Annotated in this window: 46 protein-coding genes (2 of these 46 cut by a window edge); 21 read left to right on the top strand and 25 right to left on the bottom strand. The window is 69.7% G+C overall.

From position 1 onward, the window contains the following. Together HUS23_09795 and HUS23_09790 are read left to right on the top strand one after the other, a co-directional pair. A protein-coding gene (locus HUS23_09795; GenBank protein QKT04090.1) for a peptidoglycan DD-metalloendopeptidase family protein crosses the window boundary here: on the top strand, positions 1 to 886 show its 3' portion. 521 nt of this gene lie to the left of the window's left edge; only the last 886 of its 1,407 coding nucleotides appear in the window; the start codon falls outside the window, past its left edge; it ends in the stop codon at positions 884 to 886. Then, the gene (locus HUS23_09790) at positions 813 to 2,000 is read left to right on the top strand and encodes an anhydro-N-acetylmuramic acid kinase (protein QKT04089.1); all 1,188 of its coding nucleotides are present in this window, start codon (positions 813 to 815) and stop codon (positions 1,998 to 2,000) included. The genes HUS23_09795 and HUS23_09790 overlap by 74 nt, the downstream gene beginning before the upstream one ends. A 24-nt stretch (positions 2,001 to 2,024) precedes the next feature. On the opposite strand, the gene HUS23_09785 is transcribed toward HUS23_09790, so the two are convergent. The 5 genes from HUS23_09785 to HUS23_09765 all read right to left on the bottom strand — a co-directional run bounded on the left by HUS23_09785 (position 2,025) and on the right by HUS23_09765 (position 5,970). After that, a complete protein-coding gene (locus tag HUS23_09785; protein ID QKT04088.1) occupies positions 2,025 to 3,176 on the bottom strand; it encodes a citrate synthase in 1,152 nt (383 codons plus the stop codon). A gap of 120 nt (positions 3,177 to 3,296) precedes the next feature. Then, complete coding sequence (gene erpA, locus HUS23_09780; GenBank protein ID QKT04087.1) at positions 3,297 to 3,647, bottom strand: iron-sulfur cluster insertion protein ErpA; 351 nt, start codon at positions 3,645 to 3,647, stop codon at positions 3,297 to 3,299. Positions 3,648 to 3,749: 102 nt separating this feature from the next. Then, the gene (locus HUS23_09775; protein QKT04086.1) at positions 3,750 to 4,175 is read right to left on the bottom strand and encodes a polymer-forming cytoskeletal protein; all 426 of its coding nucleotides are present in this window, start codon (positions 4,173 to 4,175) and stop codon (positions 3,750 to 3,752) included. Continuing rightward, positions 4,135 to 4,932 (bottom strand): hypothetical protein, encoded by a 798-nt coding sequence (locus HUS23_09770; GenBank protein QKT04085.1) that lies wholly within the window; start codon positions 4,930 to 4,932, stop codon positions 4,135 to 4,137. The genes HUS23_09775 and HUS23_09770 overlap by 41 nt, the downstream gene beginning before the upstream one ends. Beyond that, positions 4,933 to 5,970, bottom strand: coding sequence for an N-acetyl-gamma-glutamyl-phosphate reductase (locus HUS23_09765; protein ID QKT04084.1), 1,038 nt, complete (start codon positions 5,968 to 5,970; stop codon positions 4,933 to 4,935). It abuts the gene before it with no gap. A 147-nt stretch (positions 5,971 to 6,117) separates the two neighbouring features. Here HUS23_09765 and HUS23_09760 point away from each other — a divergent pair, with 147 nt between their 5' ends. Both HUS23_09760 and hemJ read left to right on the top strand, forming a co-directional pair. Then, positions 6,118 to 6,648 carry a TlpA family protein disulfide reductase gene (locus HUS23_09760; GenBank protein ID QKT04083.1) on the top strand — a complete coding sequence of 177 codons (531 nt, stop codon included), beginning with the start codon at positions 6,118 to 6,120 and terminating at the stop codon, positions 6,646 to 6,648. Between the two features lies 1 nt (position 6,649). Continuing rightward, the gene (gene hemJ, locus HUS23_09755) at positions 6,650 to 7,075 is read left to right on the top strand and encodes a protoporphyrinogen oxidase HemJ (protein ID QKT04082.1); all 426 of its coding nucleotides are present in this window, start codon (positions 6,650 to 6,652) and stop codon (positions 7,073 to 7,075) included. Between the two features lie 31 nt (positions 7,076 to 7,106). Here hemJ and HUS23_09750 read toward each other — a convergent pair whose 3' ends face one another. The 4 genes from HUS23_09750 to HUS23_09735 all read right to left on the bottom strand — a co-directional run bounded on the left by HUS23_09750 (position 7,107) and on the right by HUS23_09735 (position 11,056). Continuing rightward, positions 7,107 to 7,796, bottom strand: coding sequence for an energy transducer TonB (locus HUS23_09750; GenBank protein ID QKT04081.1), 690 nt, complete (start codon positions 7,794 to 7,796; stop codon positions 7,107 to 7,109). A 3-nt stretch (positions 7,797 to 7,799) separates the two neighbouring features. Beyond that, positions 7,800 to 8,201 carry a biopolymer transporter ExbD gene (locus HUS23_09745; GenBank protein QKT04080.1) on the bottom strand — a complete coding sequence of 134 codons (402 nt, stop codon included), beginning with the start codon at positions 8,199 to 8,201 and terminating at the stop codon, positions 7,800 to 7,802. Continuing rightward, positions 8,191 to 8,859, bottom strand: a complete 669-nt coding sequence (locus HUS23_09740) for a MotA/TolQ/ExbB proton channel family protein (GenBank protein ID QKT04079.1) — start codon at positions 8,857 to 8,859, stop codon at positions 8,191 to 8,193. The genes HUS23_09745 and HUS23_09740 overlap by 11 nt, the downstream gene beginning before the upstream one ends. 130 nt (positions 8,860 to 8,989) lie before the next feature. Beyond that, positions 8,990 to 11,056 carry a TonB-dependent siderophore receptor gene (locus HUS23_09735; GenBank protein QKT04078.1) on the bottom strand — a complete coding sequence of 689 codons (2,067 nt, stop codon included), beginning with the start codon at positions 11,054 to 11,056 and terminating at the stop codon, positions 8,990 to 8,992. Between the two features lie 156 nt (positions 11,057 to 11,212). Between HUS23_09735 and HUS23_09730 the strand changes: the two genes are divergently transcribed. Together HUS23_09730 and HUS23_09725 are read left to right on the top strand one after the other, a co-directional pair. Then, entirely contained in the window at positions 11,213 to 13,339 is a 2,127-nt protein-coding gene (locus HUS23_09730) for a VTT domain-containing protein (protein QKT04077.1), read from the top strand. Positions 13,340 to 13,403: 64 nt separating this feature from the next. Next, on the top strand, positions 13,404 to 14,126 hold the full coding sequence (locus HUS23_09725; GenBank protein QKT04076.1) for an endonuclease/exonuclease/phosphatase family protein: 723 nt from the start codon (positions 13,404 to 13,406) through the stop codon (positions 14,124 to 14,126). A 21-nt stretch (positions 14,127 to 14,147) separates the two neighbouring features. On the opposite strand, the gene HUS23_09720 is transcribed toward HUS23_09725, so the two are convergent. Continuing rightward, positions 14,148 to 16,502, bottom strand: a complete 2,355-nt coding sequence (locus tag HUS23_09720; protein ID QKT04075.1) for a PAS domain-containing protein — start codon at positions 16,500 to 16,502, stop codon at positions 14,148 to 14,150. 54 nt (positions 16,503 to 16,556) lie between these two features. Here HUS23_09720 and HUS23_09715 point away from each other — a divergent pair, with 54 nt between their 5' ends. Further along, positions 16,557 to 17,438, top strand: coding sequence for a dihydrofolate reductase family protein (locus HUS23_09715; protein QKT04074.1), 882 nt, complete (start codon positions 16,557 to 16,559; stop codon positions 17,436 to 17,438). Between the two features lie 10 nt (positions 17,439 to 17,448). On the opposite strand, the gene HUS23_09710 is transcribed toward HUS23_09715, so the two are convergent. The 9 genes from HUS23_09710 to HUS23_09670 all read right to left on the bottom strand — a co-directional run bounded on the left by HUS23_09710 (position 17,449) and on the right by HUS23_09670 (position 27,064). Then, positions 17,449 to 19,536: an EAL domain-containing protein gene (locus HUS23_09710; GenBank protein QKT04073.1), complete on the bottom strand. Its 2,088-nt coding sequence runs from the start codon at positions 19,534 to 19,536 to the stop codon at positions 17,449 to 17,451. After that, complete coding sequence (locus HUS23_09705; protein QKT04072.1) at positions 19,537 to 20,061, bottom strand: transcriptional regulator; 525 nt, start codon at positions 20,059 to 20,061, stop codon at positions 19,537 to 19,539. 133 nt (positions 20,062 to 20,194) lie between these two features. Continuing rightward, positions 20,195 to 20,839, bottom strand: coding sequence for a phosphoribosyltransferase (locus HUS23_09700; protein ID QKT04071.1), 645 nt, complete (start codon positions 20,837 to 20,839; stop codon positions 20,195 to 20,197). Positions 20,840 to 20,854: 15 nt separating this feature from the next. Next, positions 20,855 to 21,553 carry an SDR family oxidoreductase gene (locus tag HUS23_09695; GenBank protein ID QKT04070.1) on the bottom strand — a complete coding sequence of 233 codons (699 nt, stop codon included), beginning with the start codon at positions 21,551 to 21,553 and terminating at the stop codon, positions 20,855 to 20,857. A 28-nt stretch (positions 21,554 to 21,581) separates the two neighbouring features. Continuing rightward, complete coding sequence (locus tag HUS23_09690; protein ID QKT04069.1) at positions 21,582 to 21,983, bottom strand: DUF2267 domain-containing protein; 402 nt, start codon at positions 21,981 to 21,983, stop codon at positions 21,582 to 21,584. A gap of 135 nt (positions 21,984 to 22,118) precedes the next feature. Continuing rightward, the gene (locus HUS23_09685) at positions 22,119 to 23,564 is read right to left on the bottom strand and encodes an FAD-dependent oxidoreductase (GenBank protein ID QKT04068.1); all 1,446 of its coding nucleotides are present in this window, start codon (positions 23,562 to 23,564) and stop codon (positions 22,119 to 22,121) included. A gap of 82 nt (positions 23,565 to 23,646) precedes the next feature. Beyond that, positions 23,647 to 24,792: a polysaccharide pyruvyl transferase family protein gene (locus HUS23_09680; GenBank protein ID QKT04067.1), complete on the bottom strand. Its 1,146-nt coding sequence runs from the start codon at positions 24,790 to 24,792 to the stop codon at positions 23,647 to 23,649. Between the two features lie 74 nt (positions 24,793 to 24,866). Beyond that, positions 24,867 to 25,478 (bottom strand): undecaprenyl diphosphate synthase family protein, encoded by a 612-nt coding sequence (locus HUS23_09675; protein ID QKT04066.1) that lies wholly within the window; start codon positions 25,476 to 25,478, stop codon positions 24,867 to 24,869. Then, positions 25,475 to 27,064 (bottom strand): FAD-dependent oxidoreductase, encoded by a 1,590-nt coding sequence (locus HUS23_09670; GenBank protein QKT04065.1) that lies wholly within the window; start codon positions 27,062 to 27,064, stop codon positions 25,475 to 25,477. The genes HUS23_09675 and HUS23_09670 overlap by 4 nt, the downstream gene beginning before the upstream one ends. Before the next feature lie 160 nt (positions 27,065 to 27,224). Between HUS23_09670 and HUS23_09665 the strand changes: the two genes are divergently transcribed. From HUS23_09665 to HUS23_09615, 11 genes are all read left to right on the top strand, one after another. Beyond that, the gene (locus HUS23_09665; GenBank protein QKT04064.1) at positions 27,225 to 29,954 is read left to right on the top strand and encodes an AMP-binding protein; all 2,730 of its coding nucleotides are present in this window, start codon (positions 27,225 to 27,227) and stop codon (positions 29,952 to 29,954) included. Positions 29,955 to 30,077: 123 nt separating this feature from the next. Continuing rightward, positions 30,078 to 31,304, top strand: a complete 1,227-nt coding sequence (locus HUS23_09660; protein QKT05034.1) for an MFS transporter — start codon at positions 30,078 to 30,080, stop codon at positions 31,302 to 31,304. 350 nt (positions 31,305 to 31,654) lie between these two features. Continuing rightward, positions 31,655 to 35,884, top strand: a complete 4,230-nt coding sequence (locus tag HUS23_09655) for a PAS domain-containing protein (GenBank protein QKT04063.1) — start codon at positions 31,655 to 31,657, stop codon at positions 35,882 to 35,884. Between the two features lie 119 nt (positions 35,885 to 36,003). Continuing rightward, positions 36,004 to 36,720 carry an SDR family NAD(P)-dependent oxidoreductase gene (locus tag HUS23_09650; GenBank protein ID QKT04062.1) on the top strand — a complete coding sequence of 239 codons (717 nt, stop codon included), beginning with the start codon at positions 36,004 to 36,006 and terminating at the stop codon, positions 36,718 to 36,720. Between the two features lie 98 nt (positions 36,721 to 36,818). Beyond that, the gene (locus HUS23_09645; protein QKT04061.1) at positions 36,819 to 37,940 is read left to right on the top strand and encodes an NAD-dependent epimerase/dehydratase family protein; all 1,122 of its coding nucleotides are present in this window, start codon (positions 36,819 to 36,821) and stop codon (positions 37,938 to 37,940) included. Further along, complete coding sequence (locus HUS23_09640; protein QKT04060.1) at positions 37,937 to 39,964, top strand: GDP-mannose 4,6-dehydratase; 2,028 nt, start codon at positions 37,937 to 37,939, stop codon at positions 39,962 to 39,964. Before HUS23_09645 ends, HUS23_09640 begins: the two co-directional genes overlap by 4 nt. Beyond that, positions 39,961 to 41,262, top strand: a complete 1,302-nt coding sequence (locus HUS23_09635; GenBank protein ID QKT04059.1) for a TIGR04295 family B12-binding domain-containing radical SAM protein — start codon at positions 39,961 to 39,963, stop codon at positions 41,260 to 41,262. Before HUS23_09640 ends, HUS23_09635 begins: the two co-directional genes overlap by 4 nt. 59 nt (positions 41,263 to 41,321) lie before the next feature. After that, on the top strand, positions 41,322 to 42,434 hold the full coding sequence (locus HUS23_09630) for a glycosyltransferase family 4 protein (GenBank protein ID QKT05033.1): 1,113 nt from the start codon (positions 41,322 to 41,324) through the stop codon (positions 42,432 to 42,434). Further along, positions 42,425 to 43,537, top strand: a complete 1,113-nt coding sequence (locus HUS23_09625) for a glycosyltransferase (GenBank protein QKT04058.1) — start codon at positions 42,425 to 42,427, stop codon at positions 43,535 to 43,537. Before HUS23_09630 ends, HUS23_09625 begins: the two co-directional genes overlap by 10 nt. A gap of 3 nt (positions 43,538 to 43,540) precedes the next feature. Further along, a complete protein-coding gene (locus HUS23_09620) occupies positions 43,541 to 44,647 on the top strand; it encodes a glycosyltransferase (protein ID QKT04057.1) in 1,107 nt (368 codons plus the stop codon). Continuing rightward, complete coding sequence (locus HUS23_09615; GenBank protein QKT04056.1) at positions 44,644 to 45,777, top strand: glycosyltransferase; 1,134 nt, start codon at positions 44,644 to 44,646, stop codon at positions 45,775 to 45,777. The genes HUS23_09620 and HUS23_09615 overlap by 4 nt, the downstream gene beginning before the upstream one ends. A 252-nt stretch (positions 45,778 to 46,029) precedes the next feature. On the opposite strand, the gene HUS23_09610 is transcribed toward HUS23_09615, so the two are convergent. The 3 genes from HUS23_09610 to arfB form a co-directional block, all read right to left on the bottom strand. Next, entirely contained in the window at positions 46,030 to 47,343 is a 1,314-nt protein-coding gene (locus HUS23_09610; protein QKT04055.1) for a diguanylate cyclase, read from the bottom strand. Positions 47,344 to 47,345: 2 nt separating this feature from the next. Continuing rightward, positions 47,346 to 48,236: a phosphate/phosphite/phosphonate ABC transporter substrate-binding protein gene (locus tag HUS23_09605; GenBank protein QKT04054.1), complete on the bottom strand. Its 891-nt coding sequence runs from the start codon at positions 48,234 to 48,236 to the stop codon at positions 47,346 to 47,348. Positions 48,237 to 48,440: 204 nt separating this feature from the next. Then, positions 48,441 to 48,863 (bottom strand): aminoacyl-tRNA hydrolase, encoded by a 423-nt coding sequence (gene arfB, locus HUS23_09600; GenBank protein QKT04053.1) that lies wholly within the window; start codon positions 48,861 to 48,863, stop codon positions 48,441 to 48,443. A gap of 228 nt (positions 48,864 to 49,091) precedes the next feature. Between arfB and msrB the strand changes: the two genes are divergently transcribed. From msrB to HUS23_09585, 3 genes are read left to right on the top strand one after another with little or no spacing between them, the layout of a single operon-like run. Beyond that, positions 49,092 to 49,496, top strand: a complete 405-nt coding sequence (gene msrB / locus HUS23_09595) for a peptide-methionine (R)-S-oxide reductase MsrB (protein ID QKT04052.1) — start codon at positions 49,092 to 49,094, stop codon at positions 49,494 to 49,496. Continuing rightward, complete coding sequence (locus HUS23_09590; protein QKT04051.1) at positions 49,493 to 50,563, top strand: putative zinc-binding peptidase; 1,071 nt, start codon at positions 49,493 to 49,495, stop codon at positions 50,561 to 50,563. The genes msrB and HUS23_09590 overlap by 4 nt, the downstream gene beginning before the upstream one ends. Before the next feature lie 52 nt (positions 50,564 to 50,615). Next, complete coding sequence (locus tag HUS23_09585) at positions 50,616 to 53,447, top strand: hypothetical protein (protein QKT04050.1); 2,832 nt, start codon at positions 50,616 to 50,618, stop codon at positions 53,445 to 53,447. A 182-nt stretch (positions 53,448 to 53,629) separates the two neighbouring features. Here the strand turns inward: HUS23_09585 and HUS23_09580 are convergent, their stop codons facing one another. The 3 genes from HUS23_09580 to cas6 all read right to left on the bottom strand — a co-directional run. After that, positions 53,630 to 53,833 (bottom strand): hypothetical protein, encoded by a 204-nt coding sequence (locus HUS23_09580; protein ID QKT04049.1) that lies wholly within the window; start codon positions 53,831 to 53,833, stop codon positions 53,630 to 53,632. A 90-nt stretch (positions 53,834 to 53,923) separates the two neighbouring features. After that, positions 53,924 to 54,265 (bottom strand): TusE/DsrC/DsvC family sulfur relay protein, encoded by a 342-nt coding sequence (locus HUS23_09575; GenBank protein ID QKT04048.1) that lies wholly within the window; start codon positions 54,263 to 54,265, stop codon positions 53,924 to 53,926. Between the two features lie 43 nt (positions 54,266 to 54,308). Continuing rightward, positions 54,309 to 54,646 carry the 3' end of a type I-MYXAN CRISPR-associated protein Cas6/Cmx6 gene (gene cas6 / locus HUS23_09570; protein QKT04047.1) on the bottom strand. It continues 352 nt past the right edge of the window, so 338 of the gene's 690 nt are visible here — the last part of the coding sequence; the start codon falls outside the window, past its right edge — the gene reads right to left on this strand; it ends in the stop codon at positions 54,309 to 54,311.

The following is a 54,646-nucleotide window of genomic DNA, read 5'->3' as shown; positions in this document are numbered from 1 at the left end:
GACTCGCGGCCGGGACGGACTCGAGGTACGCGCCATCGATCAGCCGGTAGAGGTGCGCACGCGCCACGCCTGGGGCACCATCGGCACCTCTTTTTATGCAGCCGCCAAAGACGCCGGGCTGTCCGACAACGTCATCATGGGGATGGCCGACATCTTCGGCTGGGACATCGATTTCGCCATGGACCTGCGCGCGGGCGACGCCTTCAGCCTGATCTACGAGGAGCAGTACCTCGATGGGGACAAGATCGGCGACGGCGCCATCCTGGCCGCGGAGTTCCACAACCGCGGCCGCGCGGTACAGGCGGTGCGCTTCGTCGATCCGGACGGCAATGTGAGCTATTACACGCCGGAAGGGCTCTCCATGCGCAAGGCGTTCCTGCGCACGCCGGTGGACTTCCGCCGCATCAGTTCGCGCTTCCAGCCCGCGCGCCACCACCCCATCCTCGGTCAACGCCGCCCGCACCGGGGGGTCGATTATGCCGCCCCCACCGGCACGCCGATCAAGGCGTCGGGCGACGGACGCATCACCTATCGCGGCAACCGGGGCGGCTACGGACTGACCATCATCATCGACCACGGGCGCGGCTACGAGACCTTGTACGCGCACATGTCGAGCTTTCGCCGGGGGCTGCAGACCGGCAGCCGCGTGCGGCAGGGGCAGGTCATCGGCTATGTCGGCATGTCGGGCATGGCCACGGGGCCGCACCTGCACTATGAGTTCCGCGTGAACGGGACCCACCGGGACCCCCTCACGGTCCGCTTGCCCAACGCCGAGCCGATTCGGGCGGAACTGAAGCCGTCCTTCCAGGCGCATGCCGCCACGGCCATCGCGCAACTCGACTTGTTCAACCGCGCCGTCGCGGCGGCCCAAGACGCCGAGATGTAAGCGCGTGGCGCGCGACGCCGAGTTGTACATCGGACTGATGTCCGGCACCAGCCTGGACGCGGTGGACGCGGCGCTGGTGGACTTTCGCGGCGCAAGCGCGGCCTTGATCGCCACGCATCGCGTGCCGCTGGACGATCTGCGCCCTGACCTGAAGGCATTGATGGTCCCGGGGCCCGACGAGCTGGCGCGCTGCGCCGCGGCGGACGTCGCCCTGGCCGAGCGATTTGCCGAGGCCTGTCTGGGCCTGCTGGCCGCGGCAAACGTGGCGGCGGCTTCGGTGCGCGCCATCGGCAGCCATGGCCAAACCCTGCGCCACTGTCCGCAGGAACGCTACACCCTGCAGATCGGCGACCCCAACGTACTGTGTCACCGCACCGGCATCCCGGTGGTGGCCGACCTGCGCCGGCGTGATGTGGCCGCCGGCGGTCAGGGCGCCCCGCTCGTACCCGCATTTCACGCCGCGCTGTGGCGCGCCACGGGGCGAGCCCGCACCGTGGTCAACATCGGCGGCATGGCCAACGTCACGCTGCTGCCCGCCGATCCCGACGCCGCCGTGCTCGGCTTCGACACGGGCCCAGGCAACGTGTTGCTCGACGCCTGGGCGCAGCGCAGCTGGCAGCAGCCGTACGATCCGCACGGGCGCTATGCAGCTGGCGGGCAAGTGCAGACGCCACTCCTCGACGCCCTGCTGGCCCACCCCTATTTCGCCGCCCCGCCGCCCAAGAGCACCGGACGCGAGACCTTTGACGAGGCTTGGCTGACGGAGGTACTCGACGGGCGGGAAGCCTTGGCGCCCGAGGATGTGCAGGCGACCATCACCGAACTGACAGCGCGCACCATCGCACGCGCCATCGAGACGCACGCACCGGAGACGCAAGAGGTGTTCGTGTGCGGGGGCGGCGCCGCGAACGACACCCTGATGGGCAGCCTGGCACGGCAACTTGCGCCGCGCTCGGTAGCGTCCACGGCCACGGTGGGGCTGCACCCTCAGTGGGTCGAGGCCGTGGCCTTTGCGTGGCTGGCGCGCGAACGCCTGGCACGACGGCCGGGAAACCTGCCGAGCGTCACCGGCGCGGCACAGCCCGTCGTGCTTGGGGGGGTGTACTGGCCCTGAGGCCGCGTTCGAGCGGCCGTCCGATCAGGGTCGCTGGTCGAGCGGTATGTAATCGCGGTGGGGCTCGCCCGTGTACACCTGGGTGGGGCGGAAGATGCGGTTGTCATCGAGCTGCTCGCGCCAATGCGCCAACCAACCGGCGCAACGGGCGACCGCGAACAAGGAGGTGAACTGGTCGCTCGAGATACCCATCTCCGTGTAGAGAATCCCTGAGTAGTAGTCGACGTTCGGATACACACCCTTGGCCGCCAGCCTTTCCTCGGCCTCCTGCTCTAGGCGCTGCGCGATCTCGAACAGCGGATTCACCTTCCCCCCGCGGTGGGCGATGAGCTTCTCCATTAGCCCCTGGAGGATGGTCGCGCGCGGATCCTTGACCTTGTATTCCCGGTGCCCGAAGCCCCAAATCTTGCGCTTGGCGGCCAGTTGCTCGTCCAGCCAGCGGGGAACCGCGTCCGGCGCACCGATCTCCTGCAGCATCTCGACCACGCGTTCGTTGGCGCCGCCGTGCAGCGGCCCGGAGAGGGTCGCGATAGCCGCCGCGATCACGCTGTACGGGCTCGCCAGGGTGGAGCCGGCCACCAGGGCGGCGAAGGTGGAGGCGTTGATGGTGTGCTCGGCGTGCAGGATCAGACAGACGTCGAGGACGCGCGCCAGAAAGGGATCCGGCTCCCGACCGTCGAGCATGTACAAAAAGTTCTCGGCATACGACAGATCGGCGCGCGGTTCGATGGGGTCGTAACCGTTGCGCAGATGCTCCCACATGGCGACGATCACCGGCATGCGCGCGATGATCTTGACCGTCATGTCGTGCACGTAGTCGAGATCCCCGCCGCTGGTGAGGCGTTCGCTGCCGGGATAGAACATGCCGAGACTCGCCACCGCCGTCTGCAGCATCTCCATGGGGTGCCCCGACGGCGGTAGCGCCTTCATCATCGACCGGATGTTGTACTTCACCCGACGGTTCTTGCGCAGTTCCTGGTCGAACAGACGCAGTTCCGCGCCGCTCGGCAGTTGGCCGTCCAGCAGCAGCAGCGCGACTTCCTCGAAGCTGCTGTACTGGGTGAGTTGTTCGATCGGATAGCCGCGATAAGCGAGGACACCCGCATCTCCGTCGATGAAGGAGATGTTGGACTTGGTGGCCGGGACGCCCTCCAGCCCGGGCAGGTACTCGCTCATGTCGGGTCTCTCCAAGTGACTGCTCGGCGCGGGAGGCGCGTCGCCGCCTCGCGGGAGCAGAACGGAATGCCGGCGCTCGAGGCGCCGGCAGAGGTTATTCTTCGGGAGGATTATACGTCGTCAGACGGAGAAGGAGGAACCGCAACCGCAAGTGGTCTGGGCATTGGGGTTGCGGATCACGAACTGCGCCCCCTCCAGCCCCTCGCTGTAGTCGATCTCCGCGCCGACGAGGTACTGATAGCTCATCGGGTCGATCAACAGCACCACGCCGTTCTTCTCGACGCGCGTGTCACCGTCGTTGACGGTCTCGTCGAAGGTGAAGCCGTACTGGAACCCGGAGCAGCCGCCACCGGTCACGAACACGCGCAGCATCAGCTCCGGATTGCCCTCCTCGGCGATCAAATCCTTCACCTTGGTCGCCGCGCTGTCCGTAAAGTTGAGCGGACTCGGCATCTCGGTCGCAGTGCTCATTCGGTCGTTCTCCCTGTGTAGGCGTGTCGGCCAACCGCCAGCGGGCTGGCCGGCGGGCTGAGCCATAATGGCCCGAAATTATCCCTTACCCGAGCGAAATGGTCAAGAATTCTCCTCGGCCGCCTCCAGCACCCGGGTCGCGGTCAGACGCGCCGGCTCGCGCGCCTCGTCGCGCTCGCCCCGGTGCACCAGGCTCCCGTTCACCTCGGCGCCCATGGCCATTTCAATCACCCGGTAGTATAGGTTGCCGGCGATCCGGGAGCGGGTGGCCAGTTCTACATGCCCGGCGTGCACATCGCCCTCGATGCGCCCGTTCAGCACCACGCTCGGCACCCGCACCTCGCCGATGATCACCCCGCCCTCGCTGAGGGTCAGGGTGGCATTATCGCCGTCGGCGGTGACGTTACCGTGGATCGTGCCGTCGACGTGCAGACCGCCGGAGAACACCACATCGCCCTCCAGACGCGTGTCAGGCCCGATTAGGGTGTCAATGGTGCCCGTGGAAGGTCTCTTGCTCTTTGCCCACATGTTCGGGATCCTCCTCGGAGGGCCAGTCGAAGGTTCTGACGAGCGGCTCGCTGCCCCGGCGCCTGGGCTTGACCTGCACCTCGGCACGCAGCGGCAAGAACCCGGCCGGCAGCAGCAACTCGCCATCGAGATTCTGAAAGTATCGGAAGCGATAGGGTACTTCCTTGACCCCCTTCTCGGAAAGCGCGCCGAGCGCCAGCACACGCGGTTCATCGTCCTGCAGCCCGTGCACCTGAAGGCTGACATTGCCTTCGGCAACGGCCGAATCGTTCTGCAACACCTGGGTGAGGATCACCCGATAACGCCACAGCCGCTCGTTGGGGGTCGGCTCGAGGCGCAGCGCCTTTAGGCGTAGGCCGCGCTCGCCTTCGGTCGGCGACACGATGCCGCGGTAGAAGGCCAGTTCCTCGCGCAACTCGAGCACCTCGGCCTGCAGGTCACGCATCATGCGCGCCACCTCTTGCTGGGCCTCGCGCTCGATCTCGCCACTGCGCACCAACACGGTCTTCTCCTCGCGCAGCGCGGCGTGCGCGCGCTGCGCCGCATCATAGCGTTTGACGAGTTGGGCATAGTCGTGGGCCAAGGTGCCCGCCTGCGAGATTCCCTTCTCGCGGCCCGCTTCATACGAGGCCCAAGCCGCCACCAGCGCCACCGCGATCAAGGCGCCGAACGCCGCGGGCAGCAGCCACGGTGCCCGCACGCACACCACGCGGGCGCGCGGCGCCGGGGGCGGTGGCTTCGAGCCGCGGCGCAACATCTAGGGCAAGGTCCCGATGGCGTCGAGCCCGACCGTCTCGTCGCGCCCGAACATCAGATTCATGTTCTGTACCGCCTGGCCCGCTGCGCCCTTGACCAGGTTGTCGATCACCGACAGCACCACCACCGTACGCGCACCGCGCGGGCGATGCACCGCGAGGCGGCACAGGTTGCTGCCGCGCACGCTGCGCGTCTCGGGATGGGATCCGGCGGGCATCACATCGACGCACGCTTCTGCCGCGTAACGCGCCTCGAAGACCCGCTGCAGATCCGCCTGCGAGGCGTCCTCACGCAGACGCGCATACAGCGTCGCCTCGATGCCGCGCACCATCGGTGTCAGGTGCGGCACGAAGGTGAGATCCACGGCGTCGCCCGCCGCCGCGCGCAGGCCTTGCATGATCTCCGGCCAGTGCCGGTGACCGCCGACGCTGTAGGCCTTGAAGTTCTCGCTGGCCTCGCAGAGCAGCGTGCCCACCGCCGGTTTGCGCCCCGCGCCGCTCACGCCCGACTTGCAGTCGGCGATCAGGCTATCGGGCTCGACCAGACCGGCCTCGAGCAAGGGCAGCAGGCCAAGCTGCACGGCGGTGGGGTAGCAGCCCGGATTGGCCACCAGGCGTGCGCCACGTATCGCCTCGCGATTGACCTCGGGGAGGCCATAGACGGCCTCCGCCACCAGCTCGGGCGACGCATGCGTCATGCCGTACCACTGCTCCCACTCGGCGATGTCCTTGATGCGGAAATCGGCGGCCAGATCGATCACGCGCACCCCGGCCTCCAGCAACGCGGATACACCCTGCATGGCGATGCCGTTGGGCGTGGCATAGAACACCACGTCGCACGTCTCGAGCGCCGCCTCGTCGGGGGCGGTGAAGGCGAGGTCGACATGGCCACGCAGGTTGGGGAACATGTCAGCCACGGCGGTGCCCGCCTCGGAGCGTGAGGTGATGGCCGCGAGCTCCACCTCGGGGTGAGCGGCGAGCAGGCGCAACAACTCGACGCCCGTGTAGCCCGTACCGCCGACGATGCCTGCCTTGATCATGCGTGCGTCCCGACCTGTCGTATCCGATATAATGCCGACCCATGATAAGAGTTGGCGCCGGCGAGCGAAAGCACGGCGAGGCTCATTCGTGAACTCAGCCCATCGTCACGGGTCCAATGGCGCGAGCCGACTACCAACAATGACACCATGAAAACCAAGGACCTCCTCATCGGGCTGTTCGCCCTGGTACTGCTGGGCACATTGGGCGCCATCTGGTTCATGCCCGACGGGCTGAAAGATGCCCCGGCGGTAACCCTCAAGACCCTCGACGGGCGCGAATTGCAGACGGCCGCGCATGACGGGCCCATGATCGTAACCTTCTGGGCCACTACCTGCCCCGGTTGCATCAAGGAGATCCCGCACCTCATCGACCTGTATCAAGAGTTCCAGCCACACGGGCTGGAGGTGGTGGGGGTTGCCATGCACTACGACCCGCCCGACCGCGTGGTCGAACTGGTGGGCCAGTGGGAGCTCCCCTACGCCATTTCGCTGGACGTGACCGGCGAGGTCGCCCGCGCCTTCGGTGACGTGAAGCTCACGCCCACCACCTTCCTGATCAACCCCAACGGGCGCATCGTGCACCAGCGCATCGGCGAGTTCGACACCGACCACGTGCGGGCGCTGATCGCGAGCATGATCCCCGGCGGCGCGCAGCAGGCCGCCTTGAGCGGCCGCTGACGTGCTCTGGGTCAAGGCCCTGCACGTGGTCGCCATGGTGACCTGGTTCGCGGGCCTGTTCTATCTCCCCCGCCTGTACGTCTATCACGCGCAGGCCGACGACCGCGTCGGCGTCGAGCGCTTTAAGGTCATGGAGCGCAAGCTCTATTACGGCATCGCCACGCCCAGCGCGGTCGTCACCGTGGCGCTGGGGGTATGGCTGCTGATCGATTATGCCTGGGCGGCCTACGCGCACATGGGCTGGCTGCACGCCAAGCTCGCGCTGGTAGCGGTGCTGATCGCCTACCATGTCTGGTGCGGCGTGCTGCTGCGCGACTTTCGCCAGGATCGCAACCGCCGCAGCCACGTGTGGTACCGCTGGTTCAACGAGTTTCCGGTGCTGATCCTGGTGGCGGTGGTGCTCCTGGCGGTGGTGAAACCGTTCTGAGGTCGCCGCGCCGGCGGCGCCGCCCTCCCCCTCAACGCAGACTGAACCGTACGGGCACGCGAAACTCATAGTTCGCCCCCGGCAACTCCGACGGCATGGCGGGGAGGCCGGCGCGCTGAACCATGTCCCGCACCGCCTGATCGAGCTGCACGTGACCGCTGCTCTGCTCAACGCGGTACTCCAGCACCCGCCCCTCACGATCGATGCGCACGAACAGTAGCGCCTCACCCTCCAGACGGCGACGCCGCGCCATGACCGGATAGGCCTTCTCGCGCTCCAGGGCGGCGGCCAGCGCCTCCTCGTAGCTGGCGACGTGCGCCGGGTCGGGCGCGGCAGGCTCAGGAGCCACCTCGGCCTGCGGCTCGGCGCGCGCGCGGGGCGGCTCTGGTTTCGGTTCAGGTTTCGGTTCAGGTTTCGGTTCAGGTTTTGGTTTTGGCTCCGGCTCCGGCTCCGGCTCCGGCTCCGGCTGCGGCTCGGGCTCGGGCTCGGGTTCGGGTTCGGGTTCGGGTTCGGGTTCGGGGTCCGCTTCGGGTCGCGGCTCGGGGACCGGTTCGATCGCGGGCTCGATCACAGGTTCGGCCAGCTCGAACCGCATCACCGTCATCGGCGGCAGGGTCTCGACCGTCTCTTGCTCGCGCGGCAGGACCGCCATCAGAACCAGGGCATGCAGCGTCAGCGCGAACAGCAGGGCCGTCCAGGCGGCCGGCGACAGCGCTGCCATGCCTCAGCGGGCACGCACGGTGGCGACACCGAGCCGGCGGGCGCCGCCCGCGCGCAGGCGGTCCATGACGTCCATGATGCCCTGTACCGAGAGGCGCGCATCGGCCTGCAGCATCACCGCAAGCTCAGGGTCCTCGGCTACACGGGCACGCACCAGGGCCTCCAACGCCTGGAGGCTCAGCACCTCGCCATCCACATGGGGCTCACCGGCTTCGGTCACCGCCACGTGCAGGGGCTGGCGCTCCACCGGCGCAGCCGTGGTGGCGCTCGGCAGGCGCAGTTCCACCGCTTCCTGCACCATGAAGGTGCTGGTGAGCAGAAAGAACACCAACAGCAGGAACACGACGTCGATCAGCGGCGCCATGTCGAGGTGGGTGCGGATCCGCCGCCGGCCTTCAAACTGCATAGTCTTCCTGCGCCTGCGGTTCGACCTCCTGGGCCGCGGGCTGACGCCCGTGGTAAATGAGCACCCGCACCACGTTGTCCTTCATCGCCGCGCGCACGCGATCCACCGCGCCTTCCAGGAAGTAGAACGCGGCCATGGCGGGAATGGCGATGGTGAGCCCGAACGCGGTGGTCAGCAGGGCCTCCCAGATGCCGCCCGCGAGCAGCGAGGGGTCGACGCGCGGGCCCGCGCCCTCCACTTGCATGAAGGCGCGGATCATGCCGAACACCGTGCCGAGCAGACCGAGCAGCGGGCTCAGGTGCGCGATGGCCGACAGCGCACGCAATCCGCCTTCGAGCTCGCGCACCTGGGCGGTGCCCACGCGGGCGATCTCGGCCTCCACCTGGGCGTTGCTCAGGCGCCGGTCGGCCGCGCAGCGCAGGGCGGCCGCAGTGGTCACGGCGAGCGGACCGCGGCCCGCGGCCAGCCGCGCGTGCGCCGCCTCGGCCTCGCCGTGCGCCAACTGATCGAGCGCGGCGCGCGTGGAACCGCCGTGCCAGACACCGCGCGCCGCGTACTGAGCGAGTTTATAAAGCACGATCGCGGTGGCCAGGACCGACAGGGCGAGCAGCACCAGCATGACGGGGCCGCCCAGCTGCAACAGTTCATAGAGTCGCACGCGCTTATCCTCCGCCCCCTCGCGGGGGCTATTGAGCAAACGCCCCAGCGGAGCGTCTGAAAACCAACAGGACCGCAAGCCCCGGGGCACCGCGGTCAAGCCCCTGAGGGGGACCTGCCAACGGGAGACGCTAGAACCGACTCTCCAGGCCCACCATCACCTGGCGCGCCATACCGGGAAAAATGCCCTGCGGCGCGCGGGAGGCGATGTACTTCTCGTCGAACACATTCTTGACGGTGCCGAACAGGCGCGTGTCGCCGCTCACCTGATACCCGGCGCTGAGGTTCCACACCGTATAGGAGGGAATCAGGCCGCGACGGCCGTCGGCCGTGGGCGCTTCGGTGTTCTCGAAGTCGGCGTACTGCTCGCCGACGTAACTCGCCTGCACCGCGCCGCTCCACGGGCCCTGGGTGTACGACAGGGTCGCGTTGAGCAGGTGCTCGGGCGCATACGGCAGACGGTTACCCTCACGATCCACGCCGCCGATGATGCGCGTACTGGTCAGCTTGGCGTCGGCCACCCAGGTGTAGTTCACGTCGAAGGCCAGGCCGCCGAACAGCGGCAGACCGGCGCTGAGTTCGATGCCCTGGTTGAGCGTCTCACCCGCGTTGGTCAGCTGCGTGGCGGCGGTGCCGCCCGCCTCGCTGGATTGCACCAGCTGGTTGGTGAAGTCGTAGCGGAATGCGGCCACCTCATAACGCACGCGGTCGAGTTGGCCGCGCACGCCGATCTCGTAGTTGGTGCTGCGCTCGGCCTCCAGGTCGGCCGCCTCGCCGTCATTGGCGATGGCGTCCTGTACGCGCGGCGGGGCAAAGCCGCGATGCACGCCGGCGAACACCGTGGTCGCGTCGGCCAGGCGGTAGGTGGTGCCGACACCCGGAATCACCTCCGTGTTGCGGCTGGCCGACGCCGTGTTCTGGTCGATGCCATCCCAGCGGTGAATGGTGCGCCGCTGCTCGTAGGTTTCCACACGCATCCCCGGGGTGACGGCCCAGCGCTCGGTGAGGTTGAAGCGGTTCTGTGCGAACACCGCCGCGGCGTCGGCGCGGCGCACGTCGTCCTCGCGGATGGTGCCCGAGCGCGCGGTGGCGCTCGCGCCGTCCACGCGCTGGTTGTCCAGGGTCTCGGTGTGCAGGCGCACGCCGAGGTCCAGCTCGTTGTCGACACCGAAGGTCTGGTGGGCGACCTCCAGGCGCGTGTCGATGCCGCCGACGCGGAAGTTGCGCAGGCGCCCGGCGTTCTCGTCCTGCAGCTCGTTGTAACCGCTCGCCGCGTCGAAGGCGAAGCTCTGCCGCCACCAGTCGCGGTCGGCCTGGTTGGTGTACACCAGCGTGCGCCAGGTCAGGTGGGGGCTGAGCTGCCACTCGTGGTTCACGTCGAAGCTGTACCGGCGCACGTTGATCCAGTCGTTCTCGGCGCGGTTCTGTAGGTGATTCTCCTCGAACTCGCGCTGCGTGAGCCCCAGGTAGGTCGCCTGCTGATCGCTGTCGTAGTAGGTGAACTTGAAGCCGAGGAACTGATCGGGGCCCATGCCGAAGCCGGATTTGAGTACCAGATCGTTGGTCTCGAACTGGCTGTTCTCGCGCCAGCCATCGCCCTGCTTGCGCAGCAGACTGACACTCGCCGAGGCGTTATCCCAGGTGCCGCCGTAGTCGAGCATCAGGCTGCCGAAGGCGTCGGAGCCGCCACGCAGGGTCACGGCGCCGCCCGGCTCCAGCGACGGGTCCTTGGTGACGTAGTTGATCGCCCCGCCGATGGTGGACGGACCGTAGCGCAGCGAGCCGCTGCCTTTCAGGACCTCGATGCGTTCCATGCGCTCCACGGGGGGGCTGTAGTAGGCGGCGGGATCGGTGTACGGGCCCAGCGCGATCGGCGCGCCGTCCTCGAGCAGCAGCACCTTCTTGCTCATGTCGGGATTCAGCCCGCGCACCCCGATGCGTGGAAACAAGCCGTAGCCGTCCGTCTCCACCACGTTGATGCCCGACACCCGACGCAGCGCATCCTGGGTCGAGACCGGCTGATCGCGCTCCAGGGTCTCCGCCTGGATCACCTGCGCCGAGCCCGGCGTGCGTTCCACGGCTTCGCCGCCGCCGATCACGTCGATACGTGGCAAGGCGCTTTGTGCAAACGCCAAGGACGGCGCGCACAGCAAGGCAATGCTGGCGGCGAGCGTGCGCCGCGGAAAGGACGGACTCATACGAACGCTTACCCCCTGATCGTGAACCTCGATGAACTGGACGCAGATCGTAGTGATAACGATTATCGTTGTCAACACGCTTAACGGTGAGCCAAATTGCGAAGCGTCGCATGGCCGACCATGCTGGTAGGGGATCAAGGAGCAGGAACAGGGTTGATGGACCAACCGATACTCGAGATGGGCCGCAATTGCTGGCGCATCGAACGTGCCGCGCGCGTCACACCGCTGATCGACGCGGACGCCTTCTATCACGCCTTCTGTCAGGCCCTGGAGCGGGCCGAGCGCTCGGTCATGCTGCTGGGCTGGGAGATCAACACCCAGACCGCGCTGCCCTGCACCAGCCGCGGCACGCCCGATACGCCGCTGGCCGAGGTGCTGGCCCAGGCGCTGGCGCAGAATCCCAAGCTGCAGATCCGCATCCTGATGTGGGACTTCGCGCTGATCTACGCCATGGAGCGGGAGCTGCTGGCGGGCTGGCGGCTGTCCTGGCGCGCGCGCCGGCGCCTCACCTACCGGGTGGACAACCGACACCCCTTCGGGGCCTCCCACCACCAGAAGGTGATCGTGATCGACGACAAGGTCGCCTTCTCCGGCGGCCTGGATATCAGCAAATGCCGCTGGGACACGCGCGCGCACCTGGGCCACGATCCGCGGCGCACCGATCCGGCGGGCGTCCACTACCAGCCGTTTCACGACGTGCAGATCATGGTGGACGGCGAGGCCGCGCGTGCCTTGGGGGACCTGGCGCGCGCGCGCTGGGAGAGGGCCACCGGGCAGCGCCTGAAGGCCCCGCGGCGCTTGACCACGGGGGATCCCTGGCCGCCGGACTATCCGCCGTGGTTCGAAGACGTGGAGGTCGCCATCGCCCGTACGCAGGCGGTGTACGGCGGGGACGCGGAGATCCGCGAGGTCGAGCGCCTGTTCAGCGACTCCATTGCCCGCGCCTCCCGCTGGATCTACTTCGAGAACCAGTACTTCACCTCGCGCCTGATCGAACTGGCGCTCACCGAGAGCCTGCAGCGCGAGGACGGGCCCGAAATCGTCATGGTGCTGCCTCGCCACTCGCTCGGCTGGATGGAGCAACACACCATGGACGTGCTGCGCGCGCGGCTGCTGCGGCGCCTGACGCGGGCCGATCGCCACGGTCGGCTGCGGCTCTACCATCCGGTGGTACCGGAGCTCGGCGACCAATGCTTCAAGGTGCACGCCAAGGTCACCATCGTGGACGACCGCCTGGCGCGCATCGGCTCGGCCAACCTCTCCAACCGCTCGATGGGGCTCGACAGCGAATGCGACCTCGCCATCGAGGCGCGGCCCGAACAGGAGGTGCTGCGCGGGCGGATCGCCGACTTGCGCAACGACCTGCTCGCCGAGCACCTCGGCGTCGAGACGGACGAGGTGGCGCGCACCCTGCACCGCGAAGGCTCGCTCATCCAGACCGTGGAGCGCCTGCGCCGCGGCGAGCGCACCCTCGCCCCACTAGACTACGAAGTACCGCCCGACTGGGACCGTGAGGTCCCGGAGGACGACATCGTCGATCCGCACCATCCGCTCGCTCCGGAAGAGGTCACCGCCACCATGCTTCCCCAGGATCAACGTCGCACCGGCAAAAGGCGCGGGCTCGGCTTCGCGCTGCTGATCGCCGGGGTGCTCGCTCTGGCTGCGCTGTGGCGCTGGACACCGCTGGCCGATTACGTGGATTTCGAAGCCATGCAGGCGTGGCTAAGCGCCGTGCAGGGCCATCCGCTCGCGCCGGCGGCGGTCATCGGCGCGTTCGTGGTGCTGGGGGTGGTGGCGGTTCCCCTGACCGCCCTGGTGGCGGTCACCGTGCTGATCTTCGGCCCCTTCCTGGGGTTTACCTACGCGCTCACGGGTTCGCTCGCCTCGGCCTCGGCCGGTTACGCCATCGGCAGTTGGGGCGGCAGCGATTTCGTACGCCGCTTCGCCGGTGCGCGCATTCGCGACCTGAGCGAGAAGCTCGGCCAGCGCGGGATCCTGATGATGATCACCGTGCGTGTGCTGCCGGTGGCGCCGTTCTTGATTATCAACCTGGTGGCCGGCGCCTCGCACATCCGCTTTCGCGATTACCTGATCGGCACCACCATCGGCATGGTGCCGGGGCTGCTGGCGCTCGCGGTGTTCATCGACCGCATCGAGGCCGCGATTCGCGACCCTGGCCTGGGCACGCTGGTGGCCGCCATCGTGGTCGGCGTGCTGGTGGTCGCGGCGCTGCTGCTGGTACGCCGCTGGTTGGGCGGCCAACCCGACAAACAGACCGCCTGAGCGCCGCGCCGCGCGCCACGCGCGCGACTCAAGAACAACACCAACAAACCGGCTGGAGAACTCCATGGCCCGCATCCAGGTCGCCGTGGCGACCTACAACGTCCATCGCTGCATCGGGCGCGACGGCCGGCGCGACCCGGCCCGCGTCGCGCAGGTCATTCGCGAGTTGCGCGCGCCCATCGTGGGCCTGCAGGAAGTGGAGACGGTGTTCAGCGGGGAACCCGACCAGCACCAGCTCAACTTCCTGTCCGAGGCCACCGGCATGGCCGCCATCCCCGGCCCGACCTTCTTCCGTACCGACGGCCACTACGGCAACGTGCTGCTCACTAACGCCGATGTCGCCGACATCCGGCGGCACGACGTGAGCGTGGCACGGCGCGAACCGCGCGGGATCCTGGACGTGGACCTCGAACTCGGCGGCCACCGGCTACGGGTGCTGAACCTGCACCTCGGGCTGTCCTGGCGTGAGCGCGACCGGCAGATCAGCAAGCTCGAGGACCTGGTGCACGAACCCCGTCCCGAGCCGCTGGTGGTCATGGGGGACTTCAACGAGTGGTGGCCGTGGAGCCCGCGCCTGCACCGGCTGCACAAACGCTTCGGGCACCGCACCGACATGCGCACCTTCCCGGCCCGCTGGCCGCTGCTTTCCCTGGACCGCATCTGGGTACGCCCGGCCGCGCTGGTGCGGGGCGCGGAGGTCTGCAAAAGCCGCTTGGCGCGGGTGGCCTCCGACCACCTGCCGCTGCGCGTGGAGCTGTTGGTCGAACCGGCAGCGCGGCGGAGCTAGACGCGCGCCGAAACCGGCAACTCAGGTTTCGGACGTGGAGGTCACGGGCGCCACCGGGCACTGGGCGATCAGCGCCTCGACGCGCTCGAAGGTGCCCGGCTTGAGCAGGTGATGGTCGAAGCCGGCCGCCTTGGCACGCGCAATGTCCTGCGCCTGACCATAGCCGGAGAAGGCCACCAGATACGGCCGCGCGCCATGCTCGGCGCGCAGCCGCGCGGCGACCTCATAGCCGTCCATCTCAGGCAGACCGATGTCGAGGAAGACGATATCCGGCATGCGGCGGCGCACCGCTTCGAGCGCCGCGGGTCCGCCGTCCACCGCGTCGACCGTGTGGCCCGCCTCGCGCAGCAAGGCTGCCAGGGCCTCGCGGATGTCGTCGTTGTCGTCCACCACCAGCACCCGACGCGGCACCTGAACTGCGTTGCGGTCCTCGCCCGCTGCCTCGCGCGCGGCAGCGGCGCCGGTATCGACCAGCACCGGCAGGCGCACGACGAACTCGGCTCCCTTGCCCGCGCCTTCGCTGTGAGCGTCCATGCTACCCCCATGCAGCTCGACCAGCCGACGCGCCAGGGTCAGACCCAGCCCCATCCCGCCGCGCGAGCGGGCCAGGGTGTCCTGCGCCTGGGCGAACAGATCGAACACGCGCGGCAGCATGTCGGGCTCGATGCCGCTACCCTCATCCCGCACGCGCAGCACGGCCGCGCCCTCCTCCCGCGCCAGGGTGACCCAAATGCGTCGCTCAGGCTCGCTGTACTTGGCGGCGTTATTCAGCAGATTGCCAACCACCTGCACCAGCCGCACCGGGTCGGCGTCGGCATACAGTGGCTCGTCGGGCAGCGTAAGGTGTACCCGGTGGGCGTTGCCCTCGATCAGCGGCCGCGCGGTTTCCAGCGCGCGCTCCACCACCTCCCCCAGGGCCACCACCTGACGCTGCAGGGTGACCCGCCCGCGGGTGATGCGCGCCACGTCCAGCAGGTCGTCCACCAGGTGCGCGAGGTGCGCCGTCTGGCGTGTGATCATCTGCGCGGCCCACTCCACGGACGCGGAATCGCGCGCCTTGGCCGACAGCAACTGGGCCGCCGCCGCAATGGGCGCTAGGGGATTGCGCAGTTCATGCGCCAGCATGGCGAGAAACTCATCCTTGCGCCGATCGAGTTCGGCCAGCCGGTCGGCCTGCTCGCGCAGGGCGTGTTCCATCTCGCGCCGGGGCGTGATGTCGATTGCGCTGCCGATGTAGCCGGCGAAGGAGCCGTTGGTGTCGAAGCGCGGAATGCCGTGGTCCAGCACCCAACGGTACACGCCGTCGTGGCGGCACAGCCGATACTCGACCTTGAACGGTGTCCGCGCCTCGAAGGCGCGGCGGTACTCGGCGTCGCAGCGCGCGCGATCCTCGGGATGGACCCCCTGCGTCCAACCGCCCTGCGCCTCGCTTATCGGCGGGCGGCCGGTGAACTCGAGCCACCCCCGATTGAAGTAACTGCGCAGACGGTCCGTGCCCGCCAACCAGATCATCACCGGCGCGGCATCGGCCATCACCCGGAAACGGCGTTCGCTCTCGCGCCGCGCGAGGTCGGCCTCCTTGCGCGCCGTGACGTCCATGCATACCCCGCTCAAACGGAGGGCGTTGCCCTCGGGGTCGCGGGTCACATGCGCCTTGGCCTCCACCCACCGCACCTGCCCGTCGGGCCGCACGATGCGGTACTCCACCTCGTAGTCGCTCAGGCCCCGCCGCGCGCGCTCGATCGCCGCCGTGACCCGCGGCGCATCCTCGGGATGGATGTCGGCCAGCGCATCCGACACCGTGCCGCCGAAGCTGCCGGGCGCGAGCCCATGCGCCTCCTCGAGTTCCGGCGACCACGTCACGCGGCCGGCGTCGATGTCCCACTCCCAGGTACCCACCCCCGCCGCACCCAACGTGGCGCGCACGCGCGCCTCCCGCTCGGCCAGCTCCGCGCGGCGCACCTGTAACTCGCGGCGCGCGCGCCGCTCGACGTTCAGCTCCCGGTTGAGGGCGAAGAATCGGCTCGGCGCACTGGCCGGCGAGGCGCGCAAAAGAATACGCACGTCGCGCGATTCGCCGCCGGCCTGCACCAGGCGGGCCTGCCAGGCCCAGACCTGGCGCTCGGCGCTAAGCCAGGGCAGCGTGACGGGCATCGGCGTCCGCGTCCGCCGCCACCGCTCCAACTGCGGCTCCAAACGCTCGGCGTCGGCCAGCAGGGCATGCAAGCGCCCCCCCGAGCGCAACCGGGCCTCGCCGAAGTACGCCCGCGCCGCGCCGTTGGCGTCGATCAGGATGCCCTGTCCGTCGATGAGCAATACCGGCTCCGGCAGCCAGTCCCCCGCCAGCATAAAGCCGTCGTCACGCGCTAATGTCATTATTCTGACCGCTCCATCACGCACCACCCGCCGGGAGTATGCGTTCCACTACGCTTGCACAAGCAACTTCAGGCCGAGGAGAGCTTCGCCCCCGTGGACGACGTACTGCGCCTCTACCCCTTGCCGAGCGTGACGCGCCCCTTGCGCGGCCTGTATCTCGATCACGCCTTGCACCGCCTGGGCAGCGCGACCCGCCCCTTTGTATACACCAATTTCATCCTCAGCGCGGACGGGCGCATCTACCATCGCGACCCGCACAGCGGGCGCCGCGAGGTCCCGCCCACGCTGGCCAATGCGCGCGACTGGCGCCTGTACCAGGAACTGGCCGCGCAGGCCGACGTGGTACTGACCACGGCGCGTCACCTGCGCGCGGTGGCGGCGGGGCGCCACATCGGCCTGCTCGGGGTGGACGAGGCGCAGCACGTCGACCTGGCCGCCTGGCGGGCGGCGCATGGCCTGCCCCGGCACCCCGCCGTGGCGGTGATCAGCCGGGAACTCGACATCCCGGCCGACGCGCTGCGGGCGCACTATCCGGGCCCGCTCGTGGTGGTCACCGCCCGGGCCGCCGACGCCCGCCGCGCCGGCGCTCTACAGGCCGCAGGTATCCGCGTACTGCGCGCCGGCCGCAAGAACGTGGAGGGGGCCGCTCTGCGGCGGGCCCTGGGCGAGGCCGGATTTCGGCGCATCTACTCCATCGCCGGTGCGCGGGTGCTGCACACCCTGCTGGCGGGGGACAGTGTGGACCGCCTCTACCTCACCCAGGCGCAGGTGCTGATTGGCGGCGAGCGTTTCGGGACGCTGACGACAGGCCCCACCCTGCATCCCGCGCGCGGTTTTCGACTACACGCGCTCTATCTCGACCGCGGCACGCCGGCGGGCGCCGACCAGTTATTCGTCTGTCTCGCGCGGGACGCGCATGCGCCGGCCGCCGACTAGCGCGCGCGGCTCAGGCGTAGTGCGCCCAGGGGGCGGGGCGACCGGTGTGGTAGCCCTGTACGTAGTCCACGCCCACCTCGCGCAGGCAGTCGAGGACGTCCTCGCTCTCCACGAACTCGGCCACCGTGCGTTTGTTGAGGGCGTGGGCGATCTGATTGATGGAGCGCACCATCTGTCGGTCGACGGTATTGGTCACCACGTCACGCACGAACACGCCGTCGATCTTGACGTGATCCACCGGTAAGTACTTGAGATAGGCGAACGACGAGAATCCGGTCCCAAAATCGTCCAGGGCGAAGCCGCAACCCAGGGCCTGCAGGTCCTGGATGAACACGCCGGCCTTGTCCATGTGCGTCACCGCCGCGGTCTCCGTGATCTCGAAGATCAGAGAGCCGGGCGCGACGTCCGACTCCCGCAAGCGCCGCTTGATGAGTTCGAGCAACTCCGGGTCCCCCAGCGAGGTGGCGGACAGGTTCACACTGAAGCGAGCCTCCTCACCGGTGCGGTGCAGGTCGTCCAACAAGCGGAAGGTATTCTCGACGACGTAGCGGTCCACACTCGGCATCAGCCCGTAGCGCTCCGCGGTGGGAAGGAACCGACCCGGCAGCATTAGATGGCCGTCGCGCGACCGCAAGCGCACCAACACCTCGAAGGCGCGCGCCTGCTCGTTCGGGTGCAGCGGCACGATCGGCTGGAAATGTAACTCCAGGCGCTGGTGGGCCAGCGCGTCCTTGATTTCGCTCACCCGGTGTAACTCGCCCAAGCCGTCCATCTGGCCCTCGTCGGCGGGGTCGTAGAGGTGGATGCGGTTGCGGCCGCTGTGCTTGGCCACATAACAGGCGATGTCCACCCGGCGCAGTACCTCGGCGGTGGAGGTGAACGCGGGATCGACCAGCGCGACGCCGATGCTGGCGCCGATGCGAAACCGCCGCTCACGATAGCTGAAGCTGTGTTCGGCCAAGGCTTGCAGCAACAACTTGGCGGCGGCCAGCGCCGCACCGGCATCCACGTCGGCCAACAACAGCCCGAACTCGTCTCCGCCCAGCCGCGCCAGCACGTCGCCGCGGCGCGCCCGGCGCGCGAACAGCTGACCGATCTCCGACAGCACCTCGTCGCCGACCGAGTGCCCCGCGGTGTCGTTGATGGCCTTGAAGCGGTCGAGGTCGATATACAACATGGCGTAGCGTCGCGCCGCGCGCCGTGCCAGATGCAGGGCCTGCTCCACCTGTTGCTCGAAGTAGTAACGGTTGTGCAGGCCGGTGAGCGTATCGTGATGCGCGAGGTACTCGAGTTGGCGCCGCGCAAGGCGCGCGCCGGTGGCATCGCGAAACACCAGCACGGCCCCCAGCAGGGTGCCGTCGGGCGCGCGGATCGGCGCCGCGGAGTCCTCGATGATGTACTCGGACCCGTCCCGCGCGATCAGGGCGGTGTTGTTCGCCAGCCCCACGGTACGTCCCTCGGCAAGGCAGGCCGCGACCGGATTGGGCGCCGGCTTGCGGGTGAACTCGTTGATGATGCTGAACACCTCGGACAGCGGACGCCCGATCGCCTCGGCCGGACTCCACCCGGTGAGTTGCTCGGCGACCGGGTTGACGAAGTCCACGCGGCCCTCGATGTCGGTGGTGATCACCGCGTCGCCGATACTCTCCAGCGTCACGGCCAGCTTGGCGTGGCTGAGGCTCAGCGCCGCGCGGCTGGCGTGCAGCGCGCGCAGGGCGTCGCGCTGCTTCTCGAGCTCACGCGCGAGTTGCAGAAACCGGCCCACGCCCACCAGGCGGCCGGCGCCGCGCAGCAACACCCCGCTGGGCTTCCCCAGCACACCGGGCACCCTTACCGCGGTCCAATTCAGCCCGCGCGCGCCCTGCCCGCGCCACTTGACGGTAGCCGGCATGCTCGCCGCGGCACGAGCCCAGCGACGCACCAGGGCGCGCGTGTGGGAATCTTCATCCTCCACGGCGTCCTCCAGCCGCACGCCCGGCTCCAGGCGCGTGATCCGCCGCGCCGCGGCGTTCAGGTCGAGCACCTTGCCTTCGAGATCGATCAGCACCAGCGGCTCCGGCACGGCGTCCGCCAACCCTATCTGCGCGAGGGCGTCCATTCAGCTTTGGAAATACTCGTCACCCGGCGCCGCAGTCGCTTCGGCGCTGGGTGTGAGGTAGAGCACCACGCGACACTCGGGATCCCGGCGGGCGATGGTCTCGTCCAGCACGACCTTGGCGTACCCGAGGTTCTCGGCCGCGATAGTGCCGAAGACATTGGAGGTCATCATGCACAGCGACTCGCGGTCCTGCACTTCGTCGGCGAACGGGCAGGCGCGATTGCCGAGCACGATCTTCTCGTCGTCTTGGGAGATGATGTAGAAGTCGCCTTTGATACGCCGCTTCAGGTCGACCAGCACCGCCGCCACCTGTTCGCGCTCCAGCCGCGGCAGGGACAGCGCGCGCCGATAGTCGGCGTCCAGCTGCTCGCCCATCTCCTGCCCCACCAGGGTGATGAAACCCCGGGCTTCTTGCAGGCCAACGACGTCCTCGAGCGCCCCCGAGAGGATGCGGATGAGCTGACGCATAAACGCGTCGCGGTTCAACGGCAGGTCTGCCTGGCGTACCAGTTCTTCTGAATCCATGGCCAACTAGCTCCTAAGACGGTGGGTCACGGCCGCCGCCCAGTTAAACGGATCGGCGTTCGCCGGTCAACGGCTGCTGCCGCGGCAGCGCGCCAGGTGTCGGTCGTATGAGTCGAAATAATTTCCGGCGGCGTCACGCACCGTCGCGGGCGCGTTCGAGCAGCTCGCGCACCTCATCGTCGCTGGTCTGGCCGAAGTCGCCATACCACTGCCCGACGCCGTAGAAATGGCGCGGCGTGTGCAGGCAAATCAACTCGTCCGCCTCCTTCGCCAGCACCTCCGCGGTCTCGGGAGGCGCCACCGGGATGGCTGCCACCAAGTGTGCGGGGCCTTGCCCGCGCAGCGCCGCCAGCCCAGCGCGCAAGGTGGCGCCCGTGGCCGCGCCGTCGTCGATGACGATCACCGTGCGGCCGGCCACGTCCAGCGGCGGACGGTCGCCGCGAAATGCCCGCTCCCGGCGCAGCAGCTCGGCCCGTTCGCGCGCCTCGATACGCGCGAGCGCGGCGGGGTCCACCCAACTCGCGACCTCGGGGTTGAGCACGCGCGCCCCGCCGCTGGCGATGGCGCCGACCGCTAACTCCTCCTGTCCCGGCATGCCCAGCTTGCGCACCAACAGCACGTCGAGCGGCGCGTGGAGGCCCTGCGCGACAGGGTAGGCCACCGGCACCCCGCCGCGTGGCAGCGCCAACAGCAGCAGTCCCGGCCGCCCCTGAAGATGGGCGAGCGCGCGCGCGAGCTGAACCCCCGCGGCGGCGCGGTCAGCGAACAGGGCGTTCATCACCCGGCGCCTCCCTCACCATGGGATACGGCTGCCGTCATAGCGCAAGAACACGCCGCTGTCCGCCCACGACAGGCGCTGCAGCAATCGGCGCATGTCGGCCACGGCCTCGGCCGGGGTACGCGGCGCGTCCCAACCGCCCATGCGCGAGCGCACCCACCCCGGATGCACCAACAGCAACTTGATGCCGCGCTCGCGCAGGGCGAATGAGAGCCCCTTCATGGCGGCGTTGAGCGCGCTCTTGCTGGAACGGTAGTAGGGACTATCCGCGCCGGGGATCTCCGCAATGCTGCCCATGTGACTGGTGAGCACCGCGACCACCGCCTCCGTCGCCCGCGCCAACGGCTCGAGCAGCGCCTCAGTCACCCGCACCGGCCCCAACGCGTTCACCGCCAGGGTGTGCAGCCAATCGTCGTAGCGCAGCCCGCCGAGCGCGGCCGGGGCGTACTTCTCCAAGTAGATGCCCGCATTGTTGACCAGCAGGTCCAGCGGCTCGTCCGCCAGCTCCGCCACCACCGCCTGCACGTCCTCGGCACGCGTGACGTCGAGGCGATGCACGCTGACCGCCGGATGCGCCTGGCGCAGGACATGCAGGTCATGGGCTTCCGCCGGACGCCGGCAAGTCGCATGGACCCGCCAGCCCTCCTGCGCCAACTGGCGAGTCCATTCCAGGCCGATGGCGCGGTTACTGCCGGTGACGAGGGCTGTGGGCATGGCGGACAGAGGGGCGATCGCGGGCCGCTCAGGGCGCCGGCCGCCGCGTCCAGCGGTCATCGAACAGGCGGCCGTAGTCGGTCGGCAAGCGCGCGAGGAGCGCACTCCGCTCGGCGGGCCCCACGGCCGCGCGCAGCACCGCAAGCACCGTCTGCGCGTGCTGCTCGGTCTGCGCGCGATCCGCTCCGGCGCGCTCGCAAACGCGCCGCAGGAACTCGTCCGCGCCGAACGCTTCGCCCGGCTCGCCGCTCGGATGCGTCAACAGCTGCGTGATTTCGGACGGCAACTGTCCCGCCAACCCGCAGACCGCGCCGCCGCCCAGCCGATGGGCGAGGGTCTCGAGTGTGGCGCGGGTGACACGCAATGCCTCTTCCCGCGAGGCAAGCCGGCCCCGCCGCTCCACCGCATCGAGAAACTCCTCGAACCGCATGCCGCCTCCTTGCCGCCTGGTTCGGGCGGAGCGTCCATGGGATCACCGCGACGCACAGCCTTGGGCCCAACGCCGGGAATGAACGACGGCGGGCTGAGGCTCATTCTTTACACTCTAGCAACGTGTGAAGCGGCTTCAACGCGCCACCGACGCCCCCTGAGTGCGAACCGCCCCGAGGTTCGCGCCCTGGCGCAGCAGTTCCTCCTGGATCTCGGCCACGTCCGACGCCCGCGGCGTGGTGTCGCCCGCCGCGGCCAGCGCGGCACATACGCCGGCCGCTTGGCCGGTGGCCATGACGATGGGCATGACCCGGTAGGACGAATGCGCCTCGTGGGTGCCGGAGATGCAGCGCCCGGCCACCAGCAGTCCCTCCACGCCCTGCGGCAGCAGGCAGCGCAAGGGGATGTCGTAGGCGTCCCCGGGCGGCACGCGCTTGAGGATGGTGCCGCTGCCGTTGGGGTTGTGGATATCCACCGGGTAGGAGCCGCGCGCGATCACATCGGGGAATTTGCGCGCGCTGAGGACGTCGTCCACGGTGAGCTGATAGTCGCCGCGCACCCGGCGCGCCTCGCGCACCCCGATGTTCACCCCGCTTTGCGCGTTGTAGGCATTCTCGAAGCCGGGCACGCGCTTGCGCAGAAAGTCGACGATCTGGCGCATCTGGCGCCGGGCGAGCCACTCCGCACGGGTCAGGTCCCACACGTCGGTGGAGAACACGCCGGTGACGCGCGTGCTGTTGACGCTCACCTCACGCGGGTGCGGCGTGGCGAAGAACAGGATGTCCTCGCGCGCGAGATCGAGCTCACCCGCCTCGGTGGCGGCGCGCACCAGGTCCCACAGGCCGTGCACGCCGCGCCACTGGGTCGGGTTGTCGCGCAGGTAGTCGCCGAACGCAAGGCGATCGAACTCGATCATGCGGAACATCAGCGTCATGGGCTGGCACAGCCCGTCCTCTTCGCGCCCGATGTCGAAGGGCGCGCCCGCGCGTGCTGCCACGTCGCCGTCGCCGGTGCAGTCCACCACGCAGCGGGCGCGGATCACCACCGGGCCCGACTTGGTCTCGAACACCACCCCCTCCACGTGGCCCTCGGGCGCCACGACCTCCGCCGCCAGGGCGTGCAACAGGAACTCCACCCCCGCCTCGTCGAGCATGTCGAGCACCACGGATTTGAAGACCTCGGGATCGAACGGCACCACATAGCCGGTCGCCAGGGTCGGCGGCACCGCACCGCCCGCGTCGACCAGGCGCTGCTGCAACTCGGCCAACACGCCGGCCACCACCGGGTCGCCGGGGCCGTGGTCGGTAGGCAGCAGCGTCATCTCCTGCGGCTTGTCGACCGGGGGCCGGAAGGTGTGGAAGGACATCAGGGGCATCACCAGCGCGGCGGTGGCATTGCCGCCGAAGAACCCGTAGCGCTCGGCCAGCACCACGCGCGCGCCGGCGCGCGCCGCGCCGATGGCGGCGCCGATGCCGGCCGGACCGCCACCGACCACGAGGACGTCGGCCTCGCCGCCCACCACGGCACGGCGTGGCGGCAGTTGGATGTGCTGCAGGTGTTTGGGGCGCGCTAGTGCAGGCAAAAAGATCGACCTCCCTGTCGGTGGCAAGACGGGCCCCCTTCCTGGGGCCGGAGCCGGATCGCCGCGCCGGGCGCCAGCGGCCTCAGATGCCGGTCGGCGCACGCACCAAGCGCGCGCTTAGCAGCCGGGTCGCCAGCGCATTGCTCTCCAGAGCGCGACGCTGCAGTGCGGGCAGGCTACGCCGGATGCGCGTCTGCAAAGAACGACGTCGATCCCAACTCTGGTCGATGTGCGCCAGCAGGCGGCCCGCGTTCACCAGCTCGAGCGGCGGCATCTCGATCTGCATCTCCTCGAGAAAGCCCTCCACTTTGGAGGCATAGGGGAGCGCGACGAAGGGCACGCCCTGCAGCGCGGCGAAGATGAGGAAATGCAAGCGCATGCCCACCGCCATGTCGAAGCGGCCCATCAAAGTGAGCATCTGCGCGGAGGTGTAGCTGCCCTTGAGCACCGTGGCGCGTTGCGCCCGCAGCATACGCGCCACGACCGCGTGGCACTGCTGGGTATCCTTCATGCCCGGCTCCATCGGCACCAGCACCACGTCGGCATCGAAGCGGTCCACCATGTAGTCGGCCGCATTGGCGAGCAGCCCCTGATAATGCTCCTCGCTGATATCGGGCGCCGCCACGCCGGGCTCGCGCACCGACATGCCGATATAGCGCCGCTGCGGCTCCAGCCCCTCGCGCTCGAGGGCACCCTCGGGCAGCGCTTCGGGCTCCAACAAGAAGGCCGGATCGGCGGTGAGACGCATCTCGCGGTGTACCCCCGCCTCCTCCAGCACGGCGCGGGCACGCAGTTCGCGCACCGTGACCACGGCGGCCGGGATCAGCGCCTCGCGCACAGCCTGCTGTGCCGCCGGGTCGCGCAGCGGACCGGCCCCCACGGCGTAGACCATGACCGGGACCTGGCGTTCATGGGCGAGCAGGGCCTCACGCAGGAACACCTTGGCCTCGGCGTCGAACAGAATCCCGCCGCCACCGACGATCAACAGATCCAGCCGCTCCACCTCCGCCTGCGCCTCGCTGCGCGACAGGCGCCGGGCCGGCACGGCGCGCTCCACCCGATGACGCGCCAGGGTATCTTCGGGGTTGCGCGAAAACACGGTAATCTCCACCGGCAGCGTGCGGCGCAATTGGGTAATGATGCTTTGCAGAATGGCCTCATCGCCCAGGTTGAGGCCGCCGTACGAGCCGCTGATCCCGACCCGGAACATCTGCTGCGCTGCGTTCATGAGAGCTCCCTACCCGGCCAGGCCGGCACGTCCATGTGGGGGGCGCCGGACGGAGCCGGCATCGGGGGCGACCCTCAGCCGCCGAGGGTCTGGTCCTGGTTCTCGAACCAGTCTAGTGCGGCGTGGAACTGCGTGGGACGAAAGTCCGGCCAGTAATCGTCCACCACATAGAAGTCCGCGTACACGGCCTGCACCGGCAGAAAGCCGCTCAACCGCCGACCGCCGCCCCAGCGCACGATGAGGTCCAGGCGCGGCACGTCGCGCGAGCGCAAGTCACCGTTGCGCAACCCGCCGAGGTCCCAGTCCCACCCGTAGTTGACCAGCAGGTTGACCTTGACGTCGCCGGCGCTGCGGCGGCGAAACCGGCGCAGCTCGGGCGGAAACTGCGCGGATGACTCGTCGCCCACCGCCAGCAGGGCCGCACCGCGGCGCTCCAGCTCCAGCGCCAGCTCGACACAGGCGGCGCGAAAGGCCGCCTTCTGAGCGCCGGGCCGCTTGCAGTTGTCCTTGGTGTAGCCGTACACGGACAGCTCCTCGATCCCCAGCGCGCGGCACTGCTCGAACAGCGCGAGGCCCGGGGCGATGCCGGAGGCGTAGCCCCACTCCCGCGCCAGGCCGCGTGCCTGCGCCCAGCGCCGGTTGCCGTCCGGGATCAGCCCCACATGACGCGGCAGGCGGCGCCTCACGGGGTCCGCTCCGCGTCCGCTTCACCCGGGTCCTCGGACGCGCCGCGGCGGCCGCCGCTCGCCGTGCGCGGGCGCAGCCCCTGCACCGCCGGGCCCTCGAGCACCGCGCCGCGCGCGTCGAAGCGCGAACCGTGGCAGGGGCAGTCCCAGCTGCGCTCCAGGCCGTTCCAAGTCACGTAACAACCGAGGTGCGGGCAGACGGGCGACAACACGTGCAGCGCGCCCTGCGCGTCCCGGTAGACCGCGCAGGTCTCCCCCGCCACGCGCATCAACGCTCCGGCGTCCGGCGCCAGCTCCTCCGGGCTGCGCGGCGGCCGGCGCGTCAAGCGTCCTCCGAGCCACTCGCGCGTGGCATCGAGGTTCTCGCGTAGCAAGTCGCGCGCGGCCACACGCGCGTTGACGCGCGTGGCGTCAAACAGCGCCGCCCAGGGATTCGGCCGATCCCGGATCGCGTCGGTGATCATCAGCGCAGCGGCGGTGCCGCCGGTCAGGCCCCAGCCACCGAAGCCGGTGGCCGCGTAGACGTGTTCCCGCGGCCCCAGCCGCCCCACATACGGCACGCCATCGGCGGAATGAAAGTCCTGCGCCCCCCACCAGTGAGTGATGGCCTGTACGGGGAAATGGGCCTCAACGAACCGCGCCAGGCGCTCCAAACGCGCGCGCGGCTCGCCGTGGCCGGTCTTGAAGCCCTCGCCGACCGCAATCAGCGAGACCGTGTCGCCCTCGCGATGAATGCGCAGCGACCAGCCGGGGGACTCGACGGACAAGAACATGCCGCGTGCCTCGTCCGTCATGAGCGCCTCGCTCGCCGCGGGATCCAGGCGCGCGGCCAGCGCAACGTGCCGCCGCGGAAAGGCCTTGAGGAACAAGCCGCCACGCTCGCCGAGCGGCAGGTGGGTGGCAAGCACGATGTCCCCCGCCGTGACCGAGCCGCGCCCCAACACCAGGCGTCCCGGCTGGCCGTCCTCCACCCTCAATACCCGGCTGCGCTCGAACACGTGGCAGCCGCCGCCGGGGATCAGCCGGGCGAGGCCGAGCAGGTACTTACGGGGATGGAATTGCGCCTGCCCGTCGAGGCGCAGTGCCGCGCGGATAGGCACTGGCAGCGGTGCGCCCGGCAGCAGCGTCACGGGCAGCCCCGCACGGCGCGCCGCCGCATGCTCGGCGGTCAGCGCGTCGGCGGCGTCGCCCGCCGGCGCGCACAGGTAGGCGGGCACCCGCTCGAAGTCGCAGGCGATGCCCTCCTCGGCCTGCACACGCTCGATGTGCTGCAGGGCGGTCTGGTTGGCCTCGGCATACAACCAGGCCGCCTCCGGCCCCAGCTTCTGCTCCAGGGGCGCGTACAGCAGGCCGTGCTGAACCGTGACCTTGCCGGTGTTGGCGCCGCTGGTGAGGGCGCCCAGCCGGCCCGCTTCCACCACCGCCACCGTGTAGCCGGCGCGCTTGAGCAGGTAGGCGCAGGTCAGGCCGACCAGGCCCCCGCCCACCACGGCCACGTCCACGTACACGTCGCTCTCCAACGGCGGTAAATCCGGCGGCGGGGCGCGGTCCATCCAGTACGGGCGGGGGGTGGCGTTCCAGTCCATGGTTCACCTGCGTGGGCCGGGGCCGGGATTCGACAGCCACAGCGTGAGTGTCCCTACATTTATAGCCGAGGGCCACCGCGCAGGCGCGCGCGCAGGATCAGCAGGTGCACTGCTAGTATTTTTTTCAGGCAGTGCAACCCTATAGACCAAGGAGGGGTCCATGGACAGCGAGGCCTTACCTACGGCGTCCAACAACGCCCGCCGCGCCGCGCAGAAGCCCGCCTCCATCGAGGTGCCCGACACGCTGCAGGCTTTGGTGCGCGGCCTGATGCGCCACGGCGATCGACCGGCGGTGGTCCAAATGAGCCGGGAGGGCAGCGAAGACCTGAGTTTCCGCGCCCTGGCCGAGGAGGCCCGCCGCCTGGGCGCGGGGCTGTGTGCGCGCGGTCTGCAGCCGCAGACCCCCGTGATGCTGTTCGCGCCCAATTCGCCCGCCTGGCTGATCGCCTGCCTGGCGGTGGCCGAGGCGGGGGCGGTGACCATGCCGCTCGACGCGCAGCTCGGCGACGAGGAGCTGGGCGGGGTGCTGGCGGACAGCGGCGTGCAGTGGATCTTCACCACCCGCGCACTCGCCGAGCGCTTGACGGCACTGGATGAGGCGCCACGCGACGCGACGCTGATCCTGCTCGACGGCGAGCCGGAGGATACGCGCTCATGGCGGCACTGGCAGGCGGCAGCGCCGGAGGAGCTGCCGGCGGTGGCGCCGGACGCGCCGGCGGCGCTGTTCTACACCTCGGGCACCACCGGCGCGCCCAAGGGCGTGCCGCTCACCCATGCGAACCTGATGAGCAATCTACGGGCGCTGCTGGCACAGAACCTCGCCTACCCCAGCGACCGGCTGCTCTCACCCCTGCCGCTGCATCATGTCTATCCCTTCGCCATCGGTCTGCTCGCGCCGCTCGCGCTCGGCGCGGCCATGGTGCTGCCCTACTCGCTGACCGGGCCGCAGATCCTGCGCGCCCTGCAGGCCGGCCGGGTGAGCGTCATCGTCGGCGTGCCGCGCTTGTACCAGGCCCTGTTCGACGCCATCGAGGGTCGGCTGCGCGCGGCCAATCCGGTGCTGCTGCGGGTGTTTCGCGCCCTGCTGCGGCTGTCGATCTGGCTGCGCCGTTATCTGGGTATTTCCATCGGCCGGCGCCTGTTCGCCTTCCTACATCGGCGCTTCGCACCGCACTTGCGCATGGTGGCCTCGGGCGGCTCGGCGCTTGACGGCGAGCTCGCCTGGAAGCTCGAGGGACTCGGGTGGCAGGTCGCGAGCGGCTATGGACTGACCGAGACCTCGCCGATCCTCACCTATAACCCGCCCGGCAGCGGCCGCCCCGAGAGCCCCGGCCGGGCCCTGCCCGGGGTGGAGCTGCGCGTGGCGCCCCCGGCAGAGGGCCAGACGCACGGCGAGGTCCAGGCGCGTGGCCCGAACGTGTTCGCCGGTTACCGCAACCGCCCCGACAAGACGCGCGAGGTGTTCACCGACGACGGCTGGTTCCGCACCGGCGATCTCGGTCACGTGGACGCGCAAGGCTACCTGACGCTGGTGGGGCGCGGCTCCGAGATGATCGTGTTGTCGGGCGGCGAGAACATCAACCCCGAACGCGTGGAAGAGCGTCTGGCGGCGCAGCCGGCGGTCCGCGAGGCGGGCGTGCTCGCCCGCGGCGACCGGCTGGTGGCGGTGTTGGTGCCCGACCCCGGCGCCCGCCGCGGGACCTCGGACGAGGAACTCGAGCGCGCGATGCGCGCCGCCGCCGAGGCGGCCGCCCGCGATCTACCCTCCCATCACCGTATCGCGCGCTATGTCATCAGCCACGATGCGCTGCCCCGTACGCGGCTCGGCAAACTGCGTCGCCACCACCTCGAGGCGCTGTATGAGGACATCGAGCGCCACGGCGGGCGTCAGCAGGAGAGCCCCGGTCCGGTGCCGATCGAGAAGCTCGCGCCCGAAGATCAGCAGATCCTCCAGGAGCCGGCCGCGCGCCGCACCTGGGACTGGTTGGCCGAGCGCTTTTCCGAGGTGCGCCTCACGCCCGACGTCAGCCCGCAGTTCGATCTCGGCGTGGACTCCATGGCCTGGCTCAACCTCACCCTGGAGCTGGGCGAGCGCCTGGGCGTCAACCTGGACGACGAGGCGATCGGACGTATCGAGACCGTGCGCGACCTGCTGCGGGAGGTGGTGGAGGCCGGCGAGGGCGCCGGCGGACAGGACCCGGTGGCGGCACTGCGCGACCCCGAGCGGCTGCTGGATGCGCGCCGGCTGGCCCTGCTGCGCCCGCCGGGGCCGCTGCTGCGCCTGCTACGCGCCGTGCTCGCACGCCTCAACCGGCTGGCGCTGCGCGCGCTGTTCCGGTTGCGCGTCGAGGGACTGGAGCGCCTACCGGCGCGGGGCCCGTACATCCTCGCGCCCAACCACCTCAGCTATCTCGACGCCCCGGCACTGGGCGCGGCGCTGGGGCCGCGCCTGGCCGACACCTATTGGGGCGGCTTCGCGGGGCTGATGTTCGGCAACCCCCTCGTGCGCGCATTCAGCCGCGCCGCGCAGGTGCTGCCGGTGGACCCGGCGCACGGTCCCTTGACCAGCCTCGCCTACGCCGCCGCCGCGCTGCGCCGGGGCAAGATCCTGGTGTGGTTTCCCGAAGGCGAACGCTCCACCACCGGCGAGCTGCGGCCCTTCCAGGCCGGCATCGCCCTACTGCTGCAGGCGCAGGAGGTGCCGGTCATTCCCGTGTGGATCGAAGGCGGCTATCAGGCCTGGCCGCGCGGCCGGCGCTGGCCCCGCCTGCACCCCCTGCGCGTCATCATCGGCGCCACCACCCGGCCCGCCGATCTCGGCGCCGGCGCCGCGGAGCACGACGAAGTGGCGCAAGCGCTGCGCGCGCGCGTCGCCGGCCTGGCGCCCTGAGGCGGGCGCCGCGTGGCGCCCCGCACGCCGGCCGCACGGCGCGCCGGCCACCGCCTCACGCGGCGCCGGGTGGTCGCATGGGCGCTGTACGACTGGTCCACCAACGGCTTCGCCGTGGTGGTCATGGCCGGCTTCTTCCCAATCTTTTTCAACGAGTATTGGGGCGCGGACCTCAGCGCCACGGACGGCACCTTTTGGCTGGGGGTCGCCAATTCGGTGAGCGGCGCCCTGGTCATCCTGGTCGCGCCCTTGCTCGGCGCCACCGCCGACCGCGCGGGGCGCAAGAAGACCCTGCTGCTGCTGGCGACGCTGCTCGGCATCGCCATGAGCACCGCGCTGTACTTCGTGCAGCAGGGGCAGTGGGTGCTGGCGGCCGCCATCTATGTGCTGGCGATGCTCGGCTTCTCCGGCAGCAGCGTGTTCTACGACGCGCTGCTGCTCACCGTGGCCCCGCGCGGGCGGGTCGACTTCGTCTCCGCGCTCGGCTTCGCCTACGGCTACCTCGGCGGCGGCCTGCTGTTCGTGCTCGTGGTCCTGATGACGCTGTACCCGGACGCCTTCGGCCTGCCCGATGCACCGACCGCGGTGCGGGTGAGCTTTCTACTGGTGGCGCTGTGGTGGGCGGTGTTCTGCGTGCCGCTATTCATCTGGGTACCCGAACCGGCGACGCCGGATCGGGTGCGGGGGGTCGGCGCGCTGCGCGCCGGCTGGCAGCGGCTGCGCGCGACCTTCGGCGAGGTACGGCGCCTGCGCATGGTGATGCTGTTCCTGATCGCCTACTGGTTCTATATCGACGGGGTGCACTCCATCATCCGCATGGCCACGGATTACGGCTACGGCCTGGGGTTCGGGCGCGAGGACCTGATCCTGGCCCTGCTGCTGGTGCAGTTCATCGCCTTCCCGATGGCGCTGGTGTTCGGCAAACTGGGGCAGCGCCTCGGCGCAAAGACCGGCATCTACATCGCCTTGGGCGTCTACGCCGGAGTCGTGGTGTGGGCCTACTTCATCCAACACGCCTGGGAGTTCTACGTGCTCGCCGCGGCAATCGGCTGCGTGCAAGGCGGCGTACAGGCGCTGTCGCGCTCCTACTACAGCACCCTCATCCCACGGCAGCAGAGCGCCGAGTTTTTCGGCTTCTACAACATCATGGGTAAGTTTGCCGCGGTGCTCGGGCCACTGCTCATCGGCACTGTCGCCGCGATCACCGACAGCCCGCGGCATTCCATCTTGTCGGTGCTGGCGCTGTTCGCCATCGGCGCACTGCTGCTCGCACGCGTCGATCAGCGCCAGGCACGGGCGCTGGCACGCGCATCGGCCAGCGCCCCGCAGGCCGGCAGCGGCCGCCCGTGAAGGCCGACGCCGCCGGCCACTCTCGATGAAACCCGCTCGCCAGTGAAATCCACAGCGGCCGCCACCAAGCTGCATAAGCCGGACGCCGCATCATCGAGGAATCATGAAGCAAAGCGCTTTGCGCTTTGCTTCGTCTGAGGAATCCAGGCGGGTTCACCCCGACCTTGTACTACACGAGATTCATTGGACGCTTGTCGTAAGGGTTTTCCTGTAGACCGAAACTCCGTAAACGCCGCCCGCTTTACGCCCTCTCTCGGGCGCGGTACGCTGGGACGTTCGAGGATTCCTTCCCGGTCGGCGTGAACTGTGGCTACCATGCCAACGCCGCCACCTGGTTGGGGGGAGCTGGCATGGCGACAGGACACGCAGACGCGGCCGACGCGCATTTAGACGCTTGGGACGCGGCATTTTCGAGGGATTGTGCAGACGTCACGGTGACCGCCGGCGCCGCACGGGATACCCCTGGGCTGATCGTGGCCGACGGGGCAGGCCGCATACTGACCATCAGCGCGCAGGTGCGGCAACTGGCGCGGCTGAGCGATGATCCGCTTCACCTACACACGCTCGCGGCCGAGTTGGAACTGCGCCGCCCGGACGACAGCCCGCTTTCCGCCGACGAATGGCCCTTCGCGCGCCTGCTGCGCGGCGAGCAGTTCACCCAGCAGCCTTACCGCATCACGCACCGGCGCAGCGGCATCCGTTACGAGTGCCTGTGCACCGGTCACGCCGTCATCGGGGCCGACGGCGAGCTGTTGTGCGCCGTGCTGGCCTTTTCCGGCCTCACCGCGGTGCTACCCGCCCCCGGAACGGTGCAGGAAGCGCCGGCACCATACCCCTCGACTGCCGCCGCCCAGTTCGTGGTCGACGCCGGATTGCGCCTGCAGCGGGTCAACGCGCGCGTCGCGGCGCTTTCCGGACTCGCGCCGCAGGCACACGCCGGGCGCCGCCTGGACGAGATCGCGCCCGCGCTCGCGCCGTGCCTGGAACCCTACTATCGGCAGGTGCTGACGAGCGGTGAACCGGTGCTCGACACGGAGCTCGAGGTGTCCTGGGAAAGGGAGGGCCTGCCCCGCCGCTGGCTGATGAGTCTCCATCCCTTGTGGGACGCGCACGGGCGCGTGATCGGCATCAACAGCGTCCTGCAGGATGTCAGCGCCGAGCGCCAATCGCGGCGCTATCGGGAGGCGCAGCACGCGATTACCCGACTGCTCGCGCACGCGCACAGCCTGCGCGCCGTCAGCGCCGAGTTGCTGCACATCCTGATGGCGTGCATGGGCGCTCGGTATGCGGTGCTGTGGCGCGTGGAGTCGACCCAGGGCGTGCTGACCCCGGTGGTGGCGGTGCACGAACCCGACGGTGCACTGGACAACTTCGGGCGCATCATGCGCGGCGTGCGCCTGCGCGCCGGGCAGAGTATCGCGGGCCGCGCGTGGGCCACACAGGCGCCGTGCATCGTTCAGGATCTCGGCGAGGACCCGCACTTTCCCTTCGCGGGCGAGACCGCGGTGGCGGGCTTGCACACCGGCGCCGCGTTCCCCATTCAGAGCGAGGCCGAATGCCTGGGCGTGCTGGAGTTCTACCGCCGCCATCCGGTCGAGGTGGACCCGACGCTGCTCGACATGATGGACGAGGCGGGGCGCGAGATCGGCCACTTCATCCTGCGCCGGCGCGCCGAGCAAGCCCTGCGCACCCTGATCGAGAATACGCCCGACATCGTCGCGCGCTTCGACCGCCAGTACCGTCACGTATACGTCAACCGCGCGGTGACCGCCTACACCAAGATCCCCAGCAGCGGCTGCGTCGGCAAGAGCGTGCGCGAGATGGGACTGCCCGGTGACCTCTGCGACGTTTGGGAAGCCGCGCTCGACGAGGTCTTCGCGCGCGGGCGCGAGGTGAACATCGAGTTCGAATATGCCGGCCCTGAAGGGCCGGTTTACTTTCAGTCACGTCTGGTGCCCGAACGCTCCGAGGACGGCGCCATTCACAACGTGCTCGCGGTAACGCGCGACCAAACGAGTCAGCGCAATGTCGAGCGCGAACGCTTGGCCCTGTATCAACGCGAGCAGGCCACACGACGCGAGTTGGAGGAGGCGCTGGCCGCGCTCGCCGAACGGGAGCAGGCGCTGCGCTTTCTGGCCGACGCCAATGTCGAACTGACCTCCTCGCTGGAGTACGAAGCCATCCTCATCAAGGCGGCGGACTTGATGGTACCGCGCGTGGCGGACTGGTGCGCGGTCGACCTGGTCGAGGACGATGAGTTGCACCGTTTGGCCGTGCGCCACATCGATCCCGCCAAAGTGGCGTCGGTGTACGAAATCTCGCGCCGCTATCCGGCCGGCCCGCAGGCCATCGGCGGCGCCGCCGCGGCGCTGCATTCGGGACGCACCCATTGGCAGGCACAGCTCACTGACGAGCTTCTGGCGAGCTATGCACACGACGAGGCGCACCTGCGCGCCTTGCGCGCCCTCGACATCCGCTCCTACATCAGCGTGCCGCTGCGCGCACGCGGCCGGACCCTGGGCGTCCTCACGGTGGTGCGTGCCGGTACCAGTCCGGCATTCGGCGAACAGGACGTGCAGTTCGTGGAAGAGCTCGGGCGGCGCGCCGCGCTGGCGATGGACAACGCCCTGCTCCACCAGGCGGTGCAGCGCGAACTGGCCGACCGTACGCGCGCCGAACACGCACTGCGCGACAGCGAGGAGAATCTCCGCTTCATTCTGGAGGCGGCGCAGGTCGGCACGTGGAACTGGGACATACCCAGCGGACGCCTGGACTGGTCGTGTCAGATCGAATCGATTTACGGTCTGCGGCCGGGCGGGCTCCGCGGCACCCTGGACGAGTTCCTCCAGCACGTGCACCCGGAGGATCGCGCGCCGATGCGTTGGGCGCTCGAGCAGGCGGTCGAGGGGCGCGAGGATTACCTCACCGAGTACCGGTTGATGCCGCGCGAGGGCACGGTGCGCTGGGTGGAGGACAAGGGCCGCGTGTTCTACGACGAGGACGGACGCCCGCTGCGCATGGCCGGTATCTGCACCGACGTGACCGCGCGCAAGCAGGTCGAGCAGGCGCTGCGGCTCAGCGAGGAGCGCTTCCTCACGGCCCTCAAGAGCACCTCGGTGGTGGTTTTCAACCAGGACCGCGAGCTGCGCTACACCTGGCTGCACGACCCCAATGGGCACCTCAGCCGCGGCCGCGTGGTGCTGGGGCGGCGCGATGCCGACATCATGGCGGCCGAAGATGCCGCTCAGATAGAGGCCCTCAAGCGGCGCGTGCTGGACACCGGCGCCAGCCTGCGCCAGGAGATCCGCGTCAGCGAGGAGCGCAGCGACCACTATTACGACCTGACCGTGGAACCGGTTCGTAACGCGCGCGGCGACATCATCGGCATTACCGGCGCCATGGTCGACATTACCCACCACATGCGGCTCGAGGCGACGCTGCGCGAACAGGCCGAGCAGCTCGCGGTGGCCGACAAACGCAAAGACGAGTTTCTTGCCATGCTTGCTCACGAGTTACGCAACCCGCTGGCCCCCATCCAGAACGCGGTGCAACTGCTGCGCATGCGGCGTGAGACCTTGGACGACACCACGCGCTGGGGTCTGGACATCATTGCCCGCCAAGGCGATCACCTCACCCGCCTGGTCGACGACATGCTGGACGTCGCGCGCATCACCCGCGGGCGCATCGCACTGCAAAAGCAGGCGCTAGCGCTGGAGGATCTGGTACAGGGCGCGGTGGAGGCGAGCCGGCCGCTCATCGAGGCTCACGGGCACAGGCTGCAGGTCGATATCTGCGACGGGGAACTGACCGTCGAGGCCGACGCCACACGCATGGTACAAGTGCTGGGCAACCTACTGAACAACGCCGCCAAGTACACCCCGGACGGCGGTTCGATTCGGATACGGGGCGAGCGCGACGGCGAGTGGGCGGTGATCCGGGTGCGCGACACGGGTATCGGCATCGGCGAAGACTTGTTGCCACGTATCTTCGACCTCTTCTCGCAGGGCGAGCGCTCGCTGGATCGCAGCGAGGGCGGGCTCGGCCTCGGTTTGACCCTGGTACGCACCCTGGTGGAGATGCATAACGGCGACGTGACCGCCAGCAGTCCCGGGCTCGGCGCCGGCAGCGAGTTCATGGTCCGCCTGCCGCTGTTCGCTCCGGCGCGGGGCGCGCCGAGCGGCGACGCGGCGCAGCCCGCTACGGCAGACACCCGGCGCGTGCTGGTGGTGGACGACAACGCGGACGTGGGAGAGTCGCTGGTCATGCTCCTGTCGGCCATGGGCCACGAGGTACGGCTTACCACCGACGGCGAACAGGCGCTGGCATGCGCCACCGAGTTTCGCCCGGAAATCGTCTTTCTCGACGTCGGCCTGCCCGGCATGGACGGCTTCGAGGTGGCACGGCGACTGCGGGCGCGCCATCCCGACTGGCCCATGTCGCTGGTCGCCTTCACCGGGTACGGTCAGGAAGAGATGGCGCAGCGCACCCAGAGTGCCGGCTTCGACCACCACGTGCTCAAACCGGCCAGCTTCGACGTGCTCGAGCACCTGGTGCGCACCGCCCCCTCACACCCCCTTTAATTCTCTTTCGCTCAGGCAGTTGGCCCGGCTAACGCCGGCCAGCGCATGCCCCGTAGCAGCAGCAGCAGCTGCTAATGCCCTGTGCTATGGTCAGTAGCAGCGTGTACTGAGGGGGAAGGATGACCCACGGAGGGGACAACGCCCGCCTCGACGGGCAGGTCGCGTTGATTACCGGCGGCGCCTCGGGCATCGGGCGGGCACTGGCGCTGGCGCTACACGGCGCCGGCATGCGCGTGGTGGTGGCCGACGTGCAGACGCCGATCGACCTGCCCCCCGCGATACACCACCGCCGCATCGACGTCACCCACCCGGACCATATCGACACGCTGTACGCGTGGATCCGATCGAACTTCGACACCCCCGCGGTGCTGGCCCCGTGCGCGGGCGCTCATCTGCACGAACGTCTCGCCGAGGGTGACCCGGCCAAATGGGCCGCGCTGTTCGACCTGAACGTGGTCGGGGTGTTGCGCGTCCTGCGCGCCTTCCTGCCCGACATGCTCGCGCGCGCGGAAGGCGACATCGTCCTGATGTCCTCGGTCGCCGCGCGCCACGCCTATCCCTACGGCGCGGTCTACGGCGCCAGCAAGGCCGCGCTGGACATGATCGGCGAGACCCTGCGCCTGGAGGTGCAACCGCAGCTGCGCGTGCTGAGCGTCGCGCCGGGCGTCGTGGACACGCCGTTTTTCGACGCCGGACACGGACCGACACCGGCGACCATCGGATGGGGTGCCTTGGCCGCCGAGGACGTAGCCGACGCGGTGCTGTACGCGCTGACGCGGCCACGGGAGGTGGCGCTCAACCGCTTGGTTCTGAGACCGGCAGCGCAGCCGCTGTAAACGGCGCCTGCCCAGGGAGGCCGGCCAGCGCCTCCCGACCGGAGCCCAGGATGGGCCCCGCCAACACGGACGTTGACTCGCTCACGGAAGGAGCACTGATGGCAACACACGTTCTCATAACAGGGGGCGCCGGTTTTATCGGCTCGCACCTGGCCGACGATCTCCTGGCACGCGGCTACCGCGTGCGCGTACTGGACAACCTCTCGCCGCAAGTCCACGGCGCCGACGCCCACCCCCCGGGCTACTTGAACGACGACGTCGAACTGCAGATCGGCGACGTGCGCGACCCGCAGGCGGTGCGCACGGCGCTGGACGGTGTGGACGCCGTATTTCACCTTGCCGCCCTGGTGGGTGTCGGGCAAAGCATGTACCAGGTGGCCGATTACCTGGACGTCAACACGCGCGGCACGGGCGTGCTGCTCGAGGCGCTCATCGAACGGCCCATCGAACGCCTGGTGGTGGCCTCGAGCATGAGTATCTACGGCGAGGGTCAGTACCTCGACCCGCAAGGCGATCCGGTGCCCGGCGCCGAGCGCCAATTGGACCAACTGCGTGTCGGTCAGTGGGAATTGTCCGCCCCGGACGGCAGCGGCTCACTGCGCCCGATCCCCACGCCGGAGGAGAAACCGCCCGCGCTGTCGTCGGTCTACGCCTTGTCGAAGTACGACCAGGAACGCCTGTGCTTGATGGTGGGCCAGGCCTACGGCATCCCCACGGCGGCCCTGCGGCTGTTCAACGTATTCGGCACACGCCAGGCGCTGTCCAATCCCTATACGGGGGTCCTCGCGATCTTCGCCTCGCGTCTGCAGAACGGCAACCCACCCCTGATCTTCGAAGACGGACGCCAGCAGCGGGATTTCGTGCACGTCTCCGACGTGGTGCAAGCCTTGCGGCTCGCGCTGGAATCTGCGCAGGCACCGGGTCGGGTGTTCAACGTGGGCAGCGGGCAGCACTACACCGTCGCCGAGGTGGCCGAGCGCCTGGCCCGGGTGCTGGGGCGCGAGGACGTGGTGCCCGAGATCACCGGCGAGTTTCGCACGGGTGACATCCGCCACTGCTTTGCCGACATCGCGCGCGCCCGCGACCTGCTCGGCTACAGCCCGCGCAAGTCCTTCGATGAGGGACTGGCGGAACTCGCGCAATGGGTCGAGGGCGAGGTGGCGGTGGACCGCGTGGCGCAGGCCCGCGCGGAGCTCAAGGCGCGGGGGCTGGCCCTATGACGCCGCCCGCACGGCCCGCGCCCGTTCCCACGCTGGGCATCCTCGAGTGGTTCCAACCGGGCGAGCACGAGCGCGTCGAGCAGACCCTGGAGCAGTTGCGCCGTTGGGGCGTCGAGCACCTGCGCACCGGCGTCTCCTGGGCCGACTGTCATACCCGCGAGGGCGAGAAGTGGTATGCGTGGCTGCTGCCGCGCCTCGGCCGTGAGGTGGAGCTGCTGCCCTGTTTCCTCTACACCCCGCCATCGCTCGGCATCGCCCCGCGCACCAGCGCGCCGCCGCGCGATCCCAAGGCCTACGCGGATTTCCTCGACGTGATGATCACCCGCTACGGCCAAGCCTTCGAGTGGGTGGAACTGTGGAACGAGCCCACCAACCTCAGCGAATGGGACTGGGGGCTCGATCCCGGCTGGGAGCGGTTCGCGCACATGGTCGGCGGTGCGGCCTACTGGGCGCAGCAGCGCGGTAAACGCGTCGTGCTCGGCGGCATGTGCCCCGCCGACCCGGAGTGGCTCAACCTGATCGCCGACTACGGCCTGCTGCCTTACGTCGATGCCGTCGGTCTGCATGGCTTCCCCGGTACCTGGCAGTACAGCGGCTGGGAGGGCTGGGCGCCGGCGGTCGAAAGCTTGCAGGCCGTGCTCGCGCGGCGCGCGCCGCACGCGCGCGTGTGGATCACCGAAGCCGGCTACTCCACGTGGCGCCACGATGAGTTCGGTCAACTGCAGGCCTTTCTGCGCGCCTTGGAGGCGCCCGCCGAACGCCTGTACTGGTACGGCGCCTACGACCTGCACGAGAGCCGCCCGACGGTGGACGGCTTTCACACCGACGAGCGCGAGTACCACTTCGGCATCCAGCGCGCCGACGGCCGCCCGAAACTCTTGGCGCGCGTGTGGGCCGACGGGGGACTGCCCTCCGTGCGGCGGGTCGACGCCCTCACCCGACCCGCGGCCAAACGCGCGCGGCGCGCCGACGCGCCGACGCTGATCACCGGCGGGGCGGGGTTCGTGGGCACCAACCTCGCCGCGCTCCTGTGCGAACAGGGCCACCCGGTGCGCATCCTCGACAACCTCTCCCGCGCAGGGGTGGAAGAGAATCTGGCCTGGCTGCGCGAGCGTTATCCCGATTGCGTGGAGGTCGCGGTTGCCGATCTGCGCGATCGCTACGCGGTGCGCGACTGCGTGCAGAGCGTCGGCAGCGTGTTTCACCTTGCCGCCCAGACCGCGGTCACCACCAGCCTGCACGATCCGGTGGACGACTTCGAGGTCAACGCGCGCGGCACGCTCAATCTGCTCGAGGCGTTGCGTGCCCAGCCGACCCCGGTGCCGCTGATATACACCTCGACCAACAAGGTGTACGGCGGCCTGCGCGACCTCGCGCTGGTCGAGGAGGACACCCGCTACCTGCCGGCCGACCCGTCCATACGCGCCCACGGCATCGACGAGCGGTCGCTCGACTTTCACAGCCCCTACGGCTGCTCGAAGGGCGCCGCCGACCAATACGTGATCGATTACGGCCGCACCTACGGCCTGCCCACCGCCGTGCTGCGCATGAGCTGCATGTACGGCCCGCACCAGTTCGGCACCGAAGACCAGGGCTGGGTGGCGCACTTTCTCATCAGCGCCATCAAGGGGACCCCGCTCAACGTGTACGGCGACGGCAAGCAGGTGCGCGACGTGCTGCATGTGCACGACCTGGTACAGGCGCTGCTCGCGGTGCGCGGGCGCATCGACGCGCTGCGCGGGCGGGCGTTCAACATCGGCGGCGGGGCGCGCCACACGCTCAGCCTGCGTGAGCTGATCGAGCTCATCGGTCGCCTGCACGGCCAGCGCCCGCCGGTGACGCACGCCGGATGGCGCCCCGGCGACCAACGCTATTACGCCTCCGATACGCGCGCCCTGGAGACGGCCACGGGCTGGCGGCCGACCATCGCCCCCGCCGCGGGCGTCAAACAACTCTACAACTGGCTGCTGGAGACGCGCTTCGGGGCCGCCGCTCAGCGCGTCGCCAGCGAGGGGATGCTATGAAGATCGCACTCGTCAATCCGAACTGGAGCTTCACGGGCAGCATTTACTTCGGCTGCCAGGAACCCCACCTGCCGCTGGAGTATGGCTACGCCCGCGCCCTGTTGGAGCGCGAGGGCCATGAGGTCGAACTGATCGACGCCCACATGGAAGGACTCACGCGCGACGCGCTGCGCGGGCGCGTCGCCGCTTTCGCGCCGGAGATGACGGTGGTCACCACCGCGCCGAGCTACTTGTTCTGGCGCTGCGCGCCGCCCGAGCTGCGCGTCCCGCAGGAGACGGTGCAGGACCTCGGCGCGCTCGGCGGCACCTGGGTGGCGGTAGGCCCGCACGCCTCCACCACGCCCGGCCCCACGCTCGCGAAGCTCGGCGTGGACGCCGTGGTGCTGGGGGAATGCGAAGAGGTGTTGGCCGAACTCGCGCGCACGCCGCGCGAGCGCTGGCACCAGGTCAACTCCCTGGCCTATTGGCGCGGCGAACGCGTGCATGTGCAAGGCGGACCGGCCGCCGCCAATATGGGCGCACTGCCCGCGCTGCACTGGCCGGCGGCCTACGTGCGCCGGCACGCCCATCACCACCACCGCTTCGACGTGGCGCCGCAGGGTCCGGGCGCGGAACTCGAGGCCTCGCGCGGCTGCCCCTACAGCTGCACCTTCTGCGCCAAGGACAACTACCGCGACCGCTACCGGCGCCGCCCGCTGGCGGTGGTGCTGGAGGAACTGGACGGCCTCATCGCCCAGGGCGTCGAGTACGTGTACTTCGTGGACGAGATCTTCCTGCCCAACCGCGAACTGCTGCAGGCGCTGGTCCGGCGCCCCGTGACGTTCGGCGTGCAGACGCGCATCGATCTGTGGGGCCTGGACATGCTGGACCTGCTGGGCGAGGCGGGCTGTGTGTCCATCGAAGCGGGCGTGGAGAGCATCTCGAGCGCCGGGCGCGACCTGCTCGCCAAGCGCTGCAAGCTGGACACCGCGGACCTCACCCGTCGCCTGGTGCACGCCAAGTGCAGCGTGCCGTTCGTGCAGGCCACCCTGATGGAGAGCGGCGTGGATGACCCGCAGGCGGTACAGGCCTGGCGCGAGGAACTCCAGCAGGCGGGCGTGTGGGCCAACGAGCCGGTGCCGCTGTTCCCTTACCCGGGCTCGCCGGATTACCGACGGCTGTGGGGCGCGCCCGACGAACGGGCCTGGGAGCGGGCGGTGGACCATTACCTCGGCCTGTTCGACCACTTCAGCGACATCCAGGAGCAGCGCCCGCGTCCCCTGACCGAACTCGAGGCACGCCCCGCGCGTCACCGCTAGCCATGCACATGCACGCCTTCGACCGCCGCCCGCCGCATCCGCGCCCGCGCCGCGTATTGATGACCACCGACGCCGTCGGCGGCGTGTGGACCTACGCACTGGAGCTCGGCGCGCTGTTGGGCGAGGCGGGCGTGGCGGTGGAACTGGCGGCCATGGGACCGGCCCCGAGCGCCGAGCAGCGCGAGGCGGCGGGACGCATCCCCGGGCTGCGGCTGCACCATCGGCCGTATCGGCTGGAGTGGATGGAGGCGCCCTGGGAGGACGTGGCGCAGGCGGGCGGTTGGCTGCGCGGGCTGGCCGAGGCGCACGACGTCGACCTCGTGCACCTGAACGGCTATGCGCACGGGGCGCTCGATTGGGGGCGGCCCGCCGTCGTGGTGGCGCACTCCTGCGTGCTGTCCTGGTGGCAGGCGGTGAAGGGCGAGAGCGCGCCGGCGGAGTGGACGCGCTACCGCGCCAAGGTCAGCGCCGGGCTGCGCGGCGCGCAGGCGGTGGTCGCCCCCACTGCGGCGATGCTCGACGCATTGGAGCGCTACTACGGCGCCTTCGAGCGCCGCCGCCGGTTGCGGCCGGGCCATGCCCCGCGCACCCGGCGCGTGATCCACAACGGGCGCGACGCCCGACTGTTCCACCCCCGCCCCAAGCGGCCCTACGTGATGGCGGCCGGGCGGCTGTGGGACGAGGCCAAGAACATCGCCGCGCTGGCGCAGGTGGCGCCCAGCCTGCCCTGGCCGGTCTACGTCGCCGGTGACACCGAATCGCCCGACGGCGGCACGGCACCCTGCGCACACCTGCGCACGCTCGGCGCGCTACCGCCCGTCATGCTCGCGCGCTGGCTGGGCGAGGCCGGCATCTATGCCCTGCCCGCCCGCTACGAGCCGTTCGGGCTGTCCGCCCTGGAGGCGGCGCTGTCGGGCTGCCCGCTGGTGCTGGGCGACATCCCCAGCCTGCGCGAGCTGTGGTCAGGCGCAGCGCATTTCGTGCCGCCCGACGACCCCGCCGCCTTGGCCTACACGCTGACCGCCTTGATGAACGATCCGGCCGCCCGCGTGACGATGGCGCGCGCCGCGCTGGTGCGCGCCCAACGCTACAGCCGCGCCGCCATGGGCGCCGGCTACCTACGGCTTTACGCCGACCTGATCACCACGGAAAGGAAACAGGCATGCGGATAGTGTTCTTCTACCACTCGCTGGTCTCCGACTGGAACCACGGCAACGCGCACTTTCTGCGCGGCGTCGCCGGCGAACTGCTCGCGCGCGGGCACGACGTGCGCATCTACGAACCGGCCGACGCCTGGAGCGTGCGCTGCCTGCTGAAGGAGCATCCCGCGGCGCTGGACGACTTCCAGGCCGCCTATCCACGGCTGCGCAGCCTGCGCTACGATCCGGCGACGCTGGACCTGGACGTCGCGCTCGACGGCGCCGACCTGGTGCTGGTGCACGAGTGGAACGAACATGACTTGGTGGCGCGCATCGGCCGCCACCGCGCGCGCACCCGCCGCTACCGGCTGTTGTTCCACGATACCCACCACCGCGCGGTGACCGACCGGCGCGCGATGGATGCCTACGACCTGCGCGACTACGACGGCGTGCTCGCCTTCGGCCAGGTGCTGCGTGATCTCTACCAGGACGCCGGCTGGACGCAGCACGCCTGGGTGTGGCACGAGGCGGCGGATACGCGCCTGTTCAAGCCGATGCCGGATGTGGACAAGCTCGGCGACGTGGTGTGGATCGGCAACTGGGGCGATGAGGAGCGCAGCGCCGAGCTCGCCGAGTATCTGCTCACGCCGATCTGGGCCCTGCGCCTGCGCGCCACGGTGTACGGGGTACGCTACCCCGAGCGCGCGCGCCTCGCGCTCAGCGCAGCCAGCATCGCCTACCGTGGCTGGCTGCCCAACTACTGCGCCCCCGAGGTGTTCGCGCGCTACCGCGCCACCGTCCACGTACCGCGGCGGCCGTACGCGCGTGTCCTGCCGGGCATTCCCACCATCCGGCCGTTCGAGGCGATGGCCTGTGGCATCCCGCTGGTCAGCGCGCCGTGGGAGGACAGCGAGGGGCTGTTCAGGGCCGGCGAGGATTACCTCGTCGCCGGCAACGGCAACCAGATGCAGGCCCATCTCGCCAACTTGATGGCCGACGCGGACCTGCGCCACAGCCTGGCCGCCAATGGTCTCGCGACCATCCGCGCGCGCCACACCTGCGCGCACCGGGTGGACGAACTGCTGGCCATCCACGCCGAACTGATCGGCAAGGCGCGACGGCGCGCGAGTGCTTAAGCCATGCGCATCGCCTTCTTCGGCTCCAGCCTGGTATCGGCGTATTGGAACGGTGCCGCCACCTATTACCGCGGCATGCTGCGCGCGCTCGCCGCGCGCGGCCACGCCATCACCTTCTACGAGCCCGACGCCTTCGAGCGCCAGCAGCACCGCGACATGCCCGACCCGGATTGGGCGCGCGTGGTGGTCTATGCCGCCGAGGGGACGGCCGAGGTGGACAGTGCCCTGCAAGAGGCCTCGACCGCCGACCTGATCGTCAAGGCGAGCGGCGTCGGCGTGTTCGATGCCTACCTCGAACGCGCGGTGTTGGCGCTGCGCCATGAGCGCTGCCTGGTCGCGTTCTGGGACGTGGACGCCCCCGCCACGCTGGACTCGATCCATGCCGACCCGGACAACCCGTTCCGCGCCCTGATTCCGCGCTACGATCTGGTGCTGACCTATGGCGGCGGCCGTCCCGTGAGCGCGGCGTACGAGGCCCTCGGGGCGCGCAGCTGCACGCCGATCTACAACGCGCTGGACCCGAGCACTCATTACCCAGTGGCTCCCGATCTGCGCTACACCGCCGACCTCGGCTTCCTCGGCAACCGACTACCCGATCGCGAGGCGCGTGTGGAGGACTTCTTCCTCGCCTGCGCCACGCGCCTCCCGCACAAGCGCTTTCTGCTCGGCGGCAGCGGCTGGGAGGACAAAGCGCGGCCGGACAACGTGCGCTACCTCGGCCACGTCTATACGCGCGACCACAATGCCTTCAACTGCACCCCGCGCGCGGTACTGAACATCAGCCGCGAGAGCATGGCGCGTTACGGCTACTCACCCGCCACCCGGGTGTTCGAGGCGGCGGGCGCGGGCGCCTGCCTGATCACCGACCACTGGGAGGGCATCGAGTATTTCTTCGAGCCCGGCCGCGAGGTGCTGGTGGCGCGCAGCGGGCTCGAGGTGGCCGAACACCTCGACGCGCTGGACGCGCGCCGCGCCCGCGCACTCGGCCAGGCCGCCCTGCGCCGGGTGCTGGCCGAGCACACCTACGCCCACCGCGCGGCGCAACTCGAGCTGCTACTCGACGGCCGCTCGGCGGCGGGCGTTAGCGGGACCGCGGTGGGCGGCGCATGAGCGGTGCACTGAACTGGGTCATCCTGGGCCTGTCGATCACCTCCTCCTGGGGCAACGGGCACGCCACCACCTACCGTGGCCTGGTGCGCGAGCTGTGCGCCCAAGGGCACCGCGTGCTGTTCCTGGAGCGCGACATGCCCTGGTATGCCGCGCAGCGCGACCTGCCGGCGCCACCCTACGGGCAGACGCGGCTGTACGACAGCCTCGAGGAGCTCAAGGACCGCTACGCCGATGCGGTACGCGACGCCGACGTGGTGGTGGTCGGCTCCTACGTACCGGACGGCATTGAGGTGGGACGCTGGGCGCAGCGCGAGGCGCGCGGGCTGGTGGCGTTCTACGACATCGATACACCGGTCACGCTGGCGGCCCTGAAGCGCGGCGCCTGCGAGTATCTCTCTCCGGCGCTGATCCCGGGCTACGGGATCTACCTGTCGTTCACCGGCGGCCCGACGCTCACGCACCTGGAACGGCACTACCGCGCGCCGCGCGCGCGCGCCTTGTACTGCTCGGTGGACGCCGAGGCCTACACGCCACAGGCGCTGCCGCTGCGCTGGGACCTCGGCTACATGGGCACCTACAGCGCCGACCGGCAACCGCCGCTGGAGCGCCTGCTGCTCACGCCGGCGCGCGCCGATACGGCGCTACGCATGATCGTCGCCGGCCCTCTCTACCCGGCCGACATCGCCTGGCCGGCCAACGTGGCGCGTACCGAGCACCTGCCGCCGGCCGAGCACCCGGCGTTCTATAACGCGCAGCGCTACACGCTCAACATCACCCGCGCGGACATGGTCCGCCTGGGCTATGCACCCAGCGTGCGCCTGTTCGAGGCGGCCGCCTGCGCCACGCCGATCATCAGCGACTGGTGGGCCGGGCTCGACACGCTGTTCACGCCGGGGCGCGAGATCCTGGTGGCGCGCGAGTCGGGCGAGGTGCGCGACTACCTGCGGCGAATCGCGGACGACGAGCGGCAGCGCATCGGTGAGGCCGCTCGCCGCCGCGTGCTGGCCGAACACACGGCCGCGCACCGCGCGGCGCAGCTCGCCGACTACGCGCGCGAGGCCTTGGGCGAGGCGGCGCCCACCGCCAGGAGCAACAATGCCTTCTCGGCCGGCGCCGGGGGACCGACGTAATAAGCCTGTGCCGCGTGGCGGCCCACGGCCCGTAGCGGCTCCCACTCCCGCACTCGTTCCACAGCCTTGGCGACCGTCACCAGGCCGGCCTGGTGAGCCTCCTGAACCAGGGCGCGCCACTGCATCGCTTGCAGCGCGCGCACATCGTCCCAACACCACACGCACGCCCAGGACATCGAGCGTCTCCAGGTGTCGATCACCCCCGCGCGGCTGATAGCGCAACGTCCACTGCCCCTCGCTCAGAGCCCGCCGCTAGGCCTGCGCCTCGTCGTCGTCCACCGGCGCCGGCAATGGCCGGTACAGGGCAAACCCGGTGCCGGCGAACTTCGCCTGATACATTGCCGTATCGGCATGACGCAGCAGGAGCTCCGGCTCGTGCCCGTGATCGGGATACAGCGCCATGCCGACGCTACCGCCGGGCAGCAGATCCCGTTCGGCGACGTGCAACGGCGCCGACAGCGCCGCCAGCAGGCGGCTGCCGGCGGTGCGCGCACCCTCCGCGTCGACCACCGCGGGGAGAATCAGCGCGAACTCGTCGCCGCCGAGGCGCGCCACGGTGTCGCCGTCGCGCAGCACGGCGCTCAGACGCCGCGCGATCGCCTGCAGCACGCGGTCCCCCACCGCGTGCCCCTCGGCGTCATTGATCTGCTTGAAGCGGTTCAGATCGAGCAGCGCGACGGCGAAACGGCTCTCGTTGCGTTCGGCGGCGGCCAGTTGGGTGTGCAGCCGATCGTGAAACAGGCTGCGGTTGGGCAGACCGGTGAGGCCGTCGTGCAAGGCGCGGTGATGCAGCTGGCGATTGAGTTCGGCCAGTTCCTCGGTGCGCGCCCGCACGCGCTCTTCCAGCTGTTCGTTGAGCGCCCGCAGGGCCTCCTCGGCGCGGGCCCGCTGCTCGCCCGCCTCTTGCAGGCGCGCGGCCATGGCGTTGAAAGCCGACGCCGTCTGAGCGAGTTCGTCGCGGCCCTGCACCGGGATCCGCGAAGTGAAATCGCCCTCGGCCACACGCTGCGAAGCGCTGCGCAGGGCGCCGAGCTGGCGCGTGAGGTAGGTACCCAGTACCAGCGAGAAAAAAGCCACCAGCACCATCTCGACACCGGCAATGGAGAGCGCGTGGTTGCGGGCATCGCGCAGCACGGCCTGGATCGGCGCCACCGTCAGGCCGAGCTCGACGCGACCATAGGTTTCGCCGTCGGCGGCCAACTCGGCGTGCACGTCGTACACTCCGTCGTCCGCATCGCGTACCGAGCGGTTGGCCGCGCGGGCCTGTGCCAACGCCCGCGGATCCCCGCCCTCGGCCAACACACGCCCGGCCCCAAGCACCCGCGCGTACACCACACCGGGATTGGTGAGCACCTCCTCGACCAGCGTATCCAGCAGCGCCACGTCGGTGACCAGCACCGCGTCCTTGGCCGTGGTCGCGAACAGCTGCGCGGTGGTCTCGGCGCGCGTCAGGAACTGCTGCTCGTTGGACACCCGTAGGTAATTGAGGCTGACGACAATCAGCACAAGCAAGAGCGCCGCTTCGATCAGCGCGATGCCGAGCACCGTCTTGAGCCGGAAGGACACCCTTACTTCCCCAACTTGCGCGGCAACGCGAGATCGAGCGCACGCACGTCGTCGTAGTCAGCGTCTTCGGCGGGTTCAAAGTGCTGAAAGCCGAGTGTTTTCAAGATTGCGCGTCCCCCCGGGTCGCTGCCCATCTGCAGCAATGCCGCCCGCAGCGCGTCCACTGCCTCGGCCTCGACGCGGGGATGCACCACCACCGGATGGGGCGTAAGGGGCGGCGAACTCCACAGCACGCGCAGGCGCCCACTGACCTCAGGATCCAAGGCCTCGTAGGTGCGCCGTATCCCACCGCCGGCCGGGAACAGACCGCGCGCCACCGCGCGGTAGACCGAATCGTGCGAGCCGACGAACTGCGCCTCGTGCGGGATGCCGAGTCGCGCGAGGTAGGCCCGCGGCACCAGCGTGGCGGCCACGGCGCCCGGGCCCGGGAACGCGATGGTCGTACCGCGCAAGTCCTTCAGATCGCGTATCGCGGCCTCGGCCTGCACCACCACGATACCCTGCAGCGGCACGTTCTCCCGCGCCAAAGGAAGATAGCCGGTGGTCGCGTTGAATACGATGTAGTGGTAAGGGTTCAGATAGGCGAGATCGTATTCGCCCTGTAGCAGGCGCTGTTCGAAGGTGGGGATGTCGCGCGCCGTCTGGAACTGCAGCGGGTAGCCGGTTTGCGCCTCGAGGTAGCGAAGCAGCGGCATCCAATTGCGCACCGACTGCCGCGGGACCTGCTGCGGCACCACGCCGAAACGCAGCGGCGCGGTGTGCGTTTCCGCTTGGCCGTAGACGGGGAACGGAGACAGCAGCAGAAGACAAAGCGCTAGGGCGCAGGCGGCACCTAGCGCGTGACCGGCCTGCAGCCCCCGCCGCGCTCCTGTCGACTCCCTCCACCTTTCCATAGGCGTGCCCCTATCAGGCGGCGCCGAAGCCCCACCGGGGCCTCGTTCGCATGCGCGGGTCCGCCTTCTCCGGCAGACACCAACGCCTGAAACCCGGCGCGGGCCTTCTAGGCTAGGCCGCACCCGCTACAGACGCCCTTTCTTGAAGCAGGCACCTAGCCTAAGCTGCTGACGCCGTGAAAATCAATGGGTGCGGGACGCGCCCTAGTCATGCGTCCCAGGCGAGCTCCGCGCCCGTTTGCGCTCGCTGCGCCGACGCTTGTCGGCCAGGCGGCGCTCGCGCTGCGCGCGCGACGGGCGGGTGGCCTTGCGCCGGGTGGGCGCCGTGGCGGCCTGCTGAATCAGCGCGATGAGCCGCTGCACGGCTTCATCGCGGTTGCGCGCCTGGCTGCGGTGGGTGCGGGCGGTGATGACGATCACCCCGTCGGCACTCATGCGCCGGCCCGCCACGCTGCGCAGGCGCGCGCGGACGGGTTCCGGCAGGGACGGACTGTGCGCGGCATCGAAGCGCAGCTGCACCGCGCTCGCCACCTTGTTCACGTTCTGGCCGCCGGGCCCGGCACTGCGGATGAAATGGAACTCGAGTTCCTCGGGCGGCAGGGCGATCTGGTGGTTGATGGAAATCATGGCAATCCTTCTGGCGCGGGCTTCGGCAATAATAAGGGAGCGCTGATCAATTTGGCGCTCCCCACGGCACAGGATGTGCCGCCGTTGGCGGGGGCCCTAATGCATGGATGACGTCGCGACGCGAGAACCACGCTTTTCGCTGCGCGTGGCCTGAGGGATCCACGGTGGATCGATTCAGGCCTTTAATAGACATTCGGTTCACGATCCGGCCGAGCATCGGGAGGCGACATGACCGACAAGATACGCAGGAGCGAGGCCGAGTGGCGCGCGGCGTTGACCGAGGAGCAGTACCACGTCACGCGCGAGGCGGGCACCGAACGCCCGTACACCGGCAAGTACTACCAGCACAAGGAGCCCGGCACCTACCGCTGCGTGGCCTGCGGGGCCGCGCTGTTCAGCGCCGAGCACAAGTACGATTCGGGCAGCGGCTGGCCCAGCTACTGGGCGCCGGTGCGGGACGATGCGGTGGAGACGCACGAGGACCGCAGCCTCGGCATGGCCCGCACGGAGGTGCGCTGCGCCCGCTGCGACGCCCATTTGGGCCACGTCTTCCCGGACGGCCCGCCGCCCACCGGGCTGCGCTACTGCATCAACTCGGCCGCGCTCGAGTTCGAACCCGCCAAGCGCGCATGAAGAACTTCCGCTGCCGCTGCGGCAATACGGTGTACTTCGAGAACACCCTGTGCCTGGCCTGCGGCGCGACCCTCGGCTATCTGCCCGAGCTCGGGGAACTGGTGGCGCTGGACGAGGAGGCGCCGGGCACGTGGCGCGCGCCCACGCCGAACGGGCCGCAGCACTACCGCAAGTGCATCAACTATGCGCGCGAGCACGTGTGCAACTGGATGGTGGCGGCGGACGACCCGCAGCCCCTGTGTCGCTCCTGCCGCCTGAGCCAGGTGATCCCCAACCTCTCCGCCGCACCCAACCGCGAGCGCTGGTACCGCATCGAGGCGGCCAAGCGTCGGCTGCTGCATACCCTGCATGCGTTGCGCCTGCCGGTGGTGGGACGGGATGAGGATCCCGCCACCGGGCTGTCGTTTCAGTTTCTCGAGGACCGCAGCGGCGCGGAGTTCTCCGACGAGGTGGGCGAGCAGCCGGTGCTGACCGGGCATGCGAACGGGGTCATCACCCTCAACCTGGCGGAGGCCGATCCGAGCAGCCGTGAGGCCATGCGCGAGCAGATGAACGAGCGCTACCGCACGCTGATCGGCCACTTTCGCCACGAGATCGGCCATTACTATTGGCAGCGCCTGGTGTGGAACACGTCCTGGCTCGCCCCCTACCGGGCCCTGTTCGGCGACGAGCGCGCGCCGTACCAGGAGGCGCTGCGACGCCATTATGAGCAGGGGCCGCCGGTGGACTGGGCCGAGCGCTACATCAGCGCCTATGCCTCCGCCCACCCGTGGGAGGACTGGGCCGAGACCTGGGCCCACTACCTGCACATCGTCGACGGCCTGGACACCGCGTTCCACTGCGGCTTCGCGCTGCACGGCGAGCCGGTGCCGCCGCCGCCCACGCCGGATACGCCCGCCCAGGACGACTTCGACGTGCTGCTTGCGCGCTGGGAACAGCTGGCCGCCGCGCTCAACGCCTTGAACCGCAGCATGGGGCTGGAAGACGCCTACCCCTTCGCGCTGACCGGGCCGGTCAAGACCAAGTTGCGCTTCGTGCACGAGCTGATCAGCGCCACCGCATCCTGACGCGCGCCCCAACGAGAACAAGGCGCCGCCGCGCGCCGAACGGATCGACACCATGGTTCACCTGCTGCGCGCCGTGAGCGCCTGCCTACTGCTGACCTGTACCGCCCTCGGCCACGCCTTCGTGCCACAGGACCCGCGGCTCGATTGGCGCACGCTGGAAACCGATCACTTTCGCATTCATTTTCACGGTGAGGAGGCCCTCGCGCGCGAGGTGGGCGCCATCGCCGAAGCGGTTCACCGCCGCCTCACGGAGCCCCTCGCCTGGCGGCCGATCGGGAAGACCGAGGTGGTACTGACCGACACCTCCGACTTCCCCAACGGGCTTGCCACACCCTATCCGTACAATCTCATGCTGCTGTGGGTCAGCCCGCCCGAGGCCGGCGCCTTCCTGGAAGCCGAGGACCGCGCGCAGTGGCTGGACACGCTGATCACGCACGAGTACGCCCACGTGCTGCACCTGGACCGCGCCCACGCCGGCCCGCGGGCGCTGCGCGGCGTGTTCGGCCGCCATTTGTTCACCTTCCCCAACCTGTTCCAGCCGACTTGGCTGATCGAGGGCCTGGCCACCCATTACGAGGGCACGCACGGCCACGGCGCGGGCCGCGGCGAGGCCGCCGAGTTCGACATGCTGATGCGCACCGAGGTACGCGACGGGGTGCGCCCGCTCGCTCAGGTGAACGTGCCCAACGCCAGCTGGCCGGCCGGCACCGTGCCTTATCTGTACGGGGTCTATTTCTTCCAGTTCCTGGAGGCCGAGTACGGCGCGGAGCGCGTGGCCGCGTTCATCCACGCCTACAGCGGTCAACTGATCCCGTTTCAGTTGAACGGCACCGCGCGCCGCGTGTTCGGCAAGGACTTCCCGGCCCTGTGGGCGGAATTCGAGCGCCACCTGCACGCACGCTATGCACCGCAACTGGCCGCGATCCGCGCCGCCGGCCCGGGCGAGGGCGCGGCGCTCACCGAGGGTGGCTATGCCGGGCGCGGCCAGGGCGGCAACCTGCAGGCCATGGCCGACGGCTCGGTGTACTTCGTGCGCGCCGACGGCCAACGGCGGCCCGCGCTGATGCACCGCAGCCCCGATGGCCGCCTGACCCGGGTGACAGCGCTGAACGACGGCGCCCGCATTCGCGTCCACCCCGAGGCGGGCGTCCTCATCGCGCAGCCTGAGGTATGTCGCGAGTACCGGGTCTATTACGACCTCTACCTGCTCGCCCACGGCGCGCGCCGCCCACAGCGCCTCACGCACTGCGCGCGCTACCGCGATGCCGCCTGGCACCCGAGCGGCGACGCCATCGCCGCCGTGCGCTTCGAGACGGGACGCAGCGAGCTGCATCGGCTGGATGCGCGCGGGCGCTTTCAGGCGGTGCTGGCCCGCGGCGTCGACGGCGAGCTGTTCGCCCAGCCCGACTACGCGCCCGACGGCGAGCGTCTGCTGCTCAGCCGCAGCGCGCGCGGCGCGGGCGGCGATCTACACGAACTGACCCTCGCCGACGGGACCTGGCGGCGCCTGACCGACGACGGCCGCCACGTGCAGCACCCGCGCTACAGCCGCGACGGCCAAAGTGTGTTATTCACCTCCGACCACGGCGGCGTGTACGACCTGCGCCGTCTGCGCCTGAGCGATGGCGCGCTGGAAACCCTGACGCGGGTCGAGACGGGCGCCTTCCAGCCCAGCGAGGGCGCCGACGGCGCCCTGTACTATCTCGGCTACGGGTCGCAGGGCTACGACCTCTACCGCCTGGAAGCGCCCACGGCACGCCCGACCCCACCGCCACCCGAGGCGCCGCGCGCCGCCCCGCCCTTGGCCGCGGCCGACGCGCCGGTGGAGGCCTATCGGCCCGGTTCGGCACTGCGCCCGCGGCTGTGGTTTCCCTACCTGGTGCTGGACGAGGACGTGCAGGAGGTCGGCGCCTTCACCTTCGGACTGGATCCCCTCGGCATTCACTACTACGCGGTGCAGCCGGTGGTGGACCTCAGCGACGAGAGCCTGCTCGGCAGCTTGGCCTACGTCTATTCCGACCGCTGGTTCCTCTCGTACGCCCGCTACAACGAGGTCCTACGCGAGGGCGGCGAGTTCGAGCGCGTGCGCCGCCACCACCGCGCGGCGCTCGCCTGGCGCCTGCCGCGCACCCGCCTCTACCACGCCTGGAACCTGTACCTCGGCGGGGTGCACGAGCTGAGCGAAGACCGGCGCCTGGGCGAGGATGCGCCGCCGCGCGCCGATCTGCGCGACGACCTCGTGGGCATCGCCCTGCACTATCGCGACAGCAACGCCTTCCGCCTGTCGATCAGCGAGCAGGACGGTCGCCGTGTGCGCCTGGTGGCCGAGCACAGCGTGGCCGACAGCGACTACCGCGGCGAGGTGTACACGCTGGACTGGCGCGAGTACCTGCACCTCGGCGGCACGCACGTGCTGGCGCTGCGCGCGCTACAGGGTTGGGGCACCGACACCCCGCGCCCGTTCGCCCTGGGCGGAGTGCGCTCCGATCTCGCGGTGGACACGCTGACCCCGACCGGTCCGGCGTTCAACCGCCGCTCCTATAGTCTGCGCGGTTACGCCGACGGCCATCCCGAGTTGCGCGGGCGTCGCATGAGCCTGGCGAGCGTCGAGTATCGCTTCCCGCTGGCACTGGTTGAGCGCGGCATCATGGCGCCGCCGCTGGGGTTGCACCGCTGGTCCGGGCGGTTGTTCGTCGAGGGTGGCGCGACCTGGGACGACGCGCGGCCGAGTCGCCTGCATCCCGGCGCCGGCGCCGAGGCGGTGCTCGACGTCACCGCCGGCTATCGGCTGGGCCTGCGCGTGCGCGTGGGCTATGCGCACGGCTTCGATCGGGAGGTGGGCGGCGGCAACCAGGTGTACGCGGCACTGGGCGGCGCGTTCTAACGGACGAGGCGAGGCGCCGCGCGAGACCGAACGGGAACGGGATGACGTCGCTGCGGGCTGGGTGGGGCGGGGTAAGCGTTCCCGAACCAAAAGCTCGCCCGCGGCGACCTGGGTTGGGACGGCGCGTGCACGTCCATGTGCCGCTTCGGGAAGCCCGCGCGAGGAACCTCCCGGCGGTATCCTTAGCTGCGGGAACCCTTCTCGGCGTGCGCGAGTTCCACCACCCTCATTGCCGCCTCCTTGTACTCCTGGCGGTAGTTGTGCAGCGGATGATTCTCGGCGGGCACGTAATACTCCTCGGGATCGAGTCCGTGCTCCTGCTCGTAGGCAATGAAGCGCTTCTGCATCTCCAGCATCTTTTTGATCAGCTCTTGCTTCTCGGACATGATCAACTCTCCTCGCAACGGCGGGCTTGAAGAGACCTTACATCGGCCTACGCCCGCCCTCCATATCTCCGAAGGTGTATCGGCGTCGGTTCAGTAACCGCCCTTGCGCCGGCTTTCGGGCAGCCCTGCGATCCGTCCCGCCTGTTTGCTGGGATCGTGGGGGAATAGCTCGTACAGGGAGCGCGCCTCCACCGAACGGTCGTCCCACGCCTCCTGCATGGCCTTCACGATGCTGCGCGTGTTCGGCTGGTTACCGTTGTTGTCGAAGTACTCTTCGCGCAGATACTTGATCACATCCCAATGGCGCGGCGTCAGCTCCAGACCCTCCTTAGCAGCCATCGCCACGGCCACCGTCTCGCTCCAGTCCTCGACGTTGTCGAGATAGCCGTTGGCATTGGTCGGTAAGGACTTGCCATCCACTTCTACGCTCATACTCCCCCTCCCTCTCCTCGTGCGCCCGCATGCGCGGCGGCGATTAATCGTCCGGTCGTTTTACGGGCGCCACACCTTTGTGGCCGATGAACAGGCCGCAGCCCAGGCGGCGGCCCTCGCCGATGCCCTGCCGCTGCAGTTCGATGGCGTCCGCGGGCTGCAGATCGGCCACCAACACGCTGCATGCATGCAGGTCCTGCGCGGGCGTACGAAGCCGGTGGCGGCGGCCGCACAGGATCTTGCGCGGGGCGATGCCCATGCGGTGCAACTGCTCGGCGACGCTTTCGACCAGCGCGAGCTCCGCCATCGCAGGCGGATGCAGCACCGCGCGCGCGAATAGCGTCGGCTGCGCAGCGAGGCGCCGCTCGTGCGCCTCGCCTA

It is taken from the genome of Ectothiorhodospiraceae bacterium 2226, from assembly GCA_013348725.1.
GTDB lineage: Bacteria > Pseudomonadota > Gammaproteobacteria.
This window is presented reverse-complemented; position numbering and strand designations above follow the sequence as displayed.

Coding starts and splice junctions, on each gene's coding strand:
- HUS23_09750 (QKT04081.1), bottom strand. CDS start 7,796: ATGGCAGCGCTGTCGCCGGCCGCCTGGACGGCCCTGCTGTTCGCGCTG.
- arfB (QKT04053.1), bottom strand. CDS start 48,863: ATGATTTCCATCAACCACCAGATCGCCCTGCCGCCCGAGGAACTCGAG.
- HUS23_09640 (QKT04060.1), top strand. CDS start 37,937: ATGACGCCGCCCGCACGGCCCGCGCCCGTTCCCACGCTGGGCATCCTC.
- HUS23_09690 (QKT04069.1), bottom strand. CDS start 21,983: ATGCGGTTCGAGGAGTTTCTCGATGCGGTGGAGCGGCGGGGCCGGCTT.
- HUS23_09720 (QKT04075.1), bottom strand. CDS start 16,502: ATGACATTAGCGCGTGACGACGGCTTTATGCTGGCGGGGGACTGGCTG.
- HUS23_09700 (QKT04071.1), bottom strand. CDS start 20,839: ATGAACGCCCTGTTCGCTGACCGCGCCGCCGCGGGGGTTCAGCTCGCG.
- HUS23_09650 (QKT04062.1), top strand. CDS start 36,004: ATGACCCACGGAGGGGACAACGCCCGCCTCGACGGGCAGGTCGCGTTG.
- HUS23_09670 (QKT04065.1), bottom strand. CDS start 27,064: ATGGACTGGAACGCCACCCCCCGCCCGTACTGGATGGACCGCGCCCCG.
- HUS23_09620 (QKT04057.1), top strand. CDS start 43,541: ATGCGCATCGCCTTCTTCGGCTCCAGCCTGGTATCGGCGTATTGGAAC.
- HUS23_09645 (QKT04061.1), top strand. CDS start 36,819: ATGGCAACACACGTTCTCATAACAGGGGGCGCCGGTTTTATCGGCTCG.
- HUS23_09725 (QKT04076.1), top strand. CDS start 13,404: ATGGCCCGCATCCAGGTCGCCGTGGCGACCTACAACGTCCATCGCTGC.
- HUS23_09665 (QKT04064.1), top strand. CDS start 27,225: ATGGACAGCGAGGCCTTACCTACGGCGTCCAACAACGCCCGCCGCGCC.
- HUS23_09615 (QKT04056.1), top strand. CDS start 44,644: ATGAGCGGTGCACTGAACTGGGTCATCCTGGGCCTGTCGATCACCTCC.
- HUS23_09790 (QKT04089.1), top strand. CDS start 813: ATGCCGCCACGGCCATCGCGCAACTCGACTTGTTCAACCGCGCCGTCG.
- HUS23_09770 (QKT04085.1), bottom strand. CDS start 4,932: ATGTTGCGCCGCGGCTCGAAGCCACCGCCCCCGGCGCCGCGCGCCCGC.
- HUS23_09580 (QKT04049.1), bottom strand. CDS start 53,833: ATGTCCGAGAAGCAAGAGCTGATCAAAAAGATGCTGGAGATGCAGAAG.
- HUS23_09765 (QKT04084.1), bottom strand. CDS start 5,970: ATGATCAAGGCAGGCATCGTCGGCGGTACGGGCTACACGGGCGTCGAG.
- HUS23_09730 (QKT04077.1), top strand. CDS start 11,213: ATGGACCAACCGATACTCGAGATGGGCCGCAATTGCTGGCGCATCGAA.
- HUS23_09590 (QKT04051.1), top strand. CDS start 49,493: ATGAAGAACTTCCGCTGCCGCTGCGGCAATACGGTGTACTTCGAGAAC.
- HUS23_09710 (QKT04073.1), bottom strand. CDS start 19,536: ATGGACGCCCTCGCGCAGATAGGGTTGGCGGACGCCGTGCCGGAGCCG.
- HUS23_09775 (QKT04086.1), bottom strand. CDS start 4,175: ATGTGGGCAAAGAGCAAGAGACCTTCCACGGGCACCATTGACACCCTA.
- HUS23_09680 (QKT04067.1), bottom strand. CDS start 24,792: ATGAACGCAGCGCAGCAGATGTTCCGGGTCGGGATCAGCGGCTCGTAC.
- HUS23_09760 (QKT04083.1), top strand. CDS start 6,118: ATGAAAACCAAGGACCTCCTCATCGGGCTGTTCGCCCTGGTACTGCTG.
- HUS23_09785 (QKT04088.1), bottom strand. CDS start 3,176: ATGAGCGAGTACCTGCCCGGGCTGGAGGGCGTCCCGGCCACCAAGTCC.
- HUS23_09655 (QKT04063.1), top strand. CDS start 31,655: ATGGCGACAGGACACGCAGACGCGGCCGACGCGCATTTAGACGCTTGG.
- HUS23_09625 (QKT04058.1), top strand. CDS start 42,425: ATGCGGATAGTGTTCTTCTACCACTCGCTGGTCTCCGACTGGAACCAC.
- HUS23_09660 (QKT05034.1), top strand. CDS start 30,078: ATGGCCGGCTTCTTCCCAATCTTTTTCAACGAGTATTGGGGCGCGGAC.
- HUS23_09705 (QKT04072.1), bottom strand. CDS start 20,061: ATGGATTCAGAAGAACTGGTACGCCAGGCAGACCTGCCGTTGAACCGC.
- HUS23_09695 (QKT04070.1), bottom strand. CDS start 21,553: ATGCCCACAGCCCTCGTCACCGGCAGTAACCGCGCCATCGGCCTGGAA.
- erpA (QKT04087.1), bottom strand. CDS start 3,647: ATGAGCACTGCGACCGAGATGCCGAGTCCGCTCAACTTTACGGACAGC.
- HUS23_09635 (QKT04059.1), top strand. CDS start 39,961: ATGAAGATCGCACTCGTCAATCCGAACTGGAGCTTCACGGGCAGCATT.
- HUS23_09575 (QKT04048.1), bottom strand. CDS start 54,265: ATGAGCGTAGAAGTGGATGGCAAGTCCTTACCGACCAATGCCAACGGC.
- msrB (QKT04052.1), top strand. CDS start 49,092: ATGACCGACAAGATACGCAGGAGCGAGGCCGAGTGGCGCGCGGCGTTG.
- HUS23_09630 (QKT05033.1), top strand. CDS start 41,322: ATGACCACCGACGCCGTCGGCGGCGTGTGGACCTACGCACTGGAGCTC.
- HUS23_09605 (QKT04054.1), bottom strand. CDS start 48,236: ATGGAAAGGTGGAGGGAGTCGACAGGAGCGCGGCGGGGGCTGCAGGCC.
- HUS23_09585 (QKT04050.1), top strand. CDS start 50,616: ATGGTTCACCTGCTGCGCGCCGTGAGCGCCTGCCTACTGCTGACCTGT.
- HUS23_09745 (QKT04080.1), bottom strand. CDS start 8,201: ATGCAGTTTGAAGGCCGGCGGCGGATCCGCACCCACCTCGACATGGCG.
- HUS23_09735 (QKT04078.1), bottom strand. CDS start 11,056: ATGAGTCCGTCCTTTCCGCGGCGCACGCTCGCCGCCAGCATTGCCTTG.